The organism is Aminobacter sp. UC22_36, assembly GCF_044056035.1.
In the GTDB taxonomy this organism is placed as follows: domain Bacteria; phylum Pseudomonadota; class Alphaproteobacteria; order Rhizobiales; family Rhizobiaceae; genus Aminobacter.
Map to the genome: position 1 here is coordinate 5,046,840 of NZ_CP171996.1, position 55,402 is coordinate 5,102,241.

Sequence of the window (55,402 nt, forward strand, 5' to 3'; positions counted from 1 at the left end):
CGACCGACGGATGGCGCTCGGTGAATTTGTGCAGCACGTCGGCGAGCCTTGTGGTGACGAAGTCTTCCGACGCGCCGAAGCGGATGCGGCCGCTCAGCCGCGCGCCCTGGAGGTAGCTGCGGGCGCGTTCATTGGCGTCGAGGATCGAGCGGGCAAAGCCCAGCATCGCCTCGCCGTCGGGCGTCAGCATCACCGAATGGGTGTCGCGAACCAGAAGCCGCCTGCCCACGCTGACCTCGAGCCGACGGATGTGCTGGCTCACTGTCGACTGGCCGAGCCTGAGATGCACCGCAGCCCCGGTGAAGCTGCGCGAGCCGGCGACGGCTACGAAGGTCTGGAGGAGTATCGGATCGAACATGATCCCTCCCTGTGTTCACGAAACGAAATGAGCATCATTTTTGTATGCGCCATTCACAATGCAATCGGCATTTGGCATACTGTATACAAATTTAGCTCGCTGCCAAGGGATCACGCGTTTGTTCGCACGTTTTCGTCCAGACACATTCATCATGCTGATGATCGCCTGCATCGCGCTGGCTTCGCTGCTACCGGCGCAAGGCAGCTTCGCCGGTCATTTCGGCACGGCGACCAATATTGCGATTGCGCTTTTGTTTTTCCTGCACGGGGCACGCCTCTCGCGCGCGACCGTCATCGCCGGCATGACGCACTGGCGGCTGCATCTGCTGGTCTTCTCCTCGACCTTCGCGCTGTTTCCGATCCTCGGGCTGCTGCTCGGCTTGCTGGTGCCGACGGTGCTGCCGGCAGCGCTTTATGCCGGCGTGCTGTTTTTGTGCGTGCTGCCGTCGACGGTGCAGTCATCCATCGCCTTCACCGCCCTTGCCGGCGGCAACGTGCCAGCCGCGGTGTGTTCGGCCTCCGCCTCCAACATCATCGGCATGTTCCTGACCCCGCTTCTGGTCGGGCTGCTGTTTGCCAAGACCGGAGGTGGCGGGGTGTCGCTGTCGGCGATCGAAGGCATCATGCTGCAGCTCTTGGCGCCGTTCATCGCCGGCCAGATTGTCCAGCCCTGGCTCGCCGGCTGGCTCGGCAGGCACAAATGGCTGGTCACCATCGTCGACCGCGGCTCGATCCTGATGGTAATCTATCTCGCCTTCTCCAAGGCGATGGTCGCCGGCCTATGGCAGCAATTGCCGCTGCAGTCGCTGGTGGTGCTTTTGCTGATCGCCGCCTTCCTTTTGTCGACAGTGCTGGCGATCACCATCTTCGCCAGCCGTCTGCTCGGTTTTTCGAAGGCGGACGAGATCACAGTCGCCTTCTGCGGCTCGCACAAGAGCCTGGCCTCGGGCGTGCCGATGGCCAATGTCATCTTCGCCGGCCAGGAGATCGGCGCCATCGTGCTGCCGCTGATGCTCTATCACCAGATGCAGCTGATGGTCTGCGCCTGGATGGCGCGGCGTTATGCTGAACGCGCCGCCGCCGAACGCGCGCCGGTCATCGAGGCCCAAGGCGCGGCACAATAGCCGCGCGACCCGATCTCAGATCTTGGTGGCGCCGCCGTGATTGGCCGGCAATGACCTCGCCCGCAGCGGGGCGACCGAAGCGTGGCGCTGGAAAGTTTCCTCTTCAAGCACTTCGACCTTGTGGTTGGGCAGATCCGACAGCAGGCCCGCGACCCTTGTGAACGACTGCTCGAGCGCGCGCTCCTTGATCTCTCCGGCTTTCAGGCCGGCCGACATGAAGTCGATCATGCGCAGGATGACCTCGGTGTCAGCCCAGTAGGCGCACATGCACAACAGGTCGCAGCCGGCATTGATGATCCGGATCGTCGTCTCCGGTTTGTCGAGGCGGTCGGAAATCGCCTTCATGCCAAGATCGTCGCTGACGACCACGCCTTCGTAACCCAGTTCCTTGCGCAGGATGTCCTGCAGGATCACCTTCGACATCGTCGCCGGAATACCCGGGTCGATCTGCGAGATGACGATATGCGCGGTCATGATCATGCGCGTCTGCGCATCGTTGAAATGGCGGAACGCCTCGAGCTCGCGGCTGCGGAAGGTCCTGGGGTCGACGTCGATAACCGGTAGCGAATAGTGCGAATCGACAGCCGTGTCGCCATGGCCGGGGAAATGCTTCGGGGCAGCCCAGCACGCCTTCCGCCTGCAGCGCGTCGAGGAACTCGCGCGCCGCCGGCACCACGTCCTGCGGCGTCGTGCCAAACGAACGCTGGCCGATGACCGGATTGGCCGGATTGGAATTGACGTCGACGACAGGCGCGAAATTGACGTTGAAGCCGAGCGAGCGCAGCTCGATGCCCATCGCCTTGCCGACGTCGGACGCCTGCTTGGGCCATTCGCGCGCATAGGCAAACGGCGTGATCGGTGCCGGCGGCCGCAACACGCCACCGCCCTCATGGTCGATCGAGATGATGACCTCGTCGCGCTCGATGTATTCGCGCACGTCGGACAGCAGCCGCGCGTGATTGTCGAGCCAGTCCTCGTAAGGCGCGTCGGGCAGGAAGTTGGCGCGGAACAACACCACGCCGGCAGGCTTGAGCAGAGACAGCAGCCGTTTGTCCTTGTCGCCGAGCACATGCCCCGGCTGCAGGCCGATGAGGAACCGATGTCCAAAGGACGCTGGGCCGCGCCCGAGATCGAATGAGAGATCCATGCTTTGCCAACTCCGCCGGCTGTCCGGTGCGACGCACTGTTTGTGATCCAAACACGTCCTTAGTGCATGAGCCGGAAAATCGGAATCGGTTTTCGAGCAGGCTGAAGGCAATTCACGACAGCGCCGCACCTTTCAGCAGGCGCGGCGCTGTCGTGCCAGGTGGCTCCATGTTCAGGGGGCGTGATCCGAAAAGTGGGGGCCATTTTTCGGGAAGGTCACGCTGCAACAAGAACATGGAGCCCCATTCCGGTTTTGTCGGAATGGACCAGGCTCTAGAACTTCACCGTGAGGTCAGCCTTGACGGCATGGTCGCGGGCGTTGCTGGCGATCTGGCCGTTGTAGCCCAGGCCGAATTTGGTGTTGGGCGAAACGGCAACATCGAGCCCGGCCTCCAGCGCCAGCGTGTCTCTGGCGATCGGTGTGCCCCCTATGGTGAAGGCGTTGCCGCCGGCAAGAGCGAGCGCCGAATATGGCGTGACGTCGCCAAAGGCATGGCGCCAGCCGATCATGCCGCGCGCCGTAGCCTCGATGCCGCCGACATGGGCAGCGGCGGCGGCACGCAGGCCAAGCGTGGCGAAGGTGACGTCGTTGGTGGTGGCAACGGAATGGAGGGCCGCCGCCCCGCCCTGTTCGGCAAAGGCATCGTGCCGCACACTGACATGGGCAAGACCGGCAAACGGCTCGAAGTTCGCCACGGCCGTGTCCAGACGATAACCGGCTTCGCCGAACAGCTGGGCAGTGCCGGTATTGTAGTCGGCAGTCAGCCTTTCGGCAAAACCGTCGAATGCCACGGTGCGCGTCGTCGACACGCTGTGCAGGCTGTAGCCGGCGCCGGCGCCGGATACCGAACGCCCCCCAGCGGCCACCGCCATAGAGGCCGAGGTGGTAATTGTCGCTGTCGCCCGACGAGTCGCGCGCATCGACGTCAAAGCTGGTCTTGCTGTAGCCGGCAACCATGCCGGCCCGCCAATGCGTACCGATGGCGGCGTCACCACCGACAAGCAGACCGCCGGTCGAGCGGCTGAATTCGGCGGCATTGCCGTCACTGTCGAACGATCCCCAGGCGCCGAAGCTCCTGCCCCAGCCGGCGAAGCTGTCGGTCGCGGCGGCTGCGATCGCGGCGCCATCGGGACCATAGGCCGTCACCGGCACCGCGACCGCAGCGACATCCTCGAAGGCCGCACGGATGCGATCGGTGGTGGCGTCGCGCATGAAGCGGCTGTCGTCGATCAACGCGCCATTGAGCGAGGCGTGCACTTCGCCGGACAGCCCGTCAAAGGCCTTGCGCGCCGAACCTGCGTCGAGCGGCAAGATCGCGTCATAGACCTTGTTGCCCATGCGCAGGCTTTCGGCACCGGCACCGGTGGCGACCTGGTTGCGAGTGGAACCGATGGCGCTGAAATCGGTATCGTTGCGCGTCAGCTTCAGCGCTACCGAATTTTCATTGTAGCTGAGGGCCGGGTTGAGGAAGGCAAAATTGGAGGAGACAGAACCGAACTTGCCAAAGACGGCCTGACCCGCCGTCAGGATGGTGTAGGTCGAGTTCGGCCGATACTTGCCGCCAGCGCCGATATGAACGACCGAGCCGCCGTTCAACGTCGCGGTACGGCCGACCTTGATCAGATCGGACGCGCTGCCTTGTGGGTCCACTTCGACATCGTAGCGCCCGCCATTGATGGTGAGATCGCCTGCGACCGTCAGCGTGCCGATGCCATTGCCTGGCGCAATCCGTCCGCCTGCGGCAACGACGGTTGAACCGACCGTGCCCGAACCGGCAAGCGTGGCACCGTCCTGGACATCGACCCCGCTGCCGGCGATGGAACCATTGACCCTCAGCGTGCCGGCTCGCACCGTCGTTGCGCCGCCATAGGTGCTGGTTCCTGTCAAGGTGAGTTCGCCAGTACCTTTCTTGACGAGGTTGCCATTGCCCATGATCGCGGCACCAAAGCTGAAGTCGTTGGAGCGATTGAAGGCAAGCGTGCCGTTGTTCAAGACATCGCCGCTGCCGAGCGAACCCGTCGTCCCGCCATTGCCGATTTCGAGCGTCCCCGACCTGATCCTGATGTTGCCGCCATAGCCAGCGTTGTCGCCGGTCAGGGTCAGCGTGGCTGCTCCATCCTTGTTGAAGCCCCCGCCGCTGATCTTGCCAGAAAGCGTCAGGTCCGCATCGGTGAGGAAGGTGCCCCTGCCCTCCGGGTCCACCGTGACGTCGCGGGCGCTCGTAAAGGCTGCAGTGTTCTGTAACGTACCGCTATTGAGAACGATGCCACCCGCCACATCGCCAAGATTGTTGTCGGCTGACACGGATACCGCGCCGCCATAAATTGTCGTGCCGCCGCCATAGGTGTTGGCGCTCGCCAGTACGAGCGTACCATCGCCCTGCTTCACCAAAGTGCCGGGACCGCCCACTTGGCCCGTCAAGGTCAGCGTCGTGCCGTCAGCGGGGTCGAAGCGCCCGTTGCCCACGAGACTGACACTGCGCGCGCTGGTGAAACTCGCCGTGGTGGCGAGCGTGCCGCCGGCAAGCGTCAAGAGAGTATCGGGATGGCCAAGACTTGCATCCGACCCGACCGTCATCCTGCCGGCGATCTTCCATGGCGCGTAGGCCGTTGCCGTGCCTGTCACGGTCCAGTCGGAATTCGCGGCAACCTCGTAGACGCCGAAATAATGATAGGTGCTGCCAATGAGGGAGGCGTCGAAAGTCCCGGCCGCAGTCCCACCGAGTCGGAGGGTGTCTGCGGTGCTGAACGCCGCGACATTGCCGGCTACGCTCGATCCCGCATGAACCTCGAACAGGTTGACGCCGCCGGAAAATATGACGGCCTGGAAGCGGCTGCCATCCGCCGCCAGACCGCCGGCGATCGTTCCACGGTTGATGATGGCAAGATTGGAGCCGAAAATCCCAATGCCGCCCCAACCATTGCTGGCAGGCGGAGCATTGCCGCTGGCGCCGCCCGCGCCGCCATTGCCGCCACGGATCGTGGCGCTGACGGTGATCGTCTTGAGCTGGGTGCCATCGGTGAAATGGAGCCCCCGGCCGCCGGAGCCGCCGCTGCCACCCTGGTGGCTGATGTGGTTGACGACGCTACTGCCTCCATCTCCGCCATTGCCGCCGATGATGTCGTGCGAAATGACGGCATTGACCGCGCTGCCTGTCACAACGGCACCGTAGCCGCCGGCGCCGCCGCCACCACCGCCCCCGGGGTAAATGTGGCCGGCGGCGGGTTTGTACGCATCCCCTCCGCGAAGCCCGTCAGTTCCCGTCACCGCGCCAGACGGCAACCCGGTTCCGACATAGCCATGGTTGCCGCCCGCGCCGCCAGATCCGGTGCCGTGGCCAGCCATCGCCGCGCCGCCGGCGCCGCCGACGACCCCAGCGCCACCACCACCACCGCCCCAACCGTAGATGCCTTCCCCTCCCTGCCCGCCGTGACCGATGGAACCGTCGAATCCCCCGGTGCCGCCGCCATTTCCGCCGTTGCCGCCATCAGCGCTGGCCGGCGTTGCAAACGCAGCCACAAGCACAATCGAGACCGCCGCGGATGCAAGCTTGCTTCTGGAAAAGCCTGCCAGCGCGGTGCCGCGAAGGAGGTATAGGCGGCACCGCGACAGGACGCGCTGCGAGTCGAGCCAAAGCTGATTTCTCATAGGTTTGGGCCCCCCGCCACGCAGCTGCCGGCACGCCGCTATCCGCCGCTAATGGACGTGGCCACCGGTGCGGGACGTCTAGCATGGGGGGTATTCGGCACCGAGAACGATAGCCGGTGATTTCGTCCCAGACTGGCCCGGATTCGTCTCAGGCGCGGGCGCCGGAGGCGGTCAGGCCGTCAAGCCAGGCTTGCAGCCAGTTGCCCTCGGTGTCGACAAGATGGCCTGTGGCCAGTGTCCGCCGGTCGGCTTCCAGCATCGCCTCGCGCGGCGGCATGCCAAAACGCAGGCGGAATGCCCGCGAAAATGCAGCTTCGCTGCTGAAGCCGCAAGCAAAGGCGAGTTTCGAGACACCGCCCCTGCCGGTTCCCGCCGAGGTAAGGCGCAGAAACGCGCGATCGAGGCGACGGTCGCGGATGTATTCGGCGACGCCTCCCAGCGCCTCGAAGGTGCGGTACAATGCCGAGCGCGACAACCCGAAATGCCGCATCACCATCTCTGGCGACAGAGCTTCGTTGTTCAGGTTGCGCTCGATATAGCTCTGGATCGCCTGCAGCGAACCGCCGACGAGATCGGCCCCGGTGGCGTCATTGCCGGAAACGGCTGCCGAAAGGCTTGCCGAGATCAGCGTGCCTGTCACCTCGGCTGCAAGCCTGCTTTCGCTTGCATCGATACGCGGCGCCACCCGCGCCAGCGACATCAGATGCTCGCGCAGGAGCGTGCCGAACGTCGTCTCGCCATCGAGCACCGCACCGTGCAGGGTGTCGAGCGTGCGCGGTGCAAGCCGCACCAGCTCCCTCGGAAGGACGATGCTCACTGTGTCCAGCGTCGACGACCGCGAGCTCATCTGCCGCGACATGTCGAAACAGACGACGTCGCCGGCCTTGCCATGTGAGATGTGACCGTCGGCCTCGAATTCACATTCGCCCGAGACGTAGAGCTGCACCACCAGATGATCGACGCCGACGGCGGAGGCAAGTTGGCGGTCGCGGCGAAACGACTGCGGCGAGGCATGCGAACGGCCGAGCAGAAAGCTGCCGAGATTGTAGGTGGTGAGGTCGGCATGGAACGGCGTCGTGTCAAAATCGGGGCGGAAGCGCTTCAAATACGCTGGCAAGCCCATCGCGCCAGCGCTGGAAATTTTCCTGCGGCGTCAGCAATGCCGAGTTGATCGCCTGGCTTGGAGCATTCTTGTGCGTCATATATCATCCGCTCAAAATACAATGATGAGCGCGTAACCATGCTCGCGCAGACGTTTACATGCCAGCATGTGCCACGAAGTACCAGTGCCTGTATTTCTGCTTCGTCTATATTTCCATTCCTCCTCAGACGTCTTTCGTCGGCATGACCTACCAAACGACGCAATACTCCGACGTGGGCAATCTGACGGGTGCCGTTGTCGGACGGCTGACCTGTCGCCAGCCGTCCGAGCCATCGTCTGTCTGCGTCAGCTAGCAGCCGATCCCATCGGCATTGGTCGCCGAGCTTGCCTGCCTGGCAACGATCGCGGCCTCCCGCAAATCTCAGGCCTGCGCCCTTCAGCCCCTTGCCCGTTCGGCGATCAGCTCGCCTTCGGCGCGGTCCGCCTCGGTCACCGACGTCAGGCGCTTGAGGCGGCGGGCGAACCAGGCGTTGAGGTCGTCCATCGAGGTGAACATGACCGGCACCACGACCAGGCTGAGCAGAGTCGAGGTGACCAGGCCGCCGATTACCGCCACCGCCATCGGCGCGCGGAAGCTGGCGTCCGCACCGATGCCGACCGCCGCCGGCACCATGCCGGCAACCATGGCGATCGTCGTCATGATGATCGGCCGGGCGCGGGTCATGCCGGCCTGCATCAGCGCCTCGCGGCGCTCCATGCCCTGGGCACGGCAGTCGATGGCGTAGTCGACGAGCAGGATCGAGTTCTTGCAGACGATGCCCATCAGCATCAGGATGCCGATTGTCGACGACAGGTCGAGCGCGGCCCCGTAGAGCAGCAAGGCCAGTGCGGCACCACCCAGCGACAATGGCAGGGCAATCAGGATGGTGATCGGCTGCAGGAAATTCCTGAACAGCAGCACCAGCACCGCCATGACCATCAGGATGCCCGCCACCAGCGCCAACGCGAAGCCACGGAACATCTCGCCCATTTCTTCCGAGGCGCCGTATTTGACGTTCGTGACGCTGGCCGGAAGGTTCTTCAGCAACGGCAGCGCCTCGACGGCCTTCATCGCGTCGCCGATCGTCACGCCGTTCAGGTTGGCCTCGACGGCCACCATGCGCTTGCGGTCGAGGCGCTCGACCTTGCCTTCCTCGGCACCGAAGTCGATGTCGGCCACCGACGTCAGCGGCACCACGGCGCCGCCATCGGTGCCGACCCTGAGGTTGCGCAACGTCTCGAGGTCGCCCCGCGCCGACTTGTCGAGCAGCACGCGGATCGGCACCAGCCTGTCGCCGAGGTTGAACTGCGCCGAATTGGCGTCGGTTTCGCCGAGCGTGGCGATGCGGGCCACGGTGCCGAGCGACACCACGGACACCCCGAGGCGGGCCGCCTCGTCCATGCGCGGCCTGACCAGCAGTTCGGGCGCCGTCGGAGCCTGGTTGGACAGGACGTTGGCCAGCTGCGGCAGCTTGCGCATCTCTTCTTCGAGCTGGCGCGCCGCCATATTCAGCTCTTCCGGGTTGTTGCCGGCCAGGAATATCGACAGCTCCTTGCCGCCGGTGTCGGAGGAAAAGCTGAACTGGATATCCGGTATGCCTGCCAGGATCGGCAAGGCCGACAGCTCGAACTCCTTGCGGTTGAGTTCGCGCTCGCCGCGCGGCACGAGCCGGATGACCAGGGTCACCTTGGTGGCGTCGCCAGTGACAGCCAGCACACTTGCCACTTCCTTGCGCTCTTTCAGCTGCTTGACGATCTCGTCGGCAACACGCGCGGTCTCCTCGAGCCTGGTGCCCGGGGGAAGCGTGATGTTGGCCTCCGAAATATTGCTGTCGGTACCGGGAACGAAGCCGGTCGAAAGCTGGGTCAGCAGGAACACCGAGCCGGCAAAAAACGCCGCGACCAGCGCGAACGTCGTCTTGCGGTGGTCGAGCGTCCAGCCGAGCACGGCGAGATAGCGCAGCGACATCCGCGAGGGTTGGGCGGCGTGATGGCCGGCAGGTTTTGGCTGCAGCAGATAGGCCGCCATCAGCGGGGTCAGCAGGCGCGCCACGACCAGCGAGATCATCACGGCGACGGCAACGGTGATGCCGAACTGCCGGAAATACTGGCCGACGGCACCGCCGATGAAGCTGACCGGCGCGAAAACAGCGACGATGGTCAGGGTCGTTGCAACGACCGCCAGGCCGATGGCGTCGGCCGCCTCGATCGAGGCGAGGTATGGTCGCTTGCCCATGTCGACATGGCGCTCGATGTTCTCGATCTCGACGATGGCGTCGTCGACGAGGATGCCGATGACCAGCGTCAGCGCCAGCAGGCTGACGCCGTTCAGCGTGTAGCCAAGCAGATCCATGACAGCGAAGGTGGGCAGGATCGACAGTGGCATGGCGACCGCCGCGATCAATGTGGCGCGCCAGTTGCGCAGGAACAGGAACACCACAAGGACGGTCAGGGCAGCGCCCTCGACCAGTGCGGTTACCGCGGCGTTGTAGCTTTCCAGCGTGTATTCGACGTTGGAGATCACCTCGTTGAAGGCAACGCCTGATGTCCGCGCGGAGATTTCGCCCAAGCGCTTGGTCACCGCGTCGGCAACGGCAGTGTCGCTATAGCCCTTGGCGCGAAAGACGGAGAAGCCGACAACAGCTTCGCCGTTGTAGCGCGCGAAGCCGCGCGCCTCGGTCGGTCCGTCAGTGATCGTGGCGATGTCGCTGAGCTGCACCCAGCGTTTGCCCGGAAGGGACACCGAAAGGCTGAGCAGCTGATCGAACGAGGTGACGCTGCCGAGCGTACGGATCGACTGCTCCCTATCGCCGATCTCACCACGCCCGCCGGGGACGTTGACGTTGATGCCGCGTAGCGCCGTATTGACCTGGTCCGCCGTCACGCCGAGCGCCAGCAACCTGTCGGGGTCGAGCGAGACGGTGATCTCGCGATTGACGCCGCCGAGGCGCTCGATCTTCTGGACGCCGGGCACGGCGAGAAGCTCGCGGCTGACCATGTCTTCGACGAACCATGACGCCTCGAGCACCGACATGTTGGGCGCCTGCATGGTGAAATAGAGGATCGCTCCACCTTCAACATCGACGCGCGAGATGATCGGCTCCTGGATCGACTGCGGCAGGTCGGACCTGATCTGGCCGACAGCCTCGCGGACGTCGTTGGTGGCGCGGTCGGGGTTGACGCCGATCTTGAACTCGACGGTGGTCGTCGACACGCCGTCCTTGATCGTCGAGCGGATGTTCTTGACCCCGGCGAGGCCTGAGATGGATCCCTCGACGCGGCGGGTGATCTGGCTCTCCATCTCGGCGGGCGCAGCACTTGGCTGCGTCACCGCGACGGTTACGATCGGAAATGACAGGCTCGGGTTGGCGTTGACCGGCAGGCGCATGAAGGCTGCGATGCCGGCCAGCGTCACCACCACGAACAGGACGATTGTGGGCACCGGCTTGCGGATCGCCCAGGCGGATATGTTGCTGATCATGGCCTGACACTTCCGGTCTTGGCACCGATGTCGGTGGTGGCGACCTCGTCGCCGTCGCGCAGCGAGGCGCCGGCCTTGGCGACGACGACGTCGCCATCCTTGAGGCCGGCGCGGATTTCCAGCCTGCCATTGTTGCGCATGCCGGTCTGGACCGGGCGCAGGTCGACCTTGCCGTCTTCGACCACAAAGACGGCGGTCTTGTCCTTGCCGCCATAGACCAGTGCCGAATCGGCGATGACAATCGCCTGGCGCTTCGCCACCACGACCACGGCGCGGGCGAAAGCGCCGGGGAACAAGGCGGTATCCGTCTCGAAGGCGATGCGTGCCACGCCGAGACGGGTGTCGCGGTCGATCTTCGGCGAGATCAGCCTGACCTTGCCCGGGATCTTGCCGTCCACGCCCGGCAGGCTGACCGAGGCAGCCTGGCCGACAGCCAGTCGCGGCAGCTCGCGTTCGGGAATCTCGGCGGCGAGTTCGACTTCGCCATCGCGGATCAGCCTGATCAGCGGATCCGACCCGGTCAGCGCGCCGGCATTGGCGTGGCGTTCGGACACGACGCCTGCAACAGGAGCGACGATGACGTTGCGCTCAACCAGCCGGCGGGATTCGGTGAGCTGGGCCTCGGCCTGGTCAACCTCGCCCTGCGCCAGGGCGACACCCTCGCGCTCGACGGCCTCGGTCGATGCACGGTCGGCATAGCCCTGCGCCGACAGCGCGCCCGACTGCTTGAGCGGCGTCGCGCGCTGTAGTGCTGCCAAAGCCTGCGCAGCCTTGGCCTGCTGCTGGGCGAGTGCCGCATTGGCCCGCGCCAGACGGCCTTCGCTCTCGCGCAGCTGGTTGTCGCGCATCGCCGTGTCGAGCCGGACCAGGATCTGGCCGGCCTCGACGCGGTCGCCGACCTCGACATCAACGCTTGATATGCGTTGCTCCTGGAACGGCGCGCCGACGGCGACTTCCTCGCGAGCCGCAAGGATGCCGGTGAACGACAGCGTCCATTCGGTCATGTCGCTGGCAACGACGAAGGTCGACACCAGGCGCTTTGCGGTTTCGGTCTGCACCGCGGCGTTGGCGGCGCCGTCGGCTGCCGCAGGCATGACCGCGCTTGCCAGCAGCGCCACGGCAACGGCCGCGATCCCTGCATGGCGGTGAAGGTAGTGCGTCATTTGTACAAACTTTCCACAGTCAGATGTCTCCGAAGAACGGCGGCCGCCGGCATCCTCCCAGCCAACGTACCATTATTCGATTGATCAATCTAATATTTGGGCCAGACCCGTTTTCATGATCTGCCAAATGACAGGGGACCATTGCAGCAATCTGTCGTGACGCCTGCTGCCGGCCATTTTTGCATCCGCAGCTTGAATTTCCCTTGGCAAGGCTGATCGAAAGGTCATTTGCCGAGTTAGATTTACCCCAGCGCATGCCATGCGCATCACTTCATGACGCGCATGTCCGACTACTTCGACAGGGCTGGACAGATCAGGGTCGATGCGTGGATATAACGAACAGTTCGAGGGCCGATTCTTGGCAATGACTGCGGACGTAATCGCCAGCCACCCCGCGCTGCAGGAGTTCATCCGGCGGCAGTCGCAGGCATTGCTGATGGCCTACGAGGCCGATCCCCGGCAGTCGTCCGTCTTCGCCACCCAGCAACGCTGGCTGATGGGCCATATCGGCTTCGCCCTCTACTTCAACCGGGAAGCCGGCGAGCCAGGGCTGCTGACGTCGCGCTTCCTCGACATGACCCAGGCCCATGCGGTGGCGAGCCGCAACACCGCCGACGCCTTCCTCAAGGAACTGCTCAATTACTGCTATATCGAATATTGCCCCGAGACCGACGACCGCCGGGCACGGCCGGTGCGTCCGTCGCAATCGACGATCGATGCCATACACGGCTGGGTCATGGTGCATCTGGCGACGCTCGACGGCCTCGACGGCGGCCAGCGCCTGGCCACCTACCTGGCGACACCAGACGGCCTTGCCCGCATCGAGCCGCTGATCTGCGACGGGCTGTTGTCCTCGCATGCCATCCGCGAGCCGGCCAACACCTTCTCTCTGTTCACCTGGCTCAACAATGGCGGCATCATCATGGAACGGCTGATCGCCGGGCTGGAAGAAGCCACCACCGATGCCGAGCAGCTGTCGACGAACATCACCTCGATCGCCGAAATGGGCCTGTGGCTGCAGCTTTCGCGCTCGCATCTCGCCCGCAAGTTGCGCGAAGCGGAAGCACTCGGCAGCATCGGCTGGCGCGGCAAGCGCGGCAGCTCAGTGATGTGGGTTTCCAGGGGATTCCTCGACGAAATCGCCGCCGCACAGGCAGCGAAGCTCGCCGTGATCGACGCGGCGTACGAGGCCTCGCTCGCCCCCGAAATCGGCTAAACACCTGCAATAACGGCCGAAATTCCCCCCAATAATAGTCAGTCTCTAACAATTGACCCCTTTTTTTGGCGGGCATAGGGTCCCGCTCATCCCGGCGCTTGGGGTTTTAGGGCGGGCGCCGGAGCTGAACTTAGCAGCCGATGTGAACTGCGCCGACAGCACACCTGTCGCGGCGCCGGCGGAGCCTTGCGCGCCACCGGCTGCCGGTTTGCGTCCGCGATCCGGGGAATATCACGTGAGCAGCATTCGCAGCCGAAATGAAGCAGCACGGCATGACCATGCAACCAGGGATCGCTCCGCGCCGTCCCGGTATGGCATCTACCGCGCCGCGCTTTTGACCTGCACAGCACTCGTGGCGCCGCTGGTGATGACCGCCGCCATAGGCCCGGCTGTTGCCCAGACCACGGGTGCAGACGGCGGCAATGGCGGCAACGGTTCCGGCACCCGAGCCGGAGGTACCGGCATGGGTGCAGTGCTAGCGTCGGGCGGCGGCGGCGGCGGCGGCGGCCAGTCGGGCAACGGACAGCCTTCCGGCACCAATGGCGGCAACGGCGGGACCAACGGCTTCGGCGGCGGCGGCGGCGGCGCTGCCGACAGCGGTGCTGGCGGTGGCGCCGGCTATAACGGCGCTGGCGGCGGCGGTGGTGGTGGCGGCGGCGGCGCGGGGCTGGTGGTCAACTCGGGCAACGTGACCGTCAGTCAGAACTCGGCCGGCGGCAAAGGCGGCAAGGGTGGTTACGGCGGCGTCCAGATTGGCGGCACCTCGATCGCCGGCGGCGGCGGGGGCGGCGGCGGCGGCAGCGGCATTGTCATCGGCGGCACCAGCGGTTCGACAACCGTAACGGTTGGCGCCGGCGTGTTCGTGCGTGGTGGCCTGGGTGGTGAGGGGGAAGCCGGCAACTCCAATGGCGGTCCAGGTGGAACACTGTACCCACGCGATCATGGCGGCGGCGGCAGTGGTGGCCATGGCATCTCGGTCACCGATCCGAATGGCGCAACGATCATCGTCAATGGCGATGTCACAGGTGTCGAAGGCGCCGCCGGCGGCGGCTGGAATGGCAACAGGGCGGCGAGCGGCGCCAGCGGTGTCGGTATCCGCGGCCAGAACCTGAACATCACAATCGGCACCGCGGGCGCGATCAGGCGCACGCTCAGCGGGCAGGACGCGATCTACATCACAGGCGGCACCAACAGCATCAACAGCCTGGGCTCCGCCCCCAACCAGGGCACGGTGCAGGGTGCGATCCATCTCGGCGCCGGCGTCACGACGATCTCGGGCACCTATTCCTACGGCACCAGGCCGACCTGGGTCCTGATCGACGGCGGCGCCGAAATGAAGGTGCAAGGAGCCAGTTCCGCCAACAATGCCAGGTCCATCTACGACCTCAAGAACTATGGCCTCGTCACCGTCGACACGGGCAGGTCACTCAGCCTGGATATGGGCACGAACTTCGCGACGATGAACATCGCCTCGGGTGCAACGCTCGAAACGACAAATGGCGGCTTCGTCAACAACGGCACCATCAATGTCGCCGACACCGGCACTGTCAACGCTGCCGGCGGATGGACGAACGAAACCGGCGCGACGCTGAACTTCAACGGCCGGGGCATGCTGTCGGGCGGCTGGGGCCAGTTCGTCAACCGCGGCACCGTCAACGTCAAGGCCGGCGACGTTACCGCCAGCAACGTCACTTTCGATAACACTGGAGGAAGGCTGTCGCTGTCGGGCGGCAACCTGACCGGCGTCGGCGAACTGACTAACGGCGCGGGCGGCACCATCGACATCAGCGCGGGGCGCACGTTTTCGCTCGCCACCCTGACCTCGACCGGCGGCAGCGCCACTGGTGCCGGCACCATCGATGCGTCAGTTGCCTTCAACTTCAATGCCGGGTCCTACGCGACAAAACTCACCGGCACGGCAGTGCTCAACAAGATCGGCTCAGGTACCGCCACCCTGACCGGTACCAACACCTACACCGGCGGCACCAACCTCTCGGGCGGCACGCTGTCGGTGGCTTCAGACGCCAGCCTCGGCAACGGCGCGCTAAGCTTCACCGGTGGTACGCTGAATGCCACCGCGTCCTTCGCCACCGGCCGCGACGCGACCCTCGGCGCCAGCGGCGGCGGGCTTTCGGCTGACGCCGGCATCACGCTGACCTATAACGGCCTGCTCAGCGGCGCTGGCGCGCTGAGCACATCAGGCGACGGCACCGTGGTGCTCGGCGCCGCCAACACCTATGCCGGCGGCACCGCGGTCAACACCGGCACGCTCAGGCTCGGCACCGGTGGCAGCCTGCTGTTCGGCAAGGATCTTTCCGTCGCCGCGGGCGCCACCTTCGACCTCAACGGCAAGGCCCAGACCATCGGCAGGCTGACCGGCACCGGCGCGGTCGCGCTCGGTACGGGTACCCTGACCGTCGGCCAGGGCGGCGTCACCTCGACCTTCGCGGGCGCAATCTCGGGCAGCGGAGCGCTGGTCAAGACCAGCATTGGCCAGCTCACGCTCGCTGGCGCCAACACGCACAGCGGCGGCACCATCGTGAGCGGCGGAGAATTGCGGATCGGCGACGGCGGCTCGACAGGGTCCCTCGCCGGCAACATCGAGCTGGCAGATTTTACCACACTGACGTTCAACCGTGCCGGCACGCTGACCGTCGACGGCGTCATCTCCGGCACGGGCACGGTGGCGCAGGCTGGTTCGGGCACGACGATCCTCACCGCCGACAACACCTTTACCGGCACCACCGTGATCGGCGTCGGCACGCTCCAGCTCGGCAATGGCGGCACCAGCGGCTCGGTCCTCGGCCCGATCCAGAACAACGGCACGCTGGCCGTCAACCGTTCCGACACCTATGAACTCGCCACCGGCATCTCCGGCAGCGGCGGCTTCAGGCAGAGCGGCACGGGCAAGACGATCCTGACCGGCCTCAATTCCTTCACCGGCGGCATCGCCGTGAATGCCGGTACCCTTGGCGTCCGCAACGCTTCTTCGCTCGGCGGCGCTTCGAACGCCATCGATGTCGCGGCCAACGCCACGCTCGAGATCGACGGCGAAATGATGTTCAAAGCGCGCGCGCTGCGACTCAATGGCACCGGCGCCAACGGCAAGGGCGCCCTGCACACGATTTCCGGCGAAAGCAGTGTCGAGGCCCAAGCCAGCCTGAGCGGCACCGCGCTGGTCCTGACGGAAGCGGACACCGGCTTCATATTCTTCGGCGGCGTCGACGGCAACGGCCACCGGCTGACCATCGACGGCAGCGGCCGAACCGGCATCTGGGGCCTGAGCGGCACCGGCACCGCGCTTGTGAAAACCGGCTCCGGCAGGCTCCTCATGCGCGGGCCCAGCACTTACACAGGCGGCACTTACATCGATGGCGGCACCGTCGAGGTCGACGGAAGCGGCGGGCTCGGCACCGGCACCGTCACCTTCGGCGGCGCAGCAACCCTGCACGGCGCCAACGCCTGGCTCGAGAATGCTTTCGATCTCGATGCCGTGGCCACGTTCGACACCGACACCTACCTGCTGCTCAACGGCGCGATCAGCGGTTCGGGCAGCCTCGTCAAGACCGGGTCGGGCGAGCTGACCCTCGATGGCATCAACAGCTACACCGGCGGAACGACAATCTCGGCGGGCAAGCTTGTCCTCGGCAACGGAGCGCCCGCCACGCTCGGCAGCGGCGCCATCATCAACGACGCGATGCTGGTTCTCAACCGGGAGGGCGACTTCACGCTCGGCAACAGCTTCTCGGGCACGGGCACGCTGGAGAAGCGCGGCAACGGCACCGCGACGCTGTCCGGCGCCAATACAATGTCCGGGACCGCGACCCTGCTCGGTGGAACGCTGCAGATTGGCGATGGCTCCTCAGGCGGCGGCATCGGCAGCAGCTCGGTCGTCGCCCAGAGCGGCACCACGCTCGCCTTCAACAGGTCGAACCAGGTGACCTTCGCAGGTGTCCTGTCGGGCGATGGCGGCCTCGCGCAGAAGGGCAGCGGCACCACGATCCTGTCGGGCGAGAACAGCTATGCCGGCACCACGAAAATCACTGGCGGCACGCTCCAGGTCGGCGATGGCGCCACATCAGGCAAGCTGGGTTCGGGCAACGTACAGAACGCCGGCACCCTTTCCTTCAACCGCACCGACATCGTCACCGTCGCCAACGCCATCTCGGGCACCGGTACGTTCGAGCAGGCCGGCTCCGGCACCACCATTCTCACGGGCACCAGCAGCTACACCGGCGTGACCAGGGTTTCCGCCGGCAAGCTGGTCGTCAACGGCTCGATCGCGTCGTCCTCCAGCGTCACGGTCGATGCCGGCGCGACCATCGGCGGCAGCGGCACCATCGCCGACACCACGATCTACGGCACGCTCTCGGCCGGCAACAGCCCAGGCACGCTGACCGTCGATGGCGACCTCACCCTCGATGGTGGCTCCACCAGCATCTTCGAGCTCGGCACGCCAGGCGTTGTCGGCGGCCCGACCAACGACCTCGTCGTCGTCAATGGCAACCTGACGCTCGGCGGCACGCTGGAGACGCCCGACGCAGTGACCGGCTACTACCGCCTGTTCAACGTCTCGGGCGTGGTCACCGGATCGTTCCCACACGTTGCCAACCGACGCCTTCATCAGCACCGCGGTCGCCAATCAGGTCAACCTGCTCATCCGCAACAACAACCAGCTGCTGCAGTTCTGGGACGGCTCGGATACTGCAGGCAACGGCACGGTCGACGGAGGCACCGGCACCTGGAACGCGTCGAACGGCAACTGGACCGGCGCGCCAGGAGAAGCCACCATCAACGAAGGCTGGCGCGGCGAGGTCGGCGTGTTCGCCGGCACGGCCGGCACGGTCAACGCCTACGGCACGCTGGCCTTCCAGGGCCTGCAATTCTCGACCACCGGCTACCAGCTCGTCGGCGGCATCCTGGCCCTATCGGGCAATCCCTACGGCAACGAGCGGGCAAGCTTCATCAACACCGACAACGGCGTTACGGCGACCATCGGCTCCGTCATCGCCGATGGCGACATGACCGAACTCGACAAGCTCGGCCTCGGCACGCTGATCCTGACCGGCGACAACACCTACACTGGCAAGACCACCATTTCGTCGGGCACCTTGCAGCTCGGCGATGGCGGCTCGTCGGGCTCGGTCGCCGGCGACATCGTCAACAACAGCGTGCTTGCCTTCAACCGCTCCGACGACGCGCTCGTCATCGGTGGCTACATCGGCGGCACCGGACGCGTCGAGCAGAACGGCACCGGCACCACCACCCTGACCGGCGCCAACTATTACACCGGCGGCACCACCATAAACGCCGGCACGCTGCAGCTCGCCAATGGCGGCTCGATCAAGGGCGACGTGCTTAACAACGGCAAGCTGGTCTTCAACAATACGGAGGCCAACGGCGAGTTTACCGGCGACATCACCGGCACCGGCAAGGTGACCCTCACCGGCAACAGCATCGTCCTGATGAGCGGCGACATCAGCCACTCCGGCGGCACCACCATCGACAGCGGCAGCGTCCTGCAGATCGGCAAATCGGAGACGAGCGGCACGCTGTCCGGCAAAGTCAGCAATTCCGGCACGCTTGCCTTCGACAGGTCGGACGACAGCTCCTTCGACGGCGACATGTCAGGCTCGGGCGACTTCAAGAAGTACGGCACAGGCAAGCTTACCCTGTCGGGCGACAGCAGCGGCTATGACGGCATCGTCTACTCGCTTGCCGGAACGTTGCGGCTTGAAAACGGCCTCGCCGCCGGCACCGGCTACATCATGATGTTCGGCGGCGTCCTCGACTACGGCGCCGATATCGAGCTTGCCAACATCATGACCCTGCAGCAGGACAACACCCTGCTGTCGGTCGCATCCGGCACCGCCACGCAGTCGGGCGTCATCCTGGCGGGCGGCGGCGTGCCACGCGCCGTCGAAAAGACCGGCGCCGGCACCCTCATCGTCAAGGGCATGCAGAATGGCATCGAGACCACGGTCAGCGAAGGCACGCTCAAGGCGGGAAATGCGGATGCCTTCGACCTCACGAGCGCGATGACGGTCAAGACCGATGCCACGCTCGACCTCGACGGCTACGACCAGCGGATCGGCTCGCTGGCAGGCGCTGGTTCGGTCACGCTCGGCGTGGCCAGGCCGCTCTGGGGCTCGCCACAAGAAGTCACGCTGACGACGGGCGGAAACGACGCCTCGACCATTTTCTCCGGCTCGATTTCCGGCGCCGGCAACCTGTCCAAGGTCGGCACTGGCGTCTTCACCCTGAGCGGCACCAACAGCTACACCGGCAAGACCTGGCTCGATGGCGGCACCCTCAAGGCCGGTGCCACCAACAGCTTCTCCTCGGCCAGCGCGGTTGAAGTCGCCAGCGGCACGGAACTCGATCTCGACGGCTTCGACCAGGTCATCGGATCTCTCGCCGGTGCGGGCACGGTTTCGCTTGGCGCCGGCACACTGACCACAGGCGGCAACAACGATTGGACCGACTTCTCCGGCGTCATCAACGGCACCGGCGGCCTGACCAAGAAGGGTTCTGGCACCTTCACACTGTCAGGTTCCAACACATACACCGGCGCAACCAAGATCGACGCCGGCACGCTGAAGGCAGGGGTTGCGAACACGATCGCATCGGCCAGCGCCGTCAGCGTCGCCTCAGGCGCCACCTTCGACCTCGACGGCCACAGCCAGACCATCGCCTCGCTGGCCGGCGCCGGCAACGTCAAGCTTGGAGCCGGCACGCTGTCATCGGGCAACGGCGACGACACCGAATTCCTGGGCGTCATGTCGGGCACTGGCGGCTTTACCAAGCAGGGCAACGGCAAGCAGACCATGTCAGGCGAGAGCACCTACACGGGTGCGACCTCGGTCAAGGCAGGCGAGCTCCAGGTCAACGGCAAGCTCGGCAACACCGCCGTCACCGTGGACAGCGGCGCGACGCTGTCCGGCTCGGGCACTGTATCGGGCAGCGTCGAAGTCTCCGACGGCGGCCATATCGCCCCCGGTGCCGGCAAGGGCACGCTGACCGTCGGCTCGCTCAGCCTGTCCAGCGGCGCCAATCTCGACTTCGAACTCGGCGCCCAGAGCGACCGTATCGACGTCAACGGCGACCTCATCCTCGACGGCAAGCTCAATGTCAGCGGCGGCAACGATTTCGGCGCCGGCGTCTATCGCTTGATCAGCTATGGCGGCTCGCTGACCGACAATGGCCTGGTCATCGGCACCGTTCCCGGTGCCTTCCAGGCCAGCGACCTCACCATCCAGACGCAGATTGCCCAACAGATCAACCTGATCAACACCGGTGGTACAGCGCTCGCCTTCTGGGATGGCGGCGCCAGTGGCAATCTCAACAACGGCACCGTCGACGGCGGCGACGGCACATGGAGCGCCGCAAGCGGCAACTGGACCCGACAGGACGGCGCCTTCAACGCGCCAATGGCGCCGCAACCGGGCTATGCCATCTTCCAGGGCACCGCCGGCACGGTGTCCGTCGACGACAGCCATGGCGCCATATCGGTCACCGGCATGCAGTTCGCCACCAGCGGCTACGTCATCAAGGGCGACGCGATTGGTCTTCATGATGCCGCCACCACTATCCGCGTCGGCGACGGCACGGTTTCGAGTGCCGGCACCACGGCGACGATCGAATCCGAGCTCACCGGCTCGGGCGGACTGGTCAAGGACGATTACGGCACGCTCGTGCTGAGCGGCGACAACAGCTACACCGGCGGCACGACCATCAAGGGCGGCACGCTGTCGATCTCCTCGGACGGCAATCTCGGGGCTGCCTCGGGCGGGCTCACCTTCGTTGGCGGCATCCTGACCAACACCGCCGCCATGACCACCGCGCGCGACATCGAGCTGCGTTTGGCGGGCGGCACGTTCGACACCCAGGCGAGCCTCACCGCCTCGGGCACGATCTCCGGCCAGGGCAAGCTAACCAAGACCGGCTCGGAAACGCTGACGTTGACCGGCACCAACAGCTATGTGGGCGGCACCAGGATCAGCGCCGGCACGCTGCAGATCGGCAGCGGCGGCACGGCTGGCTCCATCATCGGCAACGTCGAGAACAATGCCGTGCTTGCCTTCAACCGCTCCGACCTGTTGACCTTCGCCGGCGCGATCTCCGGCAGCGGCGCGGTCAAGCAGATCGGATTGGGCAAGACGGTCCTGGCGGGCACCAACAGCTACACCGGCGGCACGATCATCTCCGCCGGCACGCTCTCCGGCTCGGCCACCAGCTTCGGCAGCGGCGCGATCCTCAACGACGCCGCCCTCATCATCGACCAGGCCACCGACGCCAGCTTCGCCAATGCAATCAACGGCACCGGCAGCTTCACCAAGTCGGGTGCAGGCGCGCTCACCTTGACCGGCACCAGCCTGCTCTCAGGCGACACATCGGTCAGCGCCGGCAAACTCTCAGTGAATGGCTCACTCGCCAAGTCGGCGGTGAGGGTCGCCTCGGGCGCCACCCTCGGCGGCAGCGGCATTATCGGCAAGCTCACGGCGCAGGCGGGTTCGACCGTCAATACAGGCAGTTCGATCGGCACGCTCTCTGTCGCCGGCGACGCCAGCTTCGCCGCCGGCTCGACCTTCCAGGTTGATGTCGACACGACCAAATCGGACAGGCTCTCGGTGGCCGGCAAGGCGACGCTCTCGGGCGGCACCGTCCAGGTGCTGGCTGGCAGCGGCAACTACGCGCCGTCGACGCAGTACACCATCCTGACCGCGGCAACCGGTGTGCTCGGCCAGTTCACTTCCGTCACCAGCAACCTCGCCTTCCTGACCCCGACGCTGACCTACACCAGCAACGCCGTCGGCCTGTCGCTCGACCGCAACGACATCAAGTTCACCGACATCGCCGCGACCCGCAACCAGTTCGCCGCCGGCGGTGCGGCCGACAAGCTGGGCAACAAGCACGCGATCTACAAGGCCATCGTCAATCTCGACAAGGACGCGGCGCGCAAGGCCTTCGACGCGCTGTCGGGCGAGGTCCACGCCTCGGTCAGCGGCATGCTCGTCGAGGACAGCCGCTTCCTCGCCAGTGCCGCCAACGACCGTATCCGCGCGGCCTTCGGCGACATCGGCACTGCAGCCCTGCCCGTCATGGCCTATGGCCCCGACGGTCCCGAGATCGCCGAGGCGACGACCGAGCGTATGGCATTCTGGGGCCAGGCCTATGGCTCCTGGGGCAAGACCGGCAGCGACGGCAACGCGGCAGCGTTCGGCCGCACCACCGGCGGCTTCATCGGCGGTCTCGACGCCGGCATCGGCGACAACCTCCGCGTCGGTACCTTCGCCGGTTACAGCAATGGCAGCTTCGATGCCGACGACCGCGCGTCCTCGGGCAGCAGCAGCGCCTACCATGCCGGCGTATTCGCCGGCGGCCGGTGGGAGGCCTTCAGCCTGCGCGCCGGCGCCGCCTACAGCTGGACCGACATCGAAACCAGCCGCACCGTTGCCTTTGCCAACTTCAAGGACAAGCTGACCGCCAGCTACGACGCCGGCACCACCCAGATATTCGGCGAGGCGAGCTACCGGCTGCAGACGGGCGACGCGATCGTCGAGCCCTTCGCAGCGCTTGCCTACATCAACGTCAAGACCGACGGCTTCACCGAGAAGGGCGGCCAGGCAGCGCTGACGGCCGACGCCTCGACCACCGAGACGACGTTCACGACGCTCGCCGTCAGGGCCAGCACCGACATCGCCATCCGCGGCATGGATGCCACGCTGCACGGCATGGCCGGCTGGCGCCACGCCTTCGGCGACGTCACCCCGCTGACCTCGGTCGCCTTCTCAGGCGGCGGCGCCTTCACGATCGCCGGCGCGCCGGTCGCGAAGGACGTGGCGATCGTCGAAGCCGGCCTCGACCTCGCGCTCACCCCTGATGCCAAGCTCGGCGTCGCCTATACGGGCCAGTTCGGTTCCGGCGTTGTCGACCAGAGCTTCCGGGCCAATCTCGGCGTGCAGTTCTGAACAAAGGGGCGGCGCCACACGCCGCCCTGACTACCGCAAGTTTGTCCATGCTTGAGAAATACCGGCATGACGATGCTGAAGGTTTCATGCTGCGCGCCACCGCTGTGCACAAAGTCGATGGGACCACGATGGCCGTTCGTCAATCGAGCTCGCAATGATCTCCGCGCTGTGTAAGATTTCAACCAATCGCAGGGCAGGAATGAGGAAGCCGAGCGCTACCAGCAATTACTGGACGCGATAGCCCCTTGTTGAGCAATTGCCTTTCGTTGGACGTATGCGGCCAAGACAAACAGGGAGTGTTGCATGGCATTCCAGTGTGCTGATTTTTACGACGCGGAGTTGTCGCGGCATAACCGGCATTTGCTGGCCGCCGCACGATTCGGGATGTTCGACCGCGTGCTCGATGTCGGTTGCGGCGCGGGCCAGACCACCCGCGAGGCCGCCCGTGCCGCGGTGAAGGCGAACGTGGTCGGCGTTGATATTTCCGTCGATATGCTCGAGATCGCGCGGCGTCGTAGCGCCGAAGCAGGGCTGCAGAACGTCACGTTTGAACTGGCCGACGCGCAACACCACAACTTTCCGGCCGCCGGCTTTGATCTATGCATCAGCCGCTTCGGCGTGATGTTTTTTGCCGATCCGGCGGCAGCATTTGCCAATATCGCCCGGGCGATGCGCCCTGGGGCCCGTCTTGCCTGGATGGTGTGGCAGAGCCAGGAGCGGAACATCTGGTCTGGGGCCATCCGGCAGGCGCTGGCTCCGGGAGCAGCTGTTACCGCGGACAGCGGCAAGGCGTTTTCGCTTGGCGATCCCGCCGTCGCCAGAGACCTTCTGAGCACTGCCGGCTTCGCCTCGGTCGACTTTGTCGAGGTGCAGGAGCCGGTCTTCTACGGACCTGATGTCGATGCCGCCTTTGATGCGCTCAGCGGTCTGTATATGGTGAAGGACGCGCTTGCCCGCACCGATGAACCACCTGATCGGCCACTCCAGCGGCTGCATGATTTGCTGGACGCGCATATGACGGCCGAAGGCGTGCTTTTCCAATCGCGTGCATGGATTATCAGCGCCGAGCGAGTGACTGATTAGCTGGGGTTGACGGGCGCTCGCCCCCGGTCCGGCCTAGTCTGCCGAATGCCAAACGGTGTCGGGGCGCAGACTGTGGTGAATAACCATCTCAACGTTCGGCATGTCGTTCCCGGGCCCGTGGCGGCGACCGCCAAATGATCTGCCATATTTGTAATCATATTGAAAAAGTGTGCGTGGATTAGGCAAAATCCATTGTGCATCGCCCAACGTTCCAGCACTGCCTTTTGCGGCGGCTTCGTGAATGGAACTCTATGAGCGAGCTATCCATCTGAATATGCATACCATTTCATCCTCCGGCCTCAGCACCGAGCAACTGGCACGGCGGTTGCTTGGCTTGTTGCAGTGCAATGTAACCACGGGAGACGGAAAGAATGAGGGGACATCTAGCGACTTGGGCCAACACTGTCGTGGCCGGCGCCTTCGCCGCAGGAATAAGTATCGCCATGCCAGCAGCGGCGGCGGACGACACGATCAAGGTCGGTGTGCTGCATTCGCTGTCGGGCACGATGGCGATCTCGGAGACCACGCTGAAAGACACCATGCTGTTCCTGATCGAGGAGCAGAACAAGAAGGGCGGCCTGCTCGGCAAGAAGCTCGAAGCGGTGGTGGTCGACCCGGCTTCCGACTGGCCGCTGTTTGCCGAAAAGGCGCGCCAACTGATCGAGCAGGACAAGGTCGCTGCGGTGTTTGGCTGCTGGACATCGTCGTCGCGCAAATCCGTGCTGCCGGTGTTCGAAGAGCTGAACAGCCTGCTGTTCTACCCCGTCCAGTACGAGGGCGAGGAAAGCCAGCGCAACGTCTTCTACACCGGGGCTGCTCCCAACCAGCAGGCGATACCTGCGGTCGACTATCTGATGAGCGAAGACGGAGGCTCGGTGAAACGCTGGGTGCTGGCTGGCACCGACTACGTCTATCCGCAGACGACCAACAAAATCCTCAAGGCCTATCTGGAATCGAAGGGTGTCGCCGCTGAAGACATCATGGTCAACTACACCCCCTTCGGCCATTCCGATTGGCAGACCATCGTCTCCGACATCAAGAAGTTCGGCTCCGCCGGCAAGAAGACCGCTGTGGTGTCGACCATCAACGGCGATGCCAACGTGCCGTTCTACAAGGAGCTCGGCAACCAGGGTATCAAGGCCGAGGACATTCCCGTCGTGGCGTTTTCGGTCGGTGAAGAAGAGCTCGCCGGGCTCGATACCACCCCGCTGGTCGGGCATCTCGCCGCCTGGAACTATTTCCAATCGGTCGATGCACCCGCCAACGCAGAATTCATCGACGCCTGGAAGGCCTACACCAAGAACGACAAGCGGGTGACCAACGATCCGATGGAAGCCCATGTCATCGGCTTCAACATGTGGATCAAGGCGGTCGAAAAGGCCGCCACCACCGATCCCGACGCGGTCATCGACGCCATCGTCGGCGTTTCGGTTCCCAACCTGACCGGTGGGTTCTCGACGATGATGCCGAACCACCACATCACCAAGCCGGTGCTGATCGGCGAAATCCAGGCCGACGGCCAGTTCGAGACGGTCTGGGAAACGCCAGGCCTGGTTGTGGGCGACGAATGGTCGGACTACCTGCCCGACTCCAAAAGCCTGATCGCCGATTGGCGGGCACCGATGTCCTGCGGCAATTTCAACGTTGCAACAGGCAAATGCGGTGGCAAGGCGGGCACGACGAACTGAGCCTTCTGAGAGATACGTGGTCCCGGGCGGTCTACCTGCCCGGGACCCAGTTAAAGATCCTCCTGAACCGGTGCCTCGACATGGGTCTTCTTCGCAAAATGGTCGCAGCGTGCCTCGTGCTGGCGGCAACACTCGTCTGCGCTGCCGCAGACGAAGCCGGATTGCGCCAGCTTGTCGCCAGGTTCGCGGCGGCCAACAATTTCCAGGCCACCGAGGCTGTGGTGCGTGAACTCGGCGCCACCGGGGCTCCCACCGTTGAAGGGCTTCTCACTGCGCTGTCCAAGGGCGCGCTTTATGTCCGCAAGGCCGACAATGCGATCTTCATCGGCGACGAAGCCGGCCCTGACATCAAGCTGCGCGATCCCTTGAGCGGCGAAGCCGTGGGCGCGGTCGCCAAGGCCGGCCTGACCAAGATCAAGGTCAACAACACGCTGCGTCGTGTCATTCGCGATGCGCTCGGTGGGCTGACACTGGGTTCAGACGAACCGGCCGTGCGGCTCGCGGCGGCGGATACGATGTTCAAGAATCCCGATCCGGCCACCATCGCGGCACTCGACGCCGCGATCGCCGGCGAAGCGGTGGGCAGCGTCAAGGCCCGACTCGAGCAGGCGCGCGCCTCGGCAGTGTTGCTTTCCGACTTTGGCCAAGCCGACAAAATGGCGGCCATCGACATATTGTCCAGCCGCGCCGACCAGGATGCGCTTTCGCAGCTCTCCAGATTCCAGGCAAACGCTGAAGGCAACCTCCGGGAAGCGGCCGGAGCGGCCGTCGCTACAATCGACCAGAGCCTGGCATTGTGGCAGCTCGGCCAGAATGTCTGGTACGGTATCTCGCTCGGCTCGGTGCTCTTGCTAGCAGCCATCGGCCTCGCCATCACCTTCGGCGTCATGGGCGTCATCAACATGGCGCATGGCGAGATGGTGATGCTCGGCGCCTATACCACCTTCGTCGTGCAGCAGGTGATCCGCGACGCTGCGCCTGGCCTGTTCGACTGGTCGCTGGCCATCGCCCTGCCCATGGCCTTCCTGGTTTCAGGCGCCGTCGGCCTTGCCATCGAACGCGGCGTCATCCGGTTCCTCTATGGCCGACCGCTGGAGACGCTGCTGGCCACCTGGGGCGTGTCGCTGATTCTGCAGCAGGCGGTCCGAACGATCTTCGGGCCGACCAACCAGGAAGTCGGCACGCCGACATGGATGTCGGGTTCATTCCAGCTTGGCCAACTCGTCATCACCTGGAACCGGCTGTGCATCGTCGTCTTCTGCCTCGCGGTGTTTGCGCTGCTGCTCTACGTCATGAAGCGCACGCCCTGGGGACTGCAGATGCGGGCCGTCACCCAAAACCGCCGCATGGCCGCCTCGATGGGTATCCGTACCCCCAGGGTCGACGCACTGACGTTTGCGCTCGGCTCCGGCATCGCGGGCATCGCCGGCGTCGCTCTCAGCCAGATAGACAACGTCTCGCCCAATTTCGGTCAGGGCTACATCATCGACAGCTTCATGGTCGTGGTCTTCGGCGGCGTCGGCAATCTCTGGGGCACCTTCGTCGGCGCCATGTCGCTCGGCATCCTGAACAAGTTTCTCGAGCCCTATACCGGGGCGGTCCTCGGCAAGATCATGGTACTGGTGCTGATCATCCTGTTCATCCAGAAGCGCCCGCGCGGCCTGTTCGCGCTCAAAGGCCGGGCGGTGGAAGCATGATCTCGGGACGCTTCTTCGCCGCCGGGGCCGACCGTCGCATCGCCATCACCATTGCGATCCTGTTCGGCGTCGCCGTGATCGTGCCCATCCTCAACATCGCCGTGCCGCCGGACAGCGCGCTCCATGTACCGAGCTACGTCGTAGCCCTGGTGGGCAAGTACCTCTGCTATGCGCTGCTGGCGCTCGCGCTCGATCTGGTCTGGGGCTTTTGCGGCATCCTCTCGCTCGGCCATGGCGCGTTCTTCGCTCTCGGTGGCTATGCGATGGGCATGTATCTGATGCGCCAGATCGGCGATCGCGGCGTCTACGCCAATCCGCTGCTGCCCGATTTCATGGTCTTCCTCAACTGGAAGGAGCTGCCCTGGTTCTGGCACGGCTTCGACCATTTCTGGTTCGCCGCCCTGATGGTGATGTTGGTGCCGGGCCTGCTTGCCTTCGTCTTCGGATGGTTCGCTTTCCGCAGTCGCGTGACCGGCGTCTACCTGTCGATCATCACCCAGGCGATGACCTATGCGCTGCTACTTGCCTTCTTCCGCAATGACATGGGTTTCGGCGGCAACAACGGGCTCACTGATTTCAAGGACATTCTCGGCTTCAACGTCCAGGCCAACACCACGCGCTCGGCCCTGTTTGCCGCAAGTGCCGCGACGCTGGCGCTCGGCGTATTCATCACCTGGCGCATCATTGGCTCCAAATACGGCAAGCTGTTGATGGCAGTGCGCGACGCCGAAAACCGCACGCGCTTCCTCGGCTGGCGGGCAGAGAACGTCAAGCTGTTCGCTTTCACCGTCTCCGCCGTCATGGCCGGCATCGCAGGCGCGCTCTACGTGCCACAGGTCGGCATCATCAATCCCGGCGAGTTCGACCCTGCCAACTCGATCGAAGTCGTGGTCTGGACCGCTGTCGGCGGGCGCGGCACGATCGTCGGGCCCATCATAGGCGCAGTGCTGGTCAATGCCGGCAAGAGCTGGTTCACCGGCGCTCTGCCAGAATTCTGGCTGCTTGCGCTCGGCGGCCTGTTCATTGCCGTCACCCTGTTGCTGCCGAGCGGCATCGTCGGCATGTGGGATAGTTGGCAGGCCAAGCGGAACGGGCGCGAGGCGGCAGCCGACGCGGTCGATGCCGCCGCACCCGAAATGGCCATCGCGCCTGCGGCGATCGTCAGAGGGGAGCGCCCTGCCGCCAGCGGAGCGCCAGAACCGCAGCCGGCGGAGTGAGGCCATGAGCAAGGCAAACACCATCCTCTATCTCGACGGCGTGTCGGTGTCCTTCGACGGCTTTCGCGCCATCAACAACCTGTCTCTTGTGCTCGACAAGGGCGAGATGCGCGCCATCATCGGCCCCAACGGCGCCGGCAAGACAACCATGATGGACATCGTGACCGGCAAGACCCGACCCGATGCCGGCGACGTCTATTTCGACGGCCATATCGACCTCACCCGCCATGACGAGGCCGACATCGCCATGTTGGGCATCGGCCGCAAGTTCCAGAAGCCGACGGTGTTCGAAAACCATACTGTCGAAGACAACCTGCTTTTGTCGCTCAAGGGTCCTCGCTCGATCCTGCCCGCCCTGTTCAGCCGCCGCTCCACCGCGGAGAACAAGCGCATCGACGAGATCTTCGGCATCATCCGTCTGGGCCACCGGCGCGGCGACTTTGCCGCCAGCCTGTCGCACGGCCAGAAGCAATGGCTTGAGATCGGCATGCTGCTTGCCCAGGACCCCAAGCTGCTGCTGGTCGACGAGCCGGTAGCCGGCATGACCGACGCCGAGACCGAAGAGACAGCGCAGCTGCTCAAGCAGATCGCCGAGACCCATTCGGTGATCGTCGTTGAGCACGACATGCATTTCGTCCGCGAGCTCGGCGTCAAGGTGACGTGCCTGCACGAGGGCTCGGTGCTGTCGGAAGGCTCGCTGGATTTCGTGTCCGCCGACGAACGTGTCATCGAAGTGTATCTGGGGCGGTGACGATGTCGTTGCGGATGGACCGACAGGCACTTCAGTGGCGACCACAGCGCCCGGCTGCCCCACCAGTGCCGACCGGCCTTATTTTGAATTTCACCAACCTCCCCTGGCGTTCCGGAAGGGCCGCCACCCCCGCCCCGCTGGCGGGGGCGCGGGGGGCCCAGCCCGTGGAGCCGGACCATGCTTGAGGTCACCGACGCGGTCCTCCACTACGGCGCGGCCGAGGCATTGCGCGGCGTCTCGCTGACTGCTGAGCCTGGCCGGATAACCTGCGTGCTTGGCCGCAACGGGGTCGGCAAGACAAGCCTGATGAAATCGATCATCGGTCACCACAGGCTGACATCGGGAACAGTTGCCTTCGAGGGGAAGGCGCTCGACCGGAGCGCGGCGTATGACCGCGCCCGGTCGGGCATCGCATTCGTACCGCAAGGCAGGGAGATCTTCCCATTGCTGACGGTCAAGGAAAACCTCGAAACTGGCTATGCCCCGCTCAGACGCGCGGATCGCAACGTGCCGGGCCATGTCTTCGAGCTGTTTCCGGTGCTACACCAGATGCTGTCGCGGCGCGGCGGCGATCTCTCCGGCGGCCAACAGCAGCAGCTGGCCATCGGCCGGGCGCTGGTGATGCGGCCGAGACTGCTGGTGCTCGACGAGCCGACGGAAGGTATCCAGCCCTCCATCATCAAGGACATTGGCCGCGCCATTCGTTACCTGCGCGACAGCACCGGCATCGGCGTACTCCTGGTCGAGCAATATCTCGACTTCTGCCGCGACCTCGCCGACGTCGTCTACATCATGGACCGTGGTCAGATCGTGCACCGGGGCCAGGCGGAAGATCTCGACAATTCGGAGGTCCGCAAGCTGATCATGGTGTAGCGCCTGAGCAACGGCAAAAGCGCCCGCTTGGCCAAGCCGGCGTTCTTCCAGCCGTTTCGATCAGGCGTTCCACGGCAGCAATATGTCGAGGCGGAAATCCGGAGTTGGCGGTCGATCAACGAGCGCGGGCATTCTACTAAAACTGCCCAAAACTGACTATTTGATATGTAGGATAAAATTGGCGCACCCGACAGGATTCGAACCTGTGACCTCTGCCTTCGGAGGGCATTGGTAAAGGATTTCCTGGAATTTACTGGCGCTTGCCAACCCTTTCTAACGCAATGAAATTACGAGGCTTTCCACTTTCTGTCAATTGCTGGCGTTTACTCACCTCTTCCCATGTTTCCGATTTTGTGGTGAGTGTGCGGTGAGTTTCCTAAAAGCAGGACAGAATGGCCAAACTGACCAAGTCGGCTGTAGATCGAGCGGAACCGCGGTCGAAGCAATACACCATCTGGGATGGCGAGTTGAAGGGGTTCGGCGTCTACGTCCAGCCATCTGGCAACCGTACTTACTTCGTCGATTACAGGACCGGTGATGGCGGCCGCCGCCGTATGACCATCGGCCGCCATGGCACCATCACAACCGACCAGGCGCGCAAGCTGGCAATCGAAACACTTGGCGGCGTCGTCTTACAAAAAGAAGATCCGCTACTTGAGAGGCGAACGCGGCGAACATCCCTCACCGTCTCCAATCTGTGCGACGACTACATCGCTGCGGTCCAGAAAGGGCTTGTGCTGGGCAAAGGCGGCCGCCCGAAAAAGCCATCTACCCTCGCCACGGACAAAGGCAGGATCGAGCGGCATATCAAGCCGCTGCTCGGGCGCAAGCTGGTGATCGACGTTAAGCAATCGGACATCTCGAAATTCATTCGCGACGTCACGACCGGCAAGACTGCCACTGTCGAAAAGACCGACAAGCTAAGGGGCAAGGCTGTTGTCGAGGGTGGAGCCGGCACGGCTAGCCGGACGGCCGGCCTTCTGGGCGGCATCCTCTCCTATGCGATGTCCGAAGGCATCATCGATGCGAACCCGGCGCGGGGCGTGAAGCGCCCGAATGACGGCCAGCGTCAACGGCGATTGGACGCAGTCGAATACGCCGCCCTCGGCAAAGTGCTACGCGACAGTGAAGAGCCATGGCAGGCCATCGCCAGCGTCAAACTCCTAGCTTTCACCGGGTGCCGCCGTGGCGAGATCGAGGGGCTGAAATGGGCCGAAGTCGACATCGAGGGCAAGGCGCTGCGACTGAGTGATTCCAAGACGGGCGCCTCGGTCCGTCCCCTCAGCCAAGCGGCGATTGACGTGCTTAAGGGCATCAATCGCAAGAGGGGCGTTGACCACGTCATGCCCGGCGTACGGGACGAGAGCAAGCCCTATGGAGGCCTGGCGGGTGCGATGGACCGCATCATGAATGCGGCCAAACTGGAAGGTGTGACGGCCCACACCTTGCGACACAGCTTCGCCTCCGTCGGCGCCGATCTGGATTATTCTGACAGCACCATCGGCGCGTGCTTGGGGCACTCTCGCAGCGGGATCACCAGTCGATACATACATCGCCTGGACAGTGTCCTTGTGGCTGCCGCTGACAAGATTGCCGGCGAGATCGAACGGCAGTACAGGGGCTAGGCCGGCAGCACATCGTTGGCCCGTTCAGGCTAGAGATTCGGCCCCCTAAGCAGCGCAGGGGCCGAAATGCTCTAATGCGCGCGACGTTTGCGCCTCGCCATTTCCGCAACGATGTACCTAAGCGCGGCTCCATCTGCCACCCCATCTTCGGCCGCGTCGGTTTCTCGGTCGTGCTGCTCCTCGTTGGGTTCAGGTTCCAGGTCTGCATCGCCATCGAAATGATCGAGTAGGTCGATCAACGTATCGATGGCGTCTTCCACCCGGCGCCGGGCGATCATTCTTCCTCCCACTGTACCACGAGACTTCCCCCCAGGGCTTTCACAGCCTTGTGCAGATGGATGGGGCCGACAAGCTTCTGTTTCCAGGCGTTCTGGAAAACCTTGTGTCTGCCTAGGGACCTGTCTAGGTCCACCATGCTGATTTTGAGATCAAATGCGCGCCGCCGCACGGCATCGACAAGTGGGTCGCCCAGCATCACTGGCGCACGCTTTGCTATGTGCGTCTTTGTGTATTGGAGGCGGCTAGCGACTTGAAGGGCAGTAAGGCCAAGAGTGTCGGCTATTTCCTTGCGCGTTGCTCCACTCGCAGCCATGCGCTTGAGGGTTCGGTCTTGGCCAGCAGTCCAGATATGTTGGGCCTTGTCGGGGATAAGGCCACAACGTTTCGCCATGTTCCGTATCGCCCGTTCGGTTCGATGAGGCAGCCGCTTCCGAATAACCTCTATTGAGGGCCAAAACTCTTTTAAAACCTCGCTTTCGATGTAGGTCCAGGAATCGTCGCGACGAACGACCCTCATGCGCCGTATTGCCGGTAGTGTTCCATGCATGATGCAAATCTCCACAACAATTGACGTTGCGGATACGGCGCTTGTTAGCCGCCGCTCGAAAGTTCCGTTGGGTTATCTGCATAATATACAGTTAACGCCTGTTAATTTCGGGCGTTGAGAGGAGCCCTGGGTCGGGCGCGCTAGTCGACGGGCGGGACTTGCTTAAATGCATTCATGAACTTCTTCAAGCGCGCGTCATTACCGCCACCAGCTTCTTTGATGACGGTTTCTAATAGATCGAGCAGTCTGGTTTGTAGATCCCAAGATCGGTTTAGGGATTCCACTTGGGCTTGAAGTAGTTCTACCTGCTGTTTCAGCCCATCAATCTCTTGGTCCTTCCGCGCTAGCGCTCCTTCCAACTGTCGCGCCATTCGGACGAGTTCTGGGTGCTCGTCGAGGCGGGCGATGATTTCTGCGTTTAATGACCGGTTATTGTTCCAAGAGGCCTGCTTAAGGCTGTCTCTCATGCCGTCAGGGAACCGAACGACGTATTTGTCCTGGGGCTGTATCGGCTCGGTTGCCATCGTCGTTACTCCACGCTCTGAGGACTTTTCCTCAACAAGGCTAAAAGCCATCATTTGGGGCTTGACGCAACCATAGCTATTAGCCATGGTTAATGGCTACTAGCCATAAAGACGAAAACGGTAAGGAGAAGGATGTGCCGCATAACTCACAGAGCCGAGACGCTGACAAATACATCGTCCGATTCCCGGACGGCATGAGGGATCGCATTCGTGAACGCGCGGCGGCAAATCGACGGTCGATGAATGCTGAGATCGTTCACTACCTCGACTGCGCATTGGATGCACAGGAAGCAAAAGGCCCGGCAGAGGTTGCAGCCTCTCCGAGCCATGTCACCCACCAACTACCGGCTTAATGGAGATTGATAAGATGATGACGGAACATAACACCGCTCAGGCCGAAGGGGCAAGGGCGACCGAAAACCCGGAGATCTGGGTGAAGGTTCGCCGCCTTGCCAGGGAACTGTCCCAAGCTCTTGCCGAATGCGAGGGCGGTCAGTGGATGGCGACGATCCATCCGTATCAAGAGGGACGCCGCCCCATCCTGTTTTCCGATATTGGTGAGACTGCTGAAAATCGGCTCGAATACCACGCCAAGCACTATGCCATCGCTGCCCGCGACCTCGACCCCGATGCGCTCGAACTCGGCATAGGGCGCGCGGTCGGCAGTGAGGCGAACACTCGTTTTTACCTCTCGGTGTCGCGTCAGTTCGCGACCAAAGCGAAGTCGAGGGCTTGAGCTATGGCACATTTCGCAGAGGCTCTTTCCTTCATCCGCAAACGGAAGCCCCGTGGAACCGGCATCGACTATTGGTGCGTCGAGCCATCGGGGTCGTACGGAAGCGACTGCGCGACCGGGGCGCAGCTGGCAACTGAATACCTTGAGTTTATCGGCAAACATCCCACGGTTGGTCACGCTACCCTGCTCAACTGCATTGTGTGCGATATCCATGAGAACGCAGGCCGCAGGGAGTTCAGCGGCATCGAGGTCGGGTTTTTCCGACAGATCAACGAATTCGCGATGGTCGCGGCCCAACTCTGGACAGGCAACCTCCCGAAAGGGGGGGCAGCATGACCCGGTTCATCCCTCACGACGACATGACCGCCGACCAGATCATGCAATGCAGCTACGAAGCTGCGGCTATCATCCGCCTCTGCGAGAGCGCGGCCTGGGCCATCCAGAATGGCGGCGATTCGACCGAGTTATCCGACGCCATTGGTGCCGGACTGCGAGCCGCGCAGGAACTGATTGGCGTCATGCACGAGGCACTCGAAAGCCACGAGGGCCTGAAAGGTGGCGCCCAATGAACGCCGTCCCAGAACCTTTGAACTACACCGATATCGAGGACGAGCTTCATGAGGCAGTGAACATGTCCGAGGTCGCCTGCTCACTCATCGAGCGCGCAGGAGAACAGCGCCCCGGCGGCATCCTCGTGACTGATGGCGAATGGTGCCAGCTGATGTTCGCTGTCTTTCACGCAAACAAACTCTCGCTCACCCTGAAAAGGCGTTGGGAGGAAATCCACGAGAGCAACGTGAAGGCCAAAGGCGGTGCAGCATGACGCGCCCCCACAGTAAACTGACGGGATATCACGGCAATTTCAGCATGGCCGATCCGATACCGAGGAACTTTGGCCAACTAGGGAAGTTGAGATGATGGTGAACCAGCAGGAACGCGATCCCAAGCATTTGGTTCCACCCGCAATCTTTCCCGGAGTTTCGATGACTCTACGCCCCCGACTTCGTCGTAAAGACGTTCCGGCCTATCTGGCCTCTACTCATGGCATCGACATTGCCCTCTCCACATTGAACAAGCTCGCCACAATCGGTGGCGGGCCTGAAATGCAGTATTCAGGCCGCATCCCCCTCTACCACATCGACGCCCTCGATGCCTGGGCTGCTGCCCGCTTGTCTAAGCCTGTCCGATCAACCTCAGAGAGGTCGGCGGCATGAATGACGATCTCGTTCAACAAGCACAGATCGAGGCGTTCGAGGCATACAAGACTGCCAGGGCCAAAGCGGAAGCCTCGCAGGCATTTCACGATGCGATGACCGCTAAGCGCGCGTGGTGGTTCTTCCTGAACCTGGTAGACGGCCCGGCTGCGCCGAATGTTGTTGCCTTCCCAAAACGCTCCCCGGAGCTGGGGGGCGCCGCGTGATGGTAGGGGGAGTGTTCGCCGTATCCAGGCGGCTATTTGACCATCCGTTCTTTGCAAACGAGCCCTTCACCGAGCGTGAGGCTTGGGTGTGGCTTCTCGCCGACGCTGCGTGGAAACCTCGGCAGGTGCGCGGACGTCATGGTGTCGTTGAGTTACAACGAGGTCAGCTCGCGCACTCCACACGCTTCATGGCCGCCAAATGGCAGTGGTCGGAAGCCCGCGTCAGGCGTTTTCTGAAACGACTGAAAAGCGACGCAATGATCGACGCACAAGGTGACGCGCAGACGACGCGCATAACCATCTGTAAATACAACGAATATCAGAAGGTGAGTTTGCCTAGCGACGCGGACAATGACGCGCCAAGCGACGGGCGCTCGACGCGCGCGCGACGCAAAGAAGAAAACATTCAAAGCAGGGAAGAAAAAGAAGAACCTTACGGTTCTTCCAAAAGCGCGGGAATCGCCTTCCGAACGACTGGCAGCTTGCGAAGGATTGGGCTGACTGGGCAGCCGGACAGGGCCTCTCTGAATTCGAGATCAGGCGAGAAGCCGACAAGTTTCGCGACTACTGGCATGGCATCGGAGGTCAGCGGGGCGTCAAGCTCGACTGGCGGGTTACTTGGCAGAACTGGGTGCGAAAGGCCGTTGACACCAGGCAGTCCCGATTTGGTGCCCGGCCGGTGCGCAACGCGCACGGTGACCTGACCAACGCATTCCTCTTCAGCCGAGGTTGACTTGACCGACACCAGCGCTGCCCTTGCCGAGCATGGTATCCGCTTGCGGGACCATAAGACCGGCAATCACAAGACGACGTGTCCGAACTGCTCCAGCACTCGGCGCAAGAAGACCGATCAATGCCTATCCGTGACGATTGAGAATGACGGCCGGGCAGTATGGAACTGCCACCACTGCGGATGGAGCGGTGGCGCCGGGGGCGAAGGCTACCGGCCGATCCGCGAACGGCGGACTTACCGCAAGCCCGAGCGGGTAGAAAACCCGCAACGGCCTGATACCCTGTACGGGTGGTTCACCAAGCGCGCGATTACTCAAGCCGTGGTCGACCAGTTCGGCATCTACAAAACTCGCAAATGGTTTCCCCAAACCAATGCCGAAGAGGATTGCCTAGCGTTTCCCTACGATTGGCAAGGTGAGCTTCGCAACGTCAAATACCGGACTGTCAGCAAGCTTTTCCGGCAGGAGAAAGAGCCCGAGCCGGTCTTTTTCAACGCGGACAGCATTGCGGAGGGCGAAGACCTGATCATCTGCGAAGGCGAGGTCGACGTGATGTCGTTCGCCGTTGCTGGGTTCCAGCATGTCGTGTCGTTGCCCAACGGCGCGCCCTCGAAAGAGGAAGCCAGCGACAAGCGCTACGAGCCGTTCGGGACGCATTGGGAGGATCTTCTCAAGGTCCGCCGCATCCTGATTGCCAGTGACATGGACGAACCAGGCGAAATGCTCGCGCAGGAGATCGCCCGGCGTGTCGGACGTGATCGGTGCTTCCGCGTGCGAATGCCGGCGGGCGGTGATGTCCAATGTAAGGATGCCAATGAGTGCCTTACAGATCACGGCATCGAGGTTCTACGCGAGTGTGTGGCCCAAGCTGAGCCGTGGCCGATTGATGGCCTTCACGACGTCGAGGATTTCGCCGTTGACGTCATGGACCTTTATCACGGCCGGGGGCCTCGGCCGCTCTCAACGGGGTTCTCCGAACTCGACAAGGCGTTCAAATACATTCCCGGCCAGTTCATCGCGGTAACTGGAATCCCCAACCACGGCAAATCACGCGTCATCGACCAGATAGCGGTTCAAACTGCGCGGTTGCGGAATGAAAAGTGGGCGATGTTCTCGCCTGAGACTGGTGAAGCCAACCATGTGGCCGATCTATGCGAGATATGGGCGGGGCAGCCATTCTATGATGGCCCCAACCAACGCATGACAGAAGCCGACTTGTCGTCAGCTATGCTCTGGCTCAACGAGCGCATTTTCCTGCTTGGCGCAGTCGAGCACACGCCGTCAATCGACTGGCTTCTTGAACGGGCGCGGGCGGCGGTGATCCGCTACGGCGTCACAAACATCGTTATCGACCCTTACAACGAAGTTGAGGCATCTCGCCCGGAGAAGCTGACCGAAACCGAGTTCGTTTCTCAGTTGATTTCCAAGTGCAAGCGCTTCGCCAAGCATCACGGTTGCGCCGTGTGGATGGTGATCCACCCCACAAAGATGAAAACCACCGAGGACGGCAAAGACCCGGTTCCGGGGCTATACGACCTCGCCGGCAGTGCTCATTGGCGCAACAAGGCCGATGCGGGTCTGGTCGTCTACCGGGACTACGAGAACGAAACCACCTTTGTCATTTCCAAGAAGATCAGGCGACAGCCGATCTGTGGCAGGCCGGGCTCGGTAAAGTTCGAGTTCATCGGTGCTGACCGACGGTTTCGTGACTACCCCGACAGCTACGCCACGCTTGGCAGTAAGGACGGACAATGAAGAGGAAGCTGAGCCGCAAAGCCAAGAAACAGCAAGCTCGCGCCGCTGCCAAAGCGCCAGGCTGGGTGCGCGATATCGCTGCGGCGAACTTCGACCCGCACGGCAACCGCCGCCATCGAGAACAACAGCTCGGAACATTCGGCCCGGCCTCGCAAGTGCGTCGCATAGATCCCGCCGAATATCTCGCAACGAAGGAAGCCAAATGAAGCAAGCCACCGACACGGTCCGCTGGTATGTGGTTCGCGCTCGTCCGTCGCTCGAACTCAAAGCGGCCGAGGAAATCGCCGGGCTTGGCCAAGTCATCTATGTGCCGCGCTTCCGCAAGGAGTACAAACACGCCCGGCATAAGCGCTGGTCGGTGAAGTATTTCTCCCTGCTGACCGGCTATCTGTTCGTACTGGCGTCCGACCACTGGCCGCGTGTTCTGGACTGCGAGAGCGTCGACTGTGTCTTGCGATCCAGCAACGGCGAGCCGGTGCCTATCCCCGATGCAACTGTGCAGGGCATCCGGTCAAAGCAGGAGACCGGCGAGTATGACGAAATGCGGGTGCATGGCCGCGTCGAGGCTGGCACATCAGTCAAGGTCATCGCTGGCGCACTCGCGGGCCTTCATGGTCCGGTGTCGGCATCTACCGACGCGCACGTCATCATGATGCTGCAGATGTTCGGGCGAGAGGTGGCAGCGAAGGTGCCACTTGAAAAACTGGGCCAAACAGGATAGTTACATTTGCAACTGATTTGGCGAAACGCTTGTCTGTGCGGGGCCTGAGTGTCACCAGCCGAAGCGATGCGGGGCAGATCGCCACCCCGCCACCGGGGAAATGCGCCCGGATTTCCTTCACGTCGGAGTAGAGCGGCCCGGTAGCTCGCCAGCCTCATACGCTGGAGGCCGCGGGTTCAAATCCTGCCTCCGCAACCTTAGCCAGAAATGATGCTGCTGATGGCGTGCCGGTAAATTGTAGTCTCTTTCGGAGGCGTCTGTCGGTTCCCCTCCCATTTGTGGGCCACCACAAGGAGATACCCATCGCCGTTGATGCCTGCGACGATCTCACTGAGCGACTGATTGAGATTGAAGTGCCACTCGGTGCCTTCAAGCGTCTTTAGCCTGTAGTCCGGCATTCGCCCCTCCCAAAGTTGAGGCGCGCATCCTCCCACCACTTTCGCCGACTGTCGAGCGAGTTGCTTAGAGCGTCCTAGCTGAGAACCGCGGCAGCCTCTGTGGCCTCTCCGCTGGTCTATCTCTCGCGGTTACGGTTCATTGAAAGCGTCACTGCGGCAGCGCCATAAGAAAAAGCAATCGGCGCAGCTATGTCCAACAAATCGAATGGCGTCTTGTTAAGCCAGGCCGCGACAGCAGCGAGCAATGCAAACGCGGTCCAAAGATGGGCGCCCCCATAGGGCGATGTCCCGTTGGCCCCGACTACCGCGGCAATGCCGCACGAGATCAACAGCCGCACAACCTGTGATTCGTCCATCCGCCCCTCCGTTGGAGCGAAAGGTATCTCGCAAATGGAAACCAAGCCAGACCCGCATCGGGAAGGCGATGTCTGACCTGACCGCCAAACAAGAGGCATTCGCTCTCGCCTACGTCGAGACAGGCAACGGCTCGGAAGCATACCGGCGCGCGTATGAGGTACGGGCTGACACCAAGCCCGAAACCATCTGGAGCGAGGCAAGCCGGCTGCTGGCCAACCCTACGGTTGCCGCAAGGGTCAAAGAGCTTCAGCAGCAAGCCCGCGACCTCGCCATGGTGTCCATCGGCACGCTGACCGGAGAGCTTGAACTGGCTCGCGTCAAGGCGATGGGAGACGAGAAGGGCGCATCTGCTGCTGTCTCGGCGATCATGGGCAAAGCCAAGCTGCATGGCCTGCTTGTCGAGAAGGCGGAAGTGACGGGCAAGGGTGGCGCGCCCCTTACCTCGACAGTGGATGACCTCTCCAAGAATGACATTGCTCGCCGCGTGGCCTTCCTCCTGGCTCAAGGGCTGAACAGTGCAGCTAAGTGAAGTCCTAGCCGCGCTCGATGCGCTGCCGCCAGAAGCAAGGCAGGAAGTGATTGACGAGGCGCTGAACGCCTCGGCTGGCCGGTACATGATCCCGAACCCCGGCCCACAGACTGACGCATGGTTCTCGCAAGCCGATGAAACCTTCTATGGCGGCGCAGCCGGTGGCGGCAAGACGACGCTGATTTGCGGCCTCGGGCTGGAAGAGTACCAGCCAGCATTGATCCTCCGCAGGCAGGCAACGCAGCTCAAGGGCATCGAGGATGAGCTTGCGCGGATGCTCGGCACCCGTGACGGCTACAACAGCCAGGCGCACGTCTGGCGGCTGCCGAGCGGCGGCAAGATCGAACTGGGCGGCGTGCCCAACGAGGCCGACAAGGAAAAGTATCAGGGTCGCGCGCACCGTCTGAAGGCCTTCGACGAAATCACGCAGTTCACGGAAAGCCAGTATCGCTACATCATCGGTTGGCTTCGCGATGCGCAGGGCCGTCGCTGTCGTGTGGTCTGCACCGGCAACCCGCCGACATCAGCCGAAGGCATGTGGGTTGTCCGGTACTGGTCGCCATGGCTGTCTCGACCGGCCTTGCTGGTATGCTCGGGGCTGGTGTGTCCGAAGTAGCCTTGCAGGCAACTCAGGAGACGCGGCCTCTGAGCGAAAGCGTGCTCGCCGTTGGCGGCGGCGCGGTTCTCGGCGCGCTCCTTGGCTCCGGGGCCGGCGCATTGTTTTCGGCAGCAGAACGCAAGGCGGCACTCTCGACAGTCGACCGTGTCATGGCCGAGGGCGACAATAGCGGCGCGGCGCTGGCAGACTTCCGGGCTGGCCTGACAGAGGGGCAGAGCGCTGGCGCTGCTGCCGTCGAAAAGCCTGTGCTTGAGGACTACAGCATTGCCGGCGGCGCCAAGCTGGTCGGCAAGGCAACCGCGCAACTCAACCCGTTGACCCGTGCCGCGCACAGCCCTTCGGCGGTGCATCGGGCAAACATGGCCGATCTGGCCGAGACTGGCTATTACCTCGAAAAGAACGTGCGCGGCGAAGGCAATCTAGCCGTCGAGAGCGCCGTGAAATACTGGGACCGGGGCGCTCTGACCAAGGGCCTGACGGACATGCGCGGCATCTACAACGAAGCCCGCAAGACGCCTGATTTCAACATGAGCGCCGAAGAGTTCAGGACGGCTGTCAGCAAAGCCATGCGCCGGGGCGACGTCGGCGAGAACGAAGCCGTCAGCAAGGCTGCTTCGTCGTGGCGCGATGCTCTGTTCGAGCCGCTGAAAAAGGCGGCTATCGAGGTCGGCTTGCTGCCCGCAGACGTGAACGTCAAAACCGCCGTCTCCTACCTGACGCGCATATGGAATTCGCCGCGGTTAAATGCCGGCGAAGCTCGTTTCAAGCGCATCGTGGCGCCGTGGATTGACGAGCAGCTTTCACAACTCGAGTTCAAGGCTGACGAGATCAGGATCGGCAATAAGATTGTTGATGCGGACAAGCAGCGCGAAGCACTGACCAAGGCGACCGACAGGCTCGACAGCCTCGAAGACCGACTGAACGAACGGCAGGGCATCCGTCAGCGCAAAAGCGGCCAGTTGGCCGGTCTGCAGCAAACCCGCCTGGACCTGTTGAAAGCTCGGGCGCCGGGCGATCTGGTGAAGCGGCTTCGGAACATGGACGAAAACGCCGTCATGGTGGATGCGGTCAAGGAAGTCCGCAAAGCCGAGCGCTCTGCGGGCCGCAAGCAATCCTATGCCGAGCGCTTCCCGGTCCTGGCGCTGATCAGGAGCAAGGGCGGCGTACGGGTAGGTTCAAAGCTCGACGGCGAACTGCGCGCCATGGACGTTACGCCGAAGACACACCCCGGCCTGTTCAAGGCAAAAGAGGGCATCGGCGATGTCGACAACTTCGTCCAGTCCGAAGATGCCATGTTTGCCCGCCTGGCTGGCGACGGTTCCGATTATGTTGACCCGCGCGCGGTCATGAACGCGATCCGCGACGAACTCGGCGGCTCACCGCTGCGCACTGCCGACGAAGAGGCTGCGGCCGAACTGCTCGACAATCTCGACAAGACGGCGGCGAAGTGGCTGGAAGACGTTGGCCTGTCGCCGAATGCGTCGGTTAAGGAGGTCCGTGACTTCATCGACCGTGTGATGGGAGCGGAAAACAACGTCGAAGGCATGGACAGCCGCATTTCCCGCCTCGAACGCGAACTGGCCGACTTCGACACTGCCGGCGACAAGCTGGTCAATGAGCGTGAAATCTCGGCCATGGAAGCGCGCACGCTGAGCGAGGGCCTGACCAATCTAGAGCTTGAGCTAGACGCGGTGCGCGACCTCGCCAACGCCTCGCCCCGTGTCAGCCTGGTTGTCGACTATGCCACGACCAAGCGCGACCTGTTCAAGGCGAAGCTGTCTGAGCGCTCGCTACGCAAACGGGTCGACGCGCTGAAGCGCATGGAAGCCGAAGGCAAGGCCAACGATGACATGCTCGCTGAGTTGGCCGCGAAGTCGGTCGACCTAGACCGAATGCAGGCCAGCATCGGCGGGCTGAAGGTGAAGGCCGACAAGCTTGAGCCAATGGTGCCCAAGGTCAAACAGGAGATCCCCGAATTTCTCTCGCCTGCAGACCGGGCGGACTATGTGAAGGGCATTGTCGACGACATCTTCTCCCAGCTGACCGGCCGCGCCAATCAGGGCATGCCGTCCTATGACATGGTGATGTCGGCGCGCGGGCCGCTCAAGGAACGAACGTTCAACATTCCCGACCACCTGATCGAAGAGTTCCTAGAGCACGACATCGAACTCATCGCCCGGCGCTACGCCCGCGTGATGGCCGCCGATGTCGAGTTGACGCGCATGGATCAGCGCCTTGGCGGTCCTGGCAAGCCCACACTGCAAGCGCAGCTGAGCCGCCTGCAGGACGATTACCGGTCTCTACGCGAGCAGGTGGAAGCCTCCGACATGGAGCCGGCCGCGAAGGCCAAGGAACTGGACAGGCTCAAGAACCGCGAGAAAAGCGACGTAGAGGACTTCTCCGGGGTCCGCGATCTGCTGCGCGGACAGTACAAGGTCGACAGCCAGCACACGAACTTTGCCCGCATCCTTCGCACAGCCGGCACGTTCAACTTCATCCGCCAGCTTGGCGGTGTGCTGGTGTCGTCGCTCACCGATGCGGTTCGCCCCGCAATGGTTCACGGCTTGGGTCGGTATATGGGCGAAGGCATTGCGCCGCTGATCACCAATCTGGAGGCGGTCAAGCTCTCGGTCGCCGATGCCAAGCTCATGGGCGCGGTGACGGAACGCACTTTGCAGTCGCGCATCGCCACCATGGCCGAACTGGCTGACCCTTATGCCCAGAACAGCCCGTTTGAGCGGCTGATCGACAACATGGGCAGCACTTTCTCTCGCATGACACTGCTGCCGTTCTGGAACGACACGCACAAGGCGATTGCCTCGGTGCTGGTGCAGAACCGTATCCTGAAAAACGCCGCCCTCGGTGACTATGCCAAGCTCACACCGGAAGAGCGCCGATACATGGGCTTCCTCGGTATCGACGAATTCATGGCCGAGCGGATTGCGAAGCAGTTCGACCAGTTCGGCCAGGTCGACGGCAATGTCCACATTCCCGGCATCGAGCGATGGGACGATGAAGGCGCTCGCCGTGCCTTCGCTGGCGGGCTCAACAAGGACGTCGACAGCATCATCGTCACTAAGAGCGTGGCCGATGTGCCCTTGTTCGCTCATTCGCCGGCAGGCCGGGCGCTTCTTCAGTTCAAGACATTCGCCATTGCCTCAAACCAGCGCGTCCTGATGCGCGGTCTTCAGGATGGCCCTGGCTCGATGGTCACCGGCATCGTCGGAATGTCAGCGCTGGGCATGGCCGCCTACTATCTGAAGCAGATGGAGAGCGGCCGACCTCTTTCGAACAACCCCGGCACGTGGATCGCTGAGGGGTTTGAGCGGTCAGGTATTCTGTCCGTTGGCATGGAGATCAACAACACGTGGGAGAAAGTGGGCGGGCCGGGCTTTTTCGCGCTGGCTTCGTCCGCTGGGCAGATGGCCGTCCCCGGGGCTGATGGTCGCCAACCTGCTTCCCGCTATGTCAACCGTGACGCCTTCGGCGCTCTGCTTGGCCCCTCGTTCCAGCTTGGAACCGATGCCGCACAACTACTCGGCATCCCGGCAAGAGGGGTATCCGGTGACCTCGATGTCGCGCCGGCCGACATCAACCGCATGTCGCAAATGGTGCCATTTGCAACTCTGCCCTATTGGCGGTGGATCATCGAAGGTGGTGCCTTCGTCGAAGACTGGAGCGGCTTCAAAGGCGTCGAGCCGACACTGAAGGAGATGGTGGACTAGTTGCAGGTGTCCGCCAGTGTCATCCCGCGCGGACCGCAGTCTCCATCTGGCCCGAACTTTGTCGGGATCACGCCTGTTGCGCCTCCAAGCAGCACCAGAACGAGGATGGCCATGAACGTGCCAAAAAACAACCAGCCCCAAGGCGCCGCATCCTTGAGATGAAGCCAGGCCAATTCGACTTTCCCTGCACTTTTACCCATTGAAAGCCCATCCCGCACCGACCTGAACAGCTCGTCTCGGCGAGCCGCATTCCGTTGAGGATAAGACATGGCGACCGAATTTGACAACTCACTGCATTGGGGTCTCTTCCTCACCGGCCCGACGCTCACCAGCGAGACCGGCAAATATGTGCGCGTGTCTGAGCTGGTGCTGTCCGCGCTGCGGGCGGCTGGTGTCTTCAGCAACATGGTCGACGGCATCGTCGCGCCTGCAACTGACAAGCTCTGGCTCGACAAGAACTTCGACCCTGCTGTCCTGAAGGAATGGGACGCGACCGGGGCTTCATGGGTACCGATGACCTATGGCCGGCTGTTCGGCCGCGCTGCCGTCGACAAGCTCACCATAACAGGCGGGACGGGCAACGCGGTCGTGGTTTCCCAGCCGGTAGGGTTCCAGGCGGATCGGCTCTACCTGATGACGCCCACGGCCGACAACAGCGCCGCGACGACGATCACGGTCTCGGGTGTTGGTACCTATGGCGTGAAATACGGTGACGGCTCCAACATCGAGGCAACCGAATTCAAGACCGGAAGGCAGGCGGTTCTGTTCTTCACCGGGGTTCGCTTCGAGGTGATATTCCCGCTCAAGGAGCTGACGTCCGCTGTTCTGGCTGCACAGGCATCAGCAGGCGCTGCCGCCGCATCCCAGAGTGCTGCGGCCGGATCGGAAAGCGCTGCCGCCACCTCTGCCGGTGCAGCGTCGACCTCGGCCACCAATGCGGCAAACAGCGCGTCTGCAGCGGCCAACTCGGTGGCAGCGCTGCCGTACAACTTCTCGACCACGACAACCGATGCTGACCCCGGCGCCGGCATCTTCCGGCTCAACAATGCGGCTCCCGGCTCGGCAACCGCCGCCTACATCGACAACGTCGACAGTGATGGCGTGGCTGCTACGGGTGTGCTCGACACATGGGACGACAGCACGACTACGGTCCGTGGCGTCCTGACGATCCGATCTAAGACGAATGCCACGATCCGGCACACCTACAATGTCACCGGTTCCGTGGTCGACGGGACCGGCTATCGCAAACTGACGCTGGCCTATGTCGGCGGCTCGGGCACTCTGACGAATGGCGCGGCTCATTGGCTGATCTTCAGCCGAACCGGAGACGCCGGGGAAGTGACATCTGCTCGCCAGATAGCAACAGGTACTGGTCTCACAGGTGGCGGAAACCTCGGTGCTGACCGGACCATTGCAATCGACAAGGCGAGCGCTGCCAACTTGCGTGCCGGCACAGCGGATAAGGTTCTGACGCCAGACATCGCTCTTTCGGCCATGGATTGGGTCGCAATAACCGCTGGCGCGTCACCTGCTGTCGACCATGCTGCTGGTGTCAATAGGACCATCACGCACTCAGCCAATGCAACAATGGGCAATCCGACCAACGCCAAGCTCGGATGGCCTTTGAACATCGACATCACGCCAGGCGCATTCACTACGTCTTGGGGTTCGAACTTCAAGTTCGGCATTGCTGGTGCGCCTTCGATCACAGCGCGTCGTATCGCGCACTTTCTCTGCCGTGACGCGTCCACCTACCTATTTCTCGGTCTGTCGGAGCCAACCTGATGCCGCTTTATCATGAACACGCGCCCAATAACTTTAGGCCCTGGCAGGGCGAACCGATCAACGACGTCACGCATCCGCGCGACATCGAGCAGGTGTGGTCGGTTGCGGAGCTAGCTGCTGTTGGGCTCTTTGCGCCGGCGCCGGCCGAGGCGGTGCCGGAAGGCAAGGTTGCCATATCGATCGCAGTCCAGCGCCTCGCTGGCGTGGTGCGTTACGTCAACGACCTGGCCGACGCGCCACCGCCTCCAGTGCCGAATAGCATCTCGCCCTTACAGGCGAGAAAGGCCCTCCGCGTTGCTGGTTTCAAAGCAGCCGTCGACGCTTATGTGGCAACCCTACCCGAGGCAGACCAAGAGGAGTGGGAATACGCAACGGAGGTTCGGCGCGACAACGCAGTAATCTCAGCCGGTGTTGCCGCAGGGATCATGACCAATGAACAGGTCGATGACCTTTTCAGGCTTGGGGAGACGTTTCGATGATACCGGGGCTGGCCCCGAGCATGGGAGCTCCGAGCACCGATACCTTGGCGGTGATCGACCGTCTCGGCCTCTCAGCCAACCTCAAGATTTGTCTTGATGCCGGCAACCAGGCTTCGTATCCGGGCGGGCAGAAATGGCTTGATCTGTCAGGCAATGGGCATGACTTCTTTCTTGGCAGTAGCGCAACGGTGGCGGCCGACGATCCAACCTTCACCGGAGTGATAGGCCGGAAATCAGGCAATGACTATTTCGCCCACGACGGCGGGGATTACTTTCTCTACGACACGGCGAATGAAGCCTGGATGCAAAACATGCATAAGGCCGGAGCCAGATGCTCAGTTGCGGGCTGGTATCGCTTCGGTGATTTTGCGACGATCAACGGTCTCGCGGGAACATCGCAACCAACGGGGAATGTCGGTTGGCGCTGGAGCATGACCACGACGACACATCAATTCTATGTCGTGAACGGCGGCATTGATGTACTCAACCTCCAAGTTGCGCACGGTTCTGCCTCAGGGCAATGGCTGTTTATGGCTGCTTCAGTTGACGTTCCGAACAACAAGTCGATCATGTGCCAAGGGCCAACACAGACGGTAGGGACTGCAACTTACACATCCCCGTCAGCGGGGAACGCCTCGTTGGTGTTTTCAGTAGCCGCTCGCGGCTCTGGTGATCAGCCATTACGCAATGGCGGGCGATCTTCCAATTTCATGTGCTGGGAAGGCCGCGCGCTAACCGAAGCCGAACTGCGCGCCTTCTACGAAGCAACGCGCAGCAAGTATCTCTGACATCAGGCGAGCAAGGCGGACGCCGCGCCTTTGATGCGGCCTAGGTCGCCTTGAGTTAGCGGAACCGAGCCTCTGTAATACGAAATCAATCTCGTGTTGTCGGGAGCGGGGGTATCCTCGCGCACTACGATGGAATAGTCGGCATCGCGCCCCGTCCAGGACCGCAGCTTCATTTCGTCAACAGGGTCTTGCAGGTGCTGAGCACATGCGCCTTCCGGCCAAAGGTGAGGTACGGATATGAGAACGTTCCGTCCGGATGCAAACAGTTTTTCTGCGAAGCTTTTCGGATCCGGCAGATGCTCAAGAACCTGCAGGCAGAGTACCAAGTCGTAGTACTGCGGCGGTTGGAACTCGAGGAAATCGGCACGGAAACCTTGGACGGAGGCGGAAGCGTAAGGGGCCTCAAGGTCAACAGTTGCCCGATCGGATATCCAATCGAATGCCTCAATAATCGGTGTCCCGTTGGGGCCAACATCGAGTGCACTTCGGGCGCCCTGCTCCGCAATCCTGATGATTTGATCGACTAGCTTTGTGTATCGAAAGTTCTTGCGATGCTCCCAATAAGGGATGTCTGACCAGCGTGGCTTTGGTCGAAGTATACCAGCCCGGCGAAGAAGGTCAGAAAATTTCGACATGCTGAACCTGATATTTTCGAGTGCTGTTGTTGGCGCGGAACCTAGCCGACAGTCGCGGCGCTGAAAACTCCCTTCCAAGATTTTCCGCGCCTCCCACGCTGCTCAATTCTACTCCCAAGCTGAAGGAAAATCCCATGGACCGTAGCAAGTTCTACGCGGCCTTGCGCGCGCGCTCGTCTGGCGTGTTCGGAACGTCGCTCAGCCAAAGCCAGGTCAACGGCACTGAGCAGATACTCGACGAGGCCCAGCGCCGCGGCACGCCATTGCGGCATCTCGCCTACATCCTGTCGACCGCCTACCACGAGACGGCACACACCATGCAGCCGATCCGCGAGATGGGCGGCGAAAAGTACCTTCGCTCCAAGCGCTATTACCCTTGGGTGGGCGAGGGCTTGGTGCAAGTCACCTGGGAAGAGAACCACCGCAAATTCGGCGCTACCGCACCGGGCCAGATGATGACCTGGCCGATTGCCTTGCGCGCCATCTTCGACGGCATGACCAAGGGCATGTTCACCGGCAAGAAGCTGGATGACTACATCGTTGGCGACCGCAGCGACTATGTCGGCGCCCGGCGCATCGTCAACGGCACTGATCGAGACGACGACCTTGCCGGCTATGCCAAGACCTTCGAAACGGCGCTCCGAGCTGCCGGCTACATCGGCCAGGCACCCAAGACGCTCACCATTCCCGAGCCGAAGCCCACCGCCCCGAAGCCGGATGAGACAAGTCCGTCGCCACCTGTCGCCGAACCCGCCAAGGGCTTGGCCTTCTTCCTGCAACTCGCTGCCAAGGCCTTCGCTTGGGCCTTCTCTCGAAAGGATCACTGATCATGTGGACCCGCATCAAACATTTCTTCAAGGATAGCGAAACCATCTTTTGGGCACGCCTGCAGGCCGCTGCGGGCGCCGTGGCAGTGGCGGTCACCTACGTTGACCCGTCTGTGCTCCAGCCTGTTATCCCGTCTGACTGGTTCCCCTGGGTGCTGGTGGCCAACGGCGTAATGACGGAATACCTGCGTCGTCGCCGGGAACCGAGCTTATGAGCATCCTCGGCTTCCTGATCTCAAACCCGACGTTGCTGGCGATCATGGCCGGCATCATCGGGGCGCTAGGATGGGGCTTCAAGCAGCGGCTCACCGGCGCCCGCCTTGAGCGTGAGAAGCAGGCCAAGGCTGAGCAGAAGGCGAGGGACGTCGCTGACGAGGTGCAGTCTGATGTCGGCGCCATGTCAGCCGATCAGGTGCGCGCCGAGCTCGCCAAGAGGACACGGCCATGAAGCCCGCCAACAACGCCCCTATCTACATAGGCGCGTACAAAGAACTGGCCGAGATCGCCCGCGCACATGGTTATGCGATGGCGGTTCATGGCTCTCTTGCACGCGACATGGACCTAATCTGCATCCCATGGATCGATGATGCTGCTGAGCCACAGGCGGTGGTGGATGCGATAACCAGCAAATTCGCATTCAGGGAAACCGACAAGCCGCCGCGCATCCGTGATGCATGGCCGCCTCGTCTATACGCTGCTCGTGTCATTCGGTGGCTGCTTCCTGGACCTGTCATTCACGCCACGTGCGGAAGGAGCCGCCAAATGAAGCGCCGGCTGCTCGACATCATCACGCGGATCCTGCTGCTGATCGTCGTCCTGACGGGCGCCGCGGCCTGCACCACTGCACGCGGGAGCATCTGCCTTGGCCCTGACCTCCGCTATCGGCAACAGGTCTATGACGCCATGAATGCCGAGGAAGCAGCGCGGCACCTCACCATTCTGAAGACACACGAGGAACTGTGCGGGAGGAAGCCATGAGCGACCAAAAGCACTTCGGCATGGATATCGATATGAAGATGAGCCTGGGCAACATGATCACCATCGGCACGTTGCTCGCAACCATCGTCTTCGGTTGGGCAAACTTCCGCTCCGACATCGAGGCCAACAGACTGGCGACCGCGGCGAATACCTCCCGCATTGAGCGCTTGGAAATCCAGAGCGGCGAAATGAAGGACCGACTGACCCGGATGGAGGTCACGCTGCAGAATGTGTCTGTCCAGATAGATCGTGCGGTAAGGCTGCTCGAAAAGGATGTTCCGCAGCCCTAGCCGCGATCCATTGGCGTCCATTACCACCTATTAGCCGCCCCGCGCCGAAAGGTGGCGGGGCTTTTGTGCGTTTCAGAAATCGATTTTCTCAATCCATACAGCCCAGCGGGGCACAAAGCAGGAGGCTGTCGAAAAGCTTCTTACGAAGCAGTCGCCTGTCATCAGATAGCCGTGAGACTTCATGCAGGCCCGCCGGTACTCGCTGGACTTATCTTGCTCGATCGCGTTTTCCATGATGCGCATTTCGCACGTGCCATGGGCCTTGGCCACATTGCTGTGCGTCCAGGCTGCCACCCCGAGAATCGCAACGCCCAATGCGGCTATCGCGCCAGCACCGATAAGTACGAGCTTGAACAACACGGCAACGAAGCGCATTTCCCCTCCCACACTAGCTGGCGGCCCCGCCGCCGAAGGGTCGCGGGGCTATTGTTGAGCCTGTTTTTTCTCGATCTCTGCTAGGAGCGCTCGCAATTGCTCCACGGTGATGATCAGGTTGCAAATCTTGCGATCGCCGCCGGTTGAGTTGCTGTAGGCCCTCATAACGTCGATCTCTATCGGTGTGCCTATTTCGATTGTCGAGGTGCCTAGATCGATGGCCAAGTGGTGAGGGTCGCCCACTCGTAGCCAGCGATCACTCACAATGCAGTTGAGGCTCATTTTGCCGCGTCGGTTCAACTCGCGTTGCGCGTGGTTCACTGGGAACTTCTCGACCTTTGCCATTTTATACCCGTGTTGGCTGGGATCTCGATTTCTTGCACGTACCTACGCATCTGCCAATCGTAGATGAGGCCTGCCGGGCGCACGAAGCGGCGAGAAATCTCCTTGGTGCCCTCGTGCATGGCCTGCTGACGCTTGGCCTTCCTGATCCGGGGGAGGTCTTCCGTATGCGTCTTCACCTGGGCGCAGTCGTAGTGTGCCGGGCCGCAGTTGGTGTTGACGTCCCTGCCGAGCAGGGCCAAGGCGCGCTTGTGCTCGACAATCCAGCGGTCGTCATGGCGGTGGATGATCTGCCCGCAGATGCAGCAGGGGGCAACGTTGTGGCCGGTGCAGTTCTCAGAAAAGATGTGCTGCCGGCGCTTGTCCGACATTCTCCCACGGGGAGTATTGGAGGTCATGGGCCATCTCTTCAACGGTGAGTATTTGGTGAGTTGGCAATTCAGCCGACCCCGAAAAAATCACATAAGGTGTTGAAAAGATTGGCGCACCCGACAGGATTCGAACCTGTGACCTCTGCCTTCGGAGGGCAGCGCTCTATCCAGCTGAGCTACGGGTGCTCGTCGGCGAATTCGCGCCGAACACGCCCGGCGCACCGGACGACGCGCGTTCATAACCGATGCCGCGGCAAGCTTCAACGGGAGAAGTGGCAAATCGCAATGCCTAACCGGACCGATTGCGGCGACGGCCTTGCACGAGCGGCCGGTAGCATCCGCGATCTGCAATCCGGCCGGGTGCCCTCGGCTTTGCCCCGACATGGCGCGCATTGCTGGCTGCGGTAAGCGATGCTCGGCGGGTTTCGGCGGCGATGCTGGCATTGGCTGCGATGCCCTTCCGGGCCTTGGCTGATTTGAGTGACAGCATCGGCCCAGCGAGACGCGATTGACGCCACCTGCCCGGCATTGTCTAACGGCCTTCAGACATGTTCACGCTCGCCCAACCCGAAACCTTCGCCCAGGACATCAAGAAGAGCCGGTTCCTGGCAGCCGCCGGGCCGGTGGCCGACGAGGCGGCGGCCAAGGCGTTCATCGCTGGCCATTCGGATGCCAGTGCCAACCACAATTGCTGGGCCTGGCGCATCGGCCAGAGCTACCGCTTCAGCGACGACGGCGAGCCGAGCGGCACGGCGGGCAAGCCGATCCTGCAGGCGCTCGACGGCCAGTCGCTCGACAATGTCGCCGTGGTGGTCACGCGCTGGTTCGGCGGCATCCTCTTGGGCAGCGGCGGGCTGGTGCGGGCTTATGGCGGCACGGCCGCCGCCTGCCTGCGCGCCGCGGCCAAGACCGAAATCGTCATCTCGGTCGAAGCGAAAATCACCTGCGGCTTCGCCGATCTGGCGATCGTCCAGGCGCGGCTCGCGGCCCAGCCGGGCGTACGCATCGTCGCTGAGACCTTCACCGCGACCGGCGCCGAGCTTGTGGTGGCGCTGCCCGAGGCCGACATTGCTGCGATCGTGCGGATGATCGCCGACCTGACCAGCGGCCGGGCGACTGTCGCCTTGCCGGACTGAGGTTGGCATAATGTGCTAAACAATCGAGGCCAGTTCGACTTTTCGGCGGGGCAAAAGGTATCACTGCGGCTTATGATGATGCCAGGCGCGATCCCAGCCCGACGGCACAAGGAAAATCGCCCGCCAGATCGGGTCATCACCCCTCCGTAGCTTCTTTGGGCACCAAACCGGCAACAGTTTTTAAGCACCAGCGATCATCGTCAGGAGACGAAAATGGACATCAAACGCAGCGGCTCGCGGCCTTCGGCAACGCCCTCGCCTGACTATTTCACCGGATCGGTGCGCCAGGACCCTGTTATCGAGGCCCCGGCGCCGGCCCGGCTGCGCGCCGTCACCGTCACCTTCGAGCCCGGCGCGCGCACGGCCTGGCACACCCACCCGCTCGGCCAGACGCTGGTCATAACCTCCGGCCTCGGCTGGGCCCAGGTCTGGGGCGGAGTTGTCGAAGAGATTCGCAATGGCGACGTGGTCTGGTTCGCGCCAGGGGAAAAGCACTGGCACGGCGCTTCGGCGACCACGGCCATGACCCATATCGCTTTGCAGGAAGCACTCGACGGCCGCGCCGTCGACTGGCTCGAACATGTCACTGATGATCAATACACGGCGCCGACCTGAGCCCGGCGCCGCCTCCAGTCTACTGGATATCGTCCATCGGCACCGGTGCGTCGCCTTGCTGCACGGTCGTGTCGACCGGCATCGGCATGCCTGGCGTGGCCGGCGCCGGCAAGGACGTGGCAAGCGCTGTAGCTGCAGGTGCCGGGGTGAACAGTGACGACGCCAGGCTGCCGCCAGCCGCCTGTGGCATGTAGCGGACGATCATCTCCTCGACCTGGGCGTTGCGCTTGCGCGCCGTGTCGCCGCCCATGACGACGATCACCAGCTTGCGGCCGTCGGCATTGACGGAGGTGACGATGTTGAAGCCCGAGGCCCTGATGTAGCCGGTCTTGATGCCGTCGACGCCATTGACCCGACCAAGCAGGTCGTTGTGGCCGCGGATGCGCTTGCCGCGGAAATTGAAGTCGGTCGCCGAGAAATAATAATAGTTCTGCGGGAAATGCTTGCGCAGCGCCATGCCGAGCACCGCCATGTCGCGCGCGGTGGTGCGCTGCTGCGGATCAGGCAGGCCCGAGGCGTTGCGGAAGACGGTGCTGGTCATGCCGAGCTGGCGCGCCTTTGATGTCATCTGGCGGGCAAAACCCTCCTCCGAACCGCCGAGATATTCGCCGACGGCCACCGCCACGTCATTGGCCGACTTGGTGGCCAGCGCCCGGATCGCCGCTTCGAGCTCGATCTGTTCGCCACGCTTGAAGCCGAGCTTGGAGGGCGGCTGCGAGCGGGCATTCTCCGACACCGGAATGAGCGTGGTCTTGGACAGGCGGCCCTGCTGCACCGCCTCGAAGGTCAGGTACAGCGTCATCATCTTGGTCAGCGAGGCGGGATAGCGCGGTGCCGTCGAGTAGGCCTGGTAAAGCGTCCGCCCGTTGGAAGCGTCGACGACGATGGCGGCAAACTTCTCCGGCGCCGCCTGCGGCGCGACGTTCAGCGTCTCCGTAGTGGCGCAGCCGGCGACAAGGGCGGCCATCGCAACCAGCGTCACAAGATTGCGCAACAGTCCGAGCCACCGAAACCGGGGAAACCTGACAGGCAACGAAGCGGGTTGGATCTGGGCTTGCAAAGAAAAAACCTGTCGGTGGCCGCCAAAATTGGGCTTTGTCACATGCCGGCCGGCAGCAACAGCCGGAGATTTACAGAACGCGCGCCATTCCGTCCATTTGGCCGGACGCACCAGATGCATGTTGCGCTGGCGGTGTTGAATATTGGTTACACCCGCCGGCTTGCGCGGAGGATGCCAAATCGGCTCTGTTGACGCCATGCAGCTGGGGTGATTTGGCGATGACTGTGCACAGCTTCCGGGCAGAGGGAATTTCGGCCGCGCTCGATCTGTCGGTCGGCCATATCGCCGAATTCGTCATCGAAAGCGGCGGGCGGTTGCTGCAGCCGCTGCACCGGGCGCCGTGGATCGAACGCGACGACCTGCCCGAAGGCCTGCCTGAGGGTGTTGTCAGGCTGTCGGGCGATTTCTTGTGCGCGCCGTTTTCGCGCAGCGACGTCGAGGCGGCACCTTTGCATGGCTGGCCGGCCAACAGCGCCTGGGATCTCATTGCCGACGAAGCCATTTCGGGCGGCCGCCGCGTCAGCTTCCGGCTGCAGCACAAGGTGATGGGCGCCACCGTCGAAAAGACGCTTATCCTGCGCGACGGCCACCCGTTCCTGTACCAGGAGCACACCTTCACCGGCGGGTCGGGTGCGATCTCGGTTGCCCAGCACCCGATGACCGAGATGGCCGAAGGCGGGCGGCTGGCCTTTTCGCCAAAGCGGCTGGCGGCGACCCCACCCGATGTCACCGAACCGGACCCGGCGCGCGGCGCCCATCTGCTCGCTTACCCTGCCCGCAGCAGCGACCTCACCCGCTTTCCGGCGGCGGACGGCGGGCAAACCGATCTCACCGACTACGATGCTGCGCGCCGGCACGAGGATTTTGTCACCCTCGTCGAGGCAAAGCACGGCGGCATGGGCTGGACGGCGGTGGCGCGCAAGGCCGAGGCCGATGTCGTATTGGTGCTGAAGAACCCGGCCGAGCTGCCGGTGACGATGCTGTGGATCAGCAATGGCGGCCGCTTTTATGCGCCATGGAACGGCCGGCACGGCGTGCTCGGCATCGAGGACGGGCGCTCGGCTATCGGCCACGCAGCGTCGCTCGGCGACAACTGGCTGAAGCAGGAAGGTGTCGAGACAGCCTTTACGCTCGGCGGCAGCATTGCCTTCCGCCAGATTGTCGGCGCGATGCAGCTGGAAGGCGGCGATCCGCCGTC

52 protein-coding genes, 3 tRNA genes and 3 pseudogenes (2 of these 58 only partly in view) are annotated in these 55,402 nt (G+C 63.0%); 37 read left to right on the forward strand and 21 right to left on the reverse strand.

Annotated elements, in window-relative coordinates; translation table 11 throughout:
* Positions 1-358 carry the 5' portion of a LysR substrate-binding domain-containing protein gene (locus ACHMW7_RS28275; RefSeq protein WP_395448662.1) on the reverse strand. 539 nt of this gene lie to the left of the window's left edge, so the window shows 358 of its 897 coding nt (coding positions 1-358); it begins with the start codon at positions 356-358; its stop codon lies beyond the left edge, outside the window.
* A gap of 151 nt (positions 359-509) precedes the next feature.
* On the opposite strand from ACHMW7_RS28275, the gene ACHMW7_RS28280 reads away from it, so the two are divergent.
* Positions 510-1,481, forward strand: a complete 972-nt coding sequence (locus ACHMW7_RS28280; protein WP_395448663.1) for a bile acid:sodium symporter family protein — start codon at positions 510-512, stop codon at positions 1,479-1,481.
* 15 nt (positions 1,482-1,496) lie between these two features.
* On the opposite strand, the gene ACHMW7_RS28285 is transcribed toward ACHMW7_RS28280, so the two are convergent.
* From ACHMW7_RS28285 to ACHMW7_RS28315, 7 genes and pseudogenes are all read right to left on the reverse strand, one after another.
* Positions 1,497-2,177 carry a glycoside hydrolase family 3 N-terminal domain-containing protein gene (locus ACHMW7_RS28285; protein WP_395448664.1) on the reverse strand — a complete coding sequence of 227 codons (681 nt, stop codon included), beginning with the start codon at positions 2,175-2,177 and terminating at the stop codon, positions 1,497-1,499.
* Positions 2,158-2,628, reverse strand: a pseudogene (locus tag ACHMW7_RS28290) (glycoside hydrolase family 3 N-terminal domain-containing protein); the annotation flags it as partial. The gene ACHMW7_RS28285 and the pseudogene ACHMW7_RS28290, both read right to left, overlap by 20 nt.
* Before the next feature lie 272 nt (positions 2,629-2,900).
* On the reverse strand, positions 2,901-3,665 hold the full coding sequence (locus tag ACHMW7_RS28295) for an autotransporter outer membrane beta-barrel domain-containing protein (RefSeq protein ID WP_395451466.1): 765 nt from the start codon (positions 3,663-3,665) through the stop codon (positions 2,901-2,903).
* Positions 3,553-6,276 (reverse strand): annotated as a pseudogene (locus ACHMW7_RS28300) (autotransporter outer membrane beta-barrel domain-containing protein); the annotation flags it as partial. The gene ACHMW7_RS28295 and the pseudogene ACHMW7_RS28300, both read right to left, overlap by 113 nt.
* A 148-nt stretch (positions 6,277-6,424) precedes the next feature.
* On the reverse strand, positions 6,425-7,393 hold the full coding sequence (locus ACHMW7_RS28305) for a helix-turn-helix domain-containing protein (RefSeq protein ID WP_395448665.1): 969 nt from the start codon (positions 7,391-7,393) through the stop codon (positions 6,425-6,427).
* Positions 7,394-7,814: 421 nt separating this feature from the next.
* Positions 7,815-10,898 (reverse strand): efflux RND transporter permease subunit, encoded by a 3,084-nt coding sequence (locus ACHMW7_RS28310; RefSeq protein ID WP_395448666.1) that lies wholly within the window; start codon positions 10,896-10,898, stop codon positions 7,815-7,817.
* Entirely contained in the window at positions 10,895-12,061 is a 1,167-nt protein-coding gene (locus ACHMW7_RS28315) for an efflux RND transporter periplasmic adaptor subunit (RefSeq protein WP_395448667.1), read from the reverse strand. The genes ACHMW7_RS28310 and ACHMW7_RS28315 overlap by 4 nt, the downstream gene beginning before the upstream one ends.
* Positions 12,062-12,425: 364 nt before the next feature.
* Between ACHMW7_RS28315 and ACHMW7_RS28320 the strand changes: the two genes are divergently transcribed.
* The 9 genes and pseudogenes from ACHMW7_RS28320 to urtE all read left to right on the forward strand — a co-directional run bounded on the left by ACHMW7_RS28320 (position 12,426) and on the right by urtE (position 30,557).
* On the forward strand, positions 12,426-13,277 hold the full coding sequence (locus ACHMW7_RS28320) for a hypothetical protein (RefSeq protein ID WP_395448668.1): 852 nt from the start codon (positions 12,426-12,428) through the stop codon (positions 13,275-13,277).
* A gap of 1,609 nt (positions 13,278-14,886) precedes the next feature.
* Positions 14,887-17,508: pseudogene (locus tag ACHMW7_RS28325) on the forward strand (autotransporter-associated beta strand repeat-containing protein); the annotation flags it as partial.
* A 373-nt stretch (positions 17,509-17,881) separates the two neighbouring features.
* Positions 17,882-23,248: an autotransporter-associated beta strand repeat-containing protein gene (locus ACHMW7_RS28330; protein ID WP_395448669.1), complete on the forward strand. Its 5,367-nt coding sequence runs from the start codon at positions 17,882-17,884 to the stop codon at positions 23,246-23,248.
* A gap of 303 nt (positions 23,249-23,551) precedes the next feature.
* Positions 23,552-24,331 carry a class I SAM-dependent methyltransferase gene (locus tag ACHMW7_RS28335; protein ID WP_395448670.1) on the forward strand — a complete coding sequence of 260 codons (780 nt, stop codon included), beginning with the start codon at positions 23,552-23,554 and terminating at the stop codon, positions 24,329-24,331.
* 371 nt (positions 24,332-24,702) lie between these two features.
* Positions 24,703-26,019, forward strand: coding sequence for an urea ABC transporter substrate-binding protein (gene urtA, locus ACHMW7_RS28340; RefSeq protein WP_395448671.1), 1,317 nt, complete (start codon positions 24,703-24,705; stop codon positions 26,017-26,019).
* An 80-nt stretch (positions 26,020-26,099) separates the two neighbouring features.
* Positions 26,100-27,716, forward strand: a complete 1,617-nt coding sequence (gene urtB, locus ACHMW7_RS28345) for an urea ABC transporter permease subunit UrtB (protein WP_395448672.1) — start codon at positions 26,100-26,102, stop codon at positions 27,714-27,716.
* Positions 27,713-28,933 (forward strand): urea ABC transporter permease subunit UrtC, encoded by a 1,221-nt coding sequence (gene urtC / locus ACHMW7_RS28350; protein WP_395448673.1) that lies wholly within the window; start codon positions 27,713-27,715, stop codon positions 28,931-28,933. Before urtB ends, urtC begins: the two co-directional genes overlap by 4 nt.
* Before the next feature lie 4 nt (positions 28,934-28,937).
* Positions 28,938-29,684, forward strand: coding sequence for an urea ABC transporter ATP-binding protein UrtD (urtD, locus tag ACHMW7_RS28355; RefSeq protein WP_395448674.1), 747 nt, complete (start codon positions 28,938-28,940; stop codon positions 29,682-29,684).
* A 177-nt stretch (positions 29,685-29,861) separates the two neighbouring features.
* A complete protein-coding gene (gene urtE / locus ACHMW7_RS28360; protein WP_395448675.1) occupies positions 29,862-30,557 on the forward strand; it encodes an urea ABC transporter ATP-binding subunit UrtE in 696 nt (231 codons plus the stop codon).
* A 179-nt stretch (positions 30,558-30,736) separates the two neighbouring features.
* On the opposite strand, the gene ACHMW7_RS28365 is transcribed toward urtE, so the two are convergent.
* Positions 30,737-30,817: transfer RNA gene (locus tag ACHMW7_RS28365), tRNA-Ser, on the reverse strand.
* A gap of 132 nt (positions 30,818-30,949) precedes the next feature.
* Here ACHMW7_RS28365 and ACHMW7_RS28370 point away from each other — a divergent pair.
* A complete protein-coding gene (locus ACHMW7_RS28370; RefSeq protein WP_395448676.1) occupies positions 30,950-32,182 on the forward strand; it encodes a tyrosine-type recombinase/integrase in 1,233 nt (410 codons plus the stop codon).
* Between the two features lie 71 nt (positions 32,183-32,253).
* Here the strand turns inward: ACHMW7_RS28370 and ACHMW7_RS28375 are convergent, their stop codons facing one another.
* From ACHMW7_RS28375 to ACHMW7_RS28385, 3 genes are all read right to left on the reverse strand, one after another.
* Positions 32,254-32,460: a hypothetical protein gene (locus ACHMW7_RS28375; RefSeq protein WP_395448677.1), complete on the reverse strand. Its 207-nt coding sequence runs from the start codon at positions 32,458-32,460 to the stop codon at positions 32,254-32,256.
* On the reverse strand, positions 32,457-33,008 hold the full coding sequence (locus ACHMW7_RS28380; protein ID WP_395448678.1) for a hypothetical protein: 552 nt from the start codon (positions 33,006-33,008) through the stop codon (positions 32,457-32,459). The genes ACHMW7_RS28375 and ACHMW7_RS28380 overlap by 4 nt, the downstream gene beginning before the upstream one ends.
* 140 nt (positions 33,009-33,148) lie before the next feature.
* On the reverse strand, positions 33,149-33,532 hold the full coding sequence (locus ACHMW7_RS28385; protein WP_395448679.1) for an Arc family DNA-binding protein: 384 nt from the start codon (positions 33,530-33,532) through the stop codon (positions 33,149-33,151).
* A gap of 194 nt (positions 33,533-33,726) precedes the next feature.
* Here ACHMW7_RS28385 and ACHMW7_RS28390 point away from each other — a divergent pair, with 194 nt between their 5' ends.
* From ACHMW7_RS28390 to ACHMW7_RS28445, 12 genes are all read left to right on the forward strand, one after another.
* On the forward strand, positions 33,727-33,885 hold the full coding sequence (locus tag ACHMW7_RS28390; protein ID WP_395451467.1) for an Arc family DNA-binding protein: 159 nt from the start codon (positions 33,727-33,729) through the stop codon (positions 33,883-33,885).
* A gap of 14 nt (positions 33,886-33,899) precedes the next feature.
* Positions 33,900-34,268, forward strand: a complete 369-nt coding sequence (locus ACHMW7_RS28395; protein WP_395448680.1) for a hypothetical protein — start codon at positions 33,900-33,902, stop codon at positions 34,266-34,268.
* A 3-nt stretch (positions 34,269-34,271) separates the two neighbouring features.
* Positions 34,272-34,604 (forward strand): hypothetical protein, encoded by a 333-nt coding sequence (locus ACHMW7_RS28400; RefSeq protein WP_395448681.1) that lies wholly within the window; start codon positions 34,272-34,274, stop codon positions 34,602-34,604.
* Complete coding sequence (locus ACHMW7_RS28405) at positions 34,601-34,837, forward strand: hypothetical protein (protein ID WP_395448682.1); 237 nt, start codon at positions 34,601-34,603, stop codon at positions 34,835-34,837. The genes ACHMW7_RS28400 and ACHMW7_RS28405 overlap by 4 nt, the downstream gene beginning before the upstream one ends.
* Positions 34,834-35,091, forward strand: a complete 258-nt coding sequence (locus tag ACHMW7_RS28410) for a hypothetical protein (protein ID WP_395448683.1) — start codon at positions 34,834-34,836, stop codon at positions 35,089-35,091. The genes ACHMW7_RS28405 and ACHMW7_RS28410 overlap by 4 nt, the downstream gene beginning before the upstream one ends.
* Positions 35,092-35,182: 91 nt before the next feature.
* A complete protein-coding gene (locus ACHMW7_RS28415; RefSeq protein ID WP_395448684.1) occupies positions 35,183-35,482 on the forward strand; it encodes a hypothetical protein in 300 nt (99 codons plus the stop codon).
* Complete coding sequence (locus tag ACHMW7_RS28420) at positions 35,479-35,688, forward strand: hypothetical protein (RefSeq protein ID WP_395448685.1); 210 nt, start codon at positions 35,479-35,481, stop codon at positions 35,686-35,688. The genes ACHMW7_RS28415 and ACHMW7_RS28420 overlap by 4 nt, the downstream gene beginning before the upstream one ends.
* Positions 35,689-35,699: 11 nt before the next feature.
* Positions 35,700-36,392, forward strand: coding sequence for a hypothetical protein (locus ACHMW7_RS28425; RefSeq protein WP_395448686.1), 693 nt, complete (start codon positions 35,700-35,702; stop codon positions 36,390-36,392).
* Between the two features lie 30 nt (positions 36,393-36,422).
* Positions 36,423-38,174, forward strand: a complete 1,752-nt coding sequence (locus ACHMW7_RS28430) for a DnaB-like helicase C-terminal domain-containing protein (RefSeq protein WP_395448687.1) — start codon at positions 36,423-36,425, stop codon at positions 38,172-38,174.
* Positions 38,171-38,380, forward strand: a complete 210-nt coding sequence (locus tag ACHMW7_RS28435; RefSeq protein ID WP_395448688.1) for a hypothetical protein — start codon at positions 38,171-38,173, stop codon at positions 38,378-38,380. Before ACHMW7_RS28430 ends, ACHMW7_RS28435 begins: the two co-directional genes overlap by 4 nt.
* Positions 38,377-38,895, forward strand: coding sequence for a transcription termination/antitermination protein NusG (locus tag ACHMW7_RS28440; RefSeq protein WP_395448689.1), 519 nt, complete (start codon positions 38,377-38,379; stop codon positions 38,893-38,895). Before ACHMW7_RS28435 ends, ACHMW7_RS28440 begins: the two co-directional genes overlap by 4 nt.
* Before the next feature lie 120 nt (positions 38,896-39,015).
* Positions 39,016-39,090 (forward strand) — tRNA-Met (locus ACHMW7_RS28445).
* Positions 39,091-39,092: 2 nt separating this feature from the next.
* Here the strand turns inward: ACHMW7_RS28445 and ACHMW7_RS28450 are convergent.
* Positions 39,093-39,293 carry a hypothetical protein gene (locus ACHMW7_RS28450; RefSeq protein ID WP_395448690.1) on the reverse strand — a complete coding sequence of 67 codons (201 nt, stop codon included), beginning with the start codon at positions 39,291-39,293 and terminating at the stop codon, positions 39,093-39,095.
* Positions 39,294-39,409: 116 nt separating this feature from the next.
* Positions 39,410-39,649, reverse strand: a complete 240-nt coding sequence (locus ACHMW7_RS28455) for a hypothetical protein (RefSeq protein WP_395448691.1) — start codon at positions 39,647-39,649, stop codon at positions 39,410-39,412.
* 68 nt (positions 39,650-39,717) lie between these two features.
* Here ACHMW7_RS28455 and ACHMW7_RS28460 point away from each other — a divergent pair, with 68 nt between their 5' ends.
* Genes ACHMW7_RS28460 through ACHMW7_RS28470 form a run of 3 tightly spaced genes read left to right on the forward strand, consistent with a single transcriptional unit; the run spans position 39,718 to position 44,523 of the window.
* Positions 39,718-40,179 (forward strand): terminase small subunit, encoded by a 462-nt coding sequence (locus ACHMW7_RS28460; protein WP_395448692.1) that lies wholly within the window; start codon positions 39,718-39,720, stop codon positions 40,177-40,179.
* Positions 40,166-40,795, forward strand: a complete 630-nt coding sequence (locus tag ACHMW7_RS28465; protein WP_395448693.1) for a hypothetical protein — start codon at positions 40,166-40,168, stop codon at positions 40,793-40,795. The genes ACHMW7_RS28460 and ACHMW7_RS28465 overlap by 14 nt, the downstream gene beginning before the upstream one ends.
* 2 nt (positions 40,796-40,797) lie before the next feature.
* Complete coding sequence (locus ACHMW7_RS28470) at positions 40,798-44,523, forward strand: hypothetical protein (RefSeq protein ID WP_395448694.1); 3,726 nt, start codon at positions 40,798-40,800, stop codon at positions 44,521-44,523.
* Here the strand turns inward: ACHMW7_RS28470 and ACHMW7_RS28475 are convergent.
* Positions 44,520-44,723: a hypothetical protein gene (locus ACHMW7_RS28475; protein WP_395448695.1), complete on the reverse strand. Its 204-nt coding sequence runs from the start codon at positions 44,721-44,723 to the stop codon at positions 44,520-44,522. The genes ACHMW7_RS28470 and ACHMW7_RS28475 overlap by 4 nt on opposite strands.
* A gap of 67 nt (positions 44,724-44,790) precedes the next feature.
* On the opposite strand from ACHMW7_RS28475, the gene ACHMW7_RS28480 reads away from it, so the two are divergent.
* Genes ACHMW7_RS28480 through ACHMW7_RS28490 form a run of 3 tightly spaced genes read left to right on the forward strand, consistent with a single transcriptional unit; the run spans position 44,791 to position 47,575 of the window.
* On the forward strand, positions 44,791-46,308 hold the full coding sequence (locus ACHMW7_RS28480) for a hypothetical protein (RefSeq protein WP_395448696.1): 1,518 nt from the start codon (positions 44,791-44,793) through the stop codon (positions 46,306-46,308).
* Positions 46,308-46,787 (forward strand): hypothetical protein, encoded by a 480-nt coding sequence (locus ACHMW7_RS28485; RefSeq protein ID WP_395448697.1) that lies wholly within the window; start codon positions 46,308-46,310, stop codon positions 46,785-46,787. Before ACHMW7_RS28480 ends, ACHMW7_RS28485 begins: the two co-directional genes overlap by 1 nt.
* The gene (locus ACHMW7_RS28490; RefSeq protein ID WP_395448698.1) at positions 46,784-47,575 is read left to right on the forward strand and encodes a hypothetical protein; all 792 of its coding nucleotides are present in this window, start codon (positions 46,784-46,786) and stop codon (positions 47,573-47,575) included. The genes ACHMW7_RS28485 and ACHMW7_RS28490 overlap by 4 nt, the downstream gene beginning before the upstream one ends.
* Positions 47,576-47,577: 2 nt before the next feature.
* Here the strand turns inward: ACHMW7_RS28490 and ACHMW7_RS28495 are convergent, their stop codons facing one another.
* On the reverse strand, positions 47,578-48,210 hold the full coding sequence (locus ACHMW7_RS28495; protein WP_395448699.1) for a class I SAM-dependent methyltransferase: 633 nt from the start codon (positions 48,208-48,210) through the stop codon (positions 47,578-47,580).
* 134 nt (positions 48,211-48,344) lie between these two features.
* Here ACHMW7_RS28495 and ACHMW7_RS28500 point away from each other — a divergent pair, with 134 nt between their 5' ends.
* From ACHMW7_RS28500 to ACHMW7_RS28520, 5 genes are read left to right on the forward strand one after another with little or no spacing between them, the layout of a single operon-like run.
* The gene (locus tag ACHMW7_RS28500) at positions 48,345-49,037 is read left to right on the forward strand and encodes a hypothetical protein (RefSeq protein ID WP_395448700.1); all 693 of its coding nucleotides are present in this window, start codon (positions 48,345-48,347) and stop codon (positions 49,035-49,037) included.
* Between the two features lie 2 nt (positions 49,038-49,039).
* Positions 49,040-49,252 carry a hypothetical protein gene (locus ACHMW7_RS28505; protein WP_395448701.1) on the forward strand — a complete coding sequence of 71 codons (213 nt, stop codon included), beginning with the start codon at positions 49,040-49,042 and terminating at the stop codon, positions 49,250-49,252.
* On the forward strand, positions 49,249-49,485 hold the full coding sequence (locus ACHMW7_RS28510) for a hypothetical protein (RefSeq protein ID WP_395448702.1): 237 nt from the start codon (positions 49,249-49,251) through the stop codon (positions 49,483-49,485). The genes ACHMW7_RS28505 and ACHMW7_RS28510 overlap by 4 nt, the downstream gene beginning before the upstream one ends.
* Positions 49,482-50,015 (forward strand): hypothetical protein, encoded by a 534-nt coding sequence (locus ACHMW7_RS28515; protein ID WP_395448703.1) that lies wholly within the window; start codon positions 49,482-49,484, stop codon positions 50,013-50,015. The genes ACHMW7_RS28510 and ACHMW7_RS28515 overlap by 4 nt, the downstream gene beginning before the upstream one ends.
* A complete protein-coding gene (locus ACHMW7_RS28520; protein WP_395448704.1) occupies positions 50,012-50,305 on the forward strand; it encodes a hypothetical protein in 294 nt (97 codons plus the stop codon). Before ACHMW7_RS28515 ends, ACHMW7_RS28520 begins: the two co-directional genes overlap by 4 nt.
* A gap of 72 nt (positions 50,306-50,377) precedes the next feature.
* On the opposite strand, the gene ACHMW7_RS28525 is transcribed toward ACHMW7_RS28520, so the two are convergent.
* The 4 genes from ACHMW7_RS28525 to ACHMW7_RS28540 form a co-directional block, all read right to left on the reverse strand.
* Complete coding sequence (locus tag ACHMW7_RS28525) at positions 50,378-50,680, reverse strand: hypothetical protein (RefSeq protein ID WP_395448705.1); 303 nt, start codon at positions 50,678-50,680, stop codon at positions 50,378-50,380.
* A 48-nt stretch (positions 50,681-50,728) separates the two neighbouring features.
* Positions 50,729-51,025 (reverse strand): hypothetical protein, encoded by a 297-nt coding sequence (locus ACHMW7_RS28530; RefSeq protein WP_395448706.1) that lies wholly within the window; start codon positions 51,023-51,025, stop codon positions 50,729-50,731.
* Entirely contained in the window at positions 50,998-51,420 is a 423-nt protein-coding gene (locus ACHMW7_RS28535; protein ID WP_395448707.1) for a hypothetical protein, read from the reverse strand. The genes ACHMW7_RS28530 and ACHMW7_RS28535 overlap by 28 nt, the downstream gene beginning before the upstream one ends.
* 82 nt (positions 51,421-51,502) lie before the next feature.
* Positions 51,503-51,579: transfer RNA gene (locus ACHMW7_RS28540), tRNA-Arg, on the reverse strand.
* Between the two features lie 362 nt (positions 51,580-51,941).
* On the opposite strand from ACHMW7_RS28540, the gene ACHMW7_RS28545 reads away from it, so the two are divergent.
* Both ACHMW7_RS28545 and ACHMW7_RS28550 read left to right on the forward strand, forming a co-directional pair.
* Complete coding sequence (locus ACHMW7_RS28545; RefSeq protein WP_395448708.1) at positions 51,942-52,529, forward strand: IMPACT family protein; 588 nt, start codon at positions 51,942-51,944, stop codon at positions 52,527-52,529.
* 213 nt (positions 52,530-52,742) lie between these two features.
* Positions 52,743-53,144: a cupin domain-containing protein gene (locus ACHMW7_RS28550; RefSeq protein ID WP_395448709.1), complete on the forward strand. Its 402-nt coding sequence runs from the start codon at positions 52,743-52,745 to the stop codon at positions 53,142-53,144.
* A 19-nt stretch (positions 53,145-53,163) separates the two neighbouring features.
* On the opposite strand, the gene ACHMW7_RS28555 is transcribed toward ACHMW7_RS28550, so the two are convergent.
* Entirely contained in the window at positions 53,164-54,111 is a 948-nt protein-coding gene (locus ACHMW7_RS28555) for a D-alanyl-D-alanine carboxypeptidase family protein (protein WP_395451468.1), read from the reverse strand.
* A 311-nt stretch (positions 54,112-54,422) separates the two neighbouring features.
* On the opposite strand from ACHMW7_RS28555, the gene ACHMW7_RS28560 reads away from it, so the two are divergent.
* Positions 54,423-55,402 carry the 5' portion of a hypothetical protein gene (locus tag ACHMW7_RS28560; RefSeq protein ID WP_395448710.1) on the forward strand. Its footprint extends 112 nt past the window's final position, so only the first 980 of its 1,092 coding nucleotides appear in the window; its start codon is at positions 54,423-54,425; the stop codon falls past the right edge of the window.

What these genes read in the sequence shown, in the direction of transcription:
- ACHMW7_RS28280 (WP_395448663.1), top strand. Translation starts at nt 510, where the DNA reads ATGCTGATGATCGCCTGCATCGCGCTGGCTTCGCTGCTACCGGCGCAA.
- ACHMW7_RS28295 (WP_395451466.1), bottom strand. Translation starts at nt 3,665, where the DNA reads ATGCCGCCGAATTCAGCCGCTCGACCGGCGGTCTGCTTGTCGGTGGTG.
- ACHMW7_RS28310 (WP_395448666.1), bottom strand. Translation starts at nt 10,898, where the DNA reads ATGATCAGCAACATATCCGCCTGGGCGATCCGCAAGCCGGTGCCCACA.
- ACHMW7_RS28315 (WP_395448667.1), bottom strand. Translation starts at nt 12,061, where the DNA reads ATGACGCACTACCTTCACCGCCATGCAGGGATCGCGGCCGTTGCCGTG.
- ACHMW7_RS28320 (WP_395448668.1), top strand. Translation starts at nt 12,426, where the DNA reads ATGACTGCGGACGTAATCGCCAGCCACCCCGCGCTGCAGGAGTTCATC.
- ACHMW7_RS28335 (WP_395448670.1), top strand. Translation starts at nt 23,552, where the DNA reads ATGGCATTCCAGTGTGCTGATTTTTACGACGCGGAGTTGTCGCGGCAT.
- urtA (WP_395448671.1), top strand. Translation starts at nt 24,703, where the DNA reads ATGAGGGGACATCTAGCGACTTGGGCCAACACTGTCGTGGCCGGCGCC.
- urtB (WP_395448672.1), top strand. Translation starts at nt 26,100, where the DNA reads ATGGGTCTTCTTCGCAAAATGGTCGCAGCGTGCCTCGTGCTGGCGGCA.
- urtC (WP_395448673.1), top strand. Translation starts at nt 27,713, where the DNA reads ATGATCTCGGGACGCTTCTTCGCCGCCGGGGCCGACCGTCGCATCGCC.
- urtD (WP_395448674.1), top strand. Translation starts at nt 28,938, where the DNA reads ATGAGCAAGGCAAACACCATCCTCTATCTCGACGGCGTGTCGGTGTCC.
- urtE (WP_395448675.1), top strand. Translation starts at nt 29,862, where the DNA reads ATGCTTGAGGTCACCGACGCGGTCCTCCACTACGGCGCGGCCGAGGCA.
- ACHMW7_RS28370 (WP_395448676.1), top strand. Translation starts at nt 30,950, where the DNA reads ATGGCCAAACTGACCAAGTCGGCTGTAGATCGAGCGGAACCGCGGTCG.
- ACHMW7_RS28375 (WP_395448677.1), bottom strand. Translation starts at nt 32,460, where the DNA reads ATGATCGCCCGGCGCCGGGTGGAAGACGCCATCGATACGTTGATCGAC.
- ACHMW7_RS28380 (WP_395448678.1), bottom strand. Translation starts at nt 33,008, where the DNA reads ATGCATGGAACACTACCGGCAATACGGCGCATGAGGGTCGTTCGTCGC.
- ACHMW7_RS28385 (WP_395448679.1), bottom strand. Translation starts at nt 33,532, where the DNA reads ATGGCAACCGAGCCGATACAGCCCCAGGACAAATACGTCGTTCGGTTC.
- ACHMW7_RS28390 (WP_395451467.1), top strand. Translation starts at nt 33,727, where the DNA reads ATGAGGGATCGCATTCGTGAACGCGCGGCGGCAAATCGACGGTCGATG.
- ACHMW7_RS28395 (WP_395448680.1), top strand. Translation starts at nt 33,900, where the DNA reads ATGATGACGGAACATAACACCGCTCAGGCCGAAGGGGCAAGGGCGACC.
- ACHMW7_RS28400 (WP_395448681.1), top strand. Translation starts at nt 34,272, where the DNA reads ATGGCACATTTCGCAGAGGCTCTTTCCTTCATCCGCAAACGGAAGCCC.
- ACHMW7_RS28405 (WP_395448682.1), top strand. Translation starts at nt 34,601, where the DNA reads ATGACCCGGTTCATCCCTCACGACGACATGACCGCCGACCAGATCATG.
- ACHMW7_RS28410 (WP_395448683.1), top strand. Translation starts at nt 34,834, where the DNA reads ATGAACGCCGTCCCAGAACCTTTGAACTACACCGATATCGAGGACGAG.
- ACHMW7_RS28415 (WP_395448684.1), top strand. Translation starts at nt 35,183, where the DNA reads ATGATGGTGAACCAGCAGGAACGCGATCCCAAGCATTTGGTTCCACCC.
- ACHMW7_RS28420 (WP_395448685.1), top strand. Translation starts at nt 35,479, where the DNA reads ATGAATGACGATCTCGTTCAACAAGCACAGATCGAGGCGTTCGAGGCA.
- ACHMW7_RS28435 (WP_395448688.1), top strand. Translation starts at nt 38,171, where the DNA reads ATGAAGAGGAAGCTGAGCCGCAAAGCCAAGAAACAGCAAGCTCGCGCC.
- ACHMW7_RS28440 (WP_395448689.1), top strand. Translation starts at nt 38,377, where the DNA reads ATGAAGCAAGCCACCGACACGGTCCGCTGGTATGTGGTTCGCGCTCGT.
- ACHMW7_RS28450 (WP_395448690.1), bottom strand. Translation starts at nt 39,293, where the DNA reads ATGCCGGACTACAGGCTAAAGACGCTTGAAGGCACCGAGTGGCACTTC.
- ACHMW7_RS28455 (WP_395448691.1), bottom strand. Translation starts at nt 39,649, where the DNA reads ATGGACGAATCACAGGTTGTGCGGCTGTTGATCTCGTGCGGCATTGCC.
- ACHMW7_RS28460 (WP_395448692.1), top strand. Translation starts at nt 39,718, where the DNA reads ATGTCTGACCTGACCGCCAAACAAGAGGCATTCGCTCTCGCCTACGTC.
- ACHMW7_RS28475 (WP_395448695.1), bottom strand. Translation starts at nt 44,723, where the DNA reads ATGGGTAAAAGTGCAGGGAAAGTCGAATTGGCCTGGCTTCATCTCAAG.
- ACHMW7_RS28480 (WP_395448696.1), top strand. Translation starts at nt 44,791, where the DNA reads ATGGCGACCGAATTTGACAACTCACTGCATTGGGGTCTCTTCCTCACC.
- ACHMW7_RS28485 (WP_395448697.1), top strand. Translation starts at nt 46,308, where the DNA reads ATGCCGCTTTATCATGAACACGCGCCCAATAACTTTAGGCCCTGGCAG.
- ACHMW7_RS28490 (WP_395448698.1), top strand. Translation starts at nt 46,784, where the DNA reads ATGATACCGGGGCTGGCCCCGAGCATGGGAGCTCCGAGCACCGATACC.
- ACHMW7_RS28495 (WP_395448699.1), bottom strand. Translation starts at nt 48,210, where the DNA reads ATGTCGAAATTTTCTGACCTTCTTCGCCGGGCTGGTATACTTCGACCA.
- ACHMW7_RS28500 (WP_395448700.1), top strand. Translation starts at nt 48,345, where the DNA reads ATGGACCGTAGCAAGTTCTACGCGGCCTTGCGCGCGCGCTCGTCTGGC.
- ACHMW7_RS28505 (WP_395448701.1), top strand. Translation starts at nt 49,040, where the DNA reads ATGTGGACCCGCATCAAACATTTCTTCAAGGATAGCGAAACCATCTTT.
- ACHMW7_RS28510 (WP_395448702.1), top strand. Translation starts at nt 49,249, where the DNA reads ATGAGCATCCTCGGCTTCCTGATCTCAAACCCGACGTTGCTGGCGATC.
- ACHMW7_RS28515 (WP_395448703.1), top strand. Translation starts at nt 49,482, where the DNA reads ATGAAGCCCGCCAACAACGCCCCTATCTACATAGGCGCGTACAAAGAA.
- ACHMW7_RS28520 (WP_395448704.1), top strand. Translation starts at nt 50,012, where the DNA reads ATGAGCGACCAAAAGCACTTCGGCATGGATATCGATATGAAGATGAGC.
- ACHMW7_RS28525 (WP_395448705.1), bottom strand. Translation starts at nt 50,680, where the DNA reads ATGCGCTTCGTTGCCGTGTTGTTCAAGCTCGTACTTATCGGTGCTGGC.
- ACHMW7_RS28530 (WP_395448706.1), bottom strand. Translation starts at nt 51,025, where the DNA reads ATGGCAAAGGTCGAGAAGTTCCCAGTGAACCACGCGCAACGCGAGTTG.
- ACHMW7_RS28535 (WP_395448707.1), bottom strand. Translation starts at nt 51,420, where the DNA reads ATGACCTCCAATACTCCCCGTGGGAGAATGTCGGACAAGCGCCGGCAG.
- ACHMW7_RS28545 (WP_395448708.1), top strand. Translation starts at nt 51,942, where the DNA reads ATGTTCACGCTCGCCCAACCCGAAACCTTCGCCCAGGACATCAAGAAG.
- ACHMW7_RS28550 (WP_395448709.1), top strand. Translation starts at nt 52,743, where the DNA reads ATGGACATCAAACGCAGCGGCTCGCGGCCTTCGGCAACGCCCTCGCCT.
- ACHMW7_RS28555 (WP_395451468.1), bottom strand. Translation starts at nt 54,111, where the DNA reads ATGGCCGCCCTTGTCGCCGGCTGCGCCACTACGGAGACGCTGAACGTC.